We start from the raw sequence: 57,671 nt of genomic DNA on the forward strand, positions 1-57,671 counted from the left end.
CCGCGCCACGCCACCGCGATGGCGCAGCACTTCGTCAATCGCGATCAGCACAACACCCAGCGCCACGCCAATCAGGATCATTGTCCAGTTGAGCTTGTGCGTGAAGATGCCCGTAGCGATCGCGGTCATCAACGTGGCCTGCGGCGCAGCCAGCGCCGAATTCGGGTCCATGTCGGCCCGAGGCAAGGCGCCGGCAAAGCCGTACGCGTGATAGAGCAGTTCGAGCACCGGCGGAATCACGGCAGCACCCACCGCGCAGCCGATCAGCAGCGCCACCTGTTGGCGCCACGGCGTGGCGCCAACCAGCCAGCCAGTCTTGAGATCCTGCAGGTTGTCATTCGAGATCGAGGCCACCGCCACGACGGCCGAGGTCGTGAAGATCGCCAGCGCAATCGCGTATTTGCCGCCCTCGGACGTGTCGAGCAGGCCGTCCAGCGTGCCGATGCCAAGAATCAGCAGCGACACCAGGATCACAGCGATGATGCCGATGCCCGAGATCGGGCTGGCTGACGACCCCACCAGACCAGCCATATAGCCACATGCGGCAGCCACCAGGAAGCCGAACACGAAGGCGAACAGCACGGCACAGCCAACCAGACGCCAGGTGGCACCGGTATCGAGCGGTGCCGGGGCCAGGAAGTATCCAAACGTCACTGCCAGCACCACCAGCAGGACCAGCGTGAGGACGCCGATCCAGGCCATCGGCAAGTCGCGTTGCGTGCGCGGCACCGCGCCACCCTCTCCCGGCGCGCCGGCACGGAGGGCACCCATCGATGCACGTACGCCTTCCACCATCGGCTTGAACAGCGTGCCGAGCGTCCAGATCGCCGCGATACCGATCGTGCCCGCGCCGATGAAGCGCGCTTGCGTGCTCCACACTGCGGTACCGAAGCTGGACAGCGTGGCCCCCGCCGGCATCGGTGTGATAGCAGTCAGCCACGGCACCGCGATGCCCCAGGTCAGGAACAGGCCCAGCAACATAGCCAACCCGCCGACGATGCCGACCAGATAGCCGGCGCCCACCAGCGCGAGTGAGAAACCCATCGAGAGGCGCACCACGGATGCGCCAACGGCCAGCCAGGCATTGGCCCCTTCTGCCAGAACCCGGAAGCCACCTGCGGCAATGCTGAACAGGCCCGCAGCAACGCCACCTGCAACGAGGTCACCAAGCCCGGTCTCCTGTTTTCCGTTGCCCTTATCCTGGCTCGCGCTCCCCACTCGCAGGATCTCGGCGGCGGCCACCCCTTCCGGATACGGCAGATCGCTGTGCACCACCATCGCGTGGCGCAGCGGGATGCTAAAGATCACCCCGAGCATGCCACCCGCTGCGCAGATCGCCAGCGTCTGCCAGAACGGGAACCCCTGCCAGTGTCCCAGCATGACCAGACCCGGCAGGATGAAGATGATCGACGACAGCGTGCCAGCAGCGGACGCCTGCGTCTGCACCATGTTGTTCTCGAGGATGTTCGCGCCCGGAAACAGTCGCAGCACGGCCATCGAGATCACGGCAGCAGGGATCGCCGAGGAAAACGTCAGGCCGACCTTGAGGCCGAGGTAGATATTGGAGGCGGTGAACACCACCGTGATCAGGGCGCCGAGGATGATGCCCCGCAGCGTCAGTTCGGGCAGAGAAACAGCGTCATCGATACGATCGACACGTTGCATTGAGCCTCCTGTGAGTGGTCGAAAAAAATTGCCCGGCAAGAGCCGGGCATCGATTTCAGCTTGCGCGGGATTCTTCCGCCAGCCAGTCGACGACTGGGATCGTCGCCGGCAGGAGCGGCCCCACCGACACGGGCGCTGTCTGCCAGGAGAATGCCTGGCCCTCCCGCCCGACCGGATCGCCACGCCATTCCGTGATCTTGCGGAAATACAGGCGCACATAGGCATGAGGGTAATCATGCTCCAGCGTGTGCCAGTGTTCGCTTCTCACGATGTCGAGGCCGAGTTCTTCGTGCAGTTCGCGCGCCAGTGCCGCCTCAACCGATTCGCCGGGCTCGAGCTTGCCGCCCGGAAATTCCCAGTAGCCCTCGTACGGCTTGCCCGCCGGACGCTGCGCCAGCAGAAACTTGCCGTCCGCCTGGATCATCACGCCAACCGCCACTTCCGTGACCTTGCGCGTCTGCCCGTCGGCGGTCTTCACCGTGTCCGCCTGACCGCTCATGCCTTGCTGCCTGAATCAGTCGCGGGGTCGGCCACGAACGGCTTGCCATGCTTGCCGCCCCAGTCGCGCGCGAACTGCCACGCCACGCGCCCGGAGCGCGAACCGCGCTCGAGGGCCCAGACCAGCGCATCGCCGCGCGCGGCCTCGATATCGGCGGGCGTGCAGCCAAAGTGTCCGAGCCAGTGACCAACGATGGCCAGGTACTCGTCCTGCTTCGGCGGGTAGAACGACAGCCACAAGCCAAAGCGCTCGGACAGCGAGATCTTCTCCTCCACCACCTCACCCGGATGGATTTCGCCATCGGAAGTGTGCTGGTAGGTCTCGTTGTCCTTCATGTACTCGGGTAGCAGATGCCGACGGTTCGACGTCGCGTAGATCAGCACGTTGTCTGACTGCGCGGCCACCGAGCCGTCCAACGCCGACTTGAGCGACTTGTAGCCGGATTCGCCGTCCTCGAACGACAAGTCGTCGCAGAAAATCGCGAAGCGCTCGGGGCGCTGCGCAAGCTGCTCGACGATGTCTCCGAGATCGCCCAGATCATCCTTGTCTACTTCCACCAGGCGCAGCCCGTCGTTCACGAACGCATTCAGGCAAGCCTTGATCAGCGACGACTTGCCGGTGCCACGCGCGCCGGTCAGCAGCACGTTGTTGGCCGGCAGCCGGTTCACGAACTGGCGGGTGTTGGCGACGATCGCGTCTTTCTGGCGATCGATGTTCTTCAGATCGCCCAGATGGATCGGCGGCAATTGCCGGATCGCCTGCAGATAGCCGATGTTGCCGAACAGGCTCTGGCGCTTGCGCCAGCGGAACGCTACCGCCTCCTTCCAGTCCGCGTCGGTCAGTTCCGGCGGCAGCCATTGTTCAAGTCGGGCAAGGAAGCCATCGAGGCGGGCAGCGAGGTCAGACATGGGGCGAGTCTTCCAGAATTACGAACTTACGAACGATAGTCGGCGTTGATCGACACGTAGTCATGCGACAGGTCGCAGGTCCACACGGTCGCTTCGGCGTCGCCGCGGCCCAGCGCGATGCGCACCGTGATCTCCGCCTGCTTCATCACGCGCTGGCCGTCTTCCTCGCGATACTCGGGGTTGCGGCCGCCGTCACGCGCGACCCACACGTCATCGAGCCACAGGTTCACGCGATCGACGTCGAGGTCGTTGACGCCGGCGTAGCCGATAGCGGCGAGGATACGGCCGAGGTTGGGGTCCGAGGCATAGAACGCCGTTTTCACCAGCGGCGAATGGGCCACGGCGTAGGCGATCTGGCGGCACTCGGCCACATTCTTGCCCCCTTCCACACGGATCGTCATCAGCTTGGTGGCGCCTTCGCCATCGCGCACGATCGCCTGCGCGAGTTCCTGAGCCAGCGCCGTCACGGCATCACGCAGCGCCTCGAACGCGGCACCCTCGGCACGATCGATCGTCACGCCGGCCTTGCCTGAGGCGATCAGCACGAACGAGTCGTTGGTCGACGTATCGCCGTCGATCGTGATGCTGTTGAACGAGTGATCGGCGGCGTGCGACACCAGCTTCTGCAGCACCGGCTGCGCCACGGCGGCATCGGTGGCGATAAAGCCGAGCATCGTCGCCATGTTCGGGCGGATCATGCCGGCGCCCTTGCTGATGCCGGAGAGCGTCACGGTCTTGCCGTCGATCTGCACCGTGCGCGAGGCTGCCTTCGGCTGCGTGTCGGTGGTCATGATCGATTCCGCGGCAGCCAGCCAGTTATCGGCACGTGCGTTGGCGATAGCGGTCGGCAGTGCCGCGGTCAGGCGGTCGACCGGAAGCTGTTCCAGAATCACGCCGGTTGAGAACGGCAGCACCTGTTTCGACTGGATGGCCAGCGCCTTGGCCAGCGCATCGCACGTGGCGCGCGCGGCGGCCAGACCCGGTTCCCCGGTGCCGGCGTTGGCATTGCCAGTGTTCACCACGATGGCACGAATGCCAGCGCCCGCGGCGAGATGCTCACGGCAAACCTGCACGGGCGCCGCGCAGAACCGGTTTTGCGTGAACACGCCTGCCACCGTGCTGCCTTCGGCCACGCGGACCACGAGCACGTCCTTGCGATTGGCCTTGCGGATACCGGCTTCGGCCCAGCCGAGCTCGACGCCGGCGACGGATTTCAAGTTTTCTGCCTGGGGCAGGGGCAGGTTCACTGGCATGGTGATTTCCTCAAATTCTCTGATGCACCTGACGAACATGCCCGCTTGACGCAGGGTTCAAGCGGGCATGTGCTGGATGGTTTGGTGATGCGCGCCGCGCGCGCCGATCACCGACCGCGACGGACTGGCTTTAGCTCAGCTTGCCGTGGCACTGCTTGAACTTCTTGCCCGAACCGCACGGGCACGGGTCGTTGCGGCCAACCTTGGGCATGCCGGCCAGCGCCGCTTCGCCGCCCATCGCGGCCAGCGCCGCGGCGGCCGTGTTGCTGCGTGCCGGCTCTGCCTGCTCCACAGGCTCGGCACCCTCGGCGAACTCGTCATGCTTGTATTGCACGTTCTCGAGGTGCGCCAAGCCTTCCTCGATCTGCTCCGAAGCCTGTTCGAGTTCCTCGGGCGACTGGATATGCACGTTGAATACCACGCGCGTGACTTCGCTCTTGATCACGTCCAGCAGGCGCGCGAACAGTTCGAACGATTCGCGCTTGTACTCCTGCTTCGGATCCTTTTGCGCATAGCCGCGCAGGTGGATGCCCTGACGCAGGTGATCCAGCGCGGCCAGGTGCTCGCGCCAGTGCGTGTCGATACTTTGCAGCATGACCGAGCGCTCGAAGCCGGCGAACGACTCGCGGCCCACTTGCGCCACCTTGGCGTCGTAGTGCTCGCGCGCTGCCTTCAGGATCATGTCCAGCAGCTCTTCATCCTCGATGCTCTGCGCGCCTTCGATGGTCTTCGCCAGCGGCAGCTCCAGACCCCAGTCGTCACGCAGGCGCTGTTCCAGGCCAGCAATGTCCCACTGCTCTTCCATGCTCTCGGCGGGCACGTATTCGCGGAACACCTCCACCAGCACGCTCTCGCGCAGGTTCGCCACCATGTCGCCGACGTCCTGCGATTCGAGTACGTCGTTACGGAGCTTGTAGATTTCCTTGCGCTGGTCGTTCGCAACGTCGTCGTACTGCAGCAGTTGCTTGCGGATGTCGAAGTTGCGGCCCTCGACCTTGCGCTGCGCGGATTCGATCGAGCGCGTGACGATACCGGCTTCGATCGGCTCGCCTTCAGGCATCTTCAGACGTTCCATGATCGCGCGCACGCGGTCGCCGGCGAAGATACGCAGGAGCTGGTCGTCAAGCGACAGATAGAAGCGCGACGAGCCCGGGTCGCCCTGACGGCCGGCGCGGCCGCGAAGCTGGTTGTCGATCCGGCGCGACTCGTGTCGCTCGGTGCCGACGATATGCAGGCCGCCAGCCGCCTTGACCTGGTCGTGCAGCGATTGCCACTCATCCTTGAGCTTGGCGATGCGCTCGGCCTTCTCGGCATCGGACAGGTTGGCATCGGCTTCGATAAAACCGGCCTGCTTCTCGACGTTGCCGCCCAGCACGATGTCGGTACCGCGACCGGCCATGTTGGTGGCGATCGTGACCATCTTGGGTCGGCCGGCCTGCGCCACGATCTCGGCTTCGCGCGCGTGCTGCTTGGCGTTCAGCACCTGGTGCGGCAGCTTTTCCTTGTTCAGCAGGTCCGACAGATACTCGGACGTTTCGATCGACGTCGTGCCCACCAGCACCGGCTGGCCTCGGTCGTAGCAGTCGCGGATATCGCGCACCACGGCGTCGTAGCGTTCCTTCGACGTCTTGTAGATCTGGTCCTGCAGGTCCTTGCGCTGGGCCTGACGGTTGGTCGGGATCACCACGACTTCGAGGCCGTAGATCTCCTGGAACTCGTAGGCTTCCGTGTCGGCCGTGCCGGTCATGCCGGCCAGCTTCTCGTACATGCGGAAGTAGTTCTGGAACGTGATGGTGGCCAGCGTCTGGTTTTCCTGCTGGACGGTCACGCCTTCCTTGGCTTCCACGGCCTGGTGCAGGCCATCGGACCAGCGGCGGCCCGTCATCAGGCGGCCCGTGAATTCGTCGACGATGATGACCTCGTCGTTCTGCACCACATAGTGCTGGTCGCGATGGAACAGGCTGTGCGCGCGCAGGGCGGCGTACAGGTGGTGCATCAGCGTAATGTTCTGGGGCGCGTAGAGCGATTCGCCCTCGCTGATCAGCCCGAGCTGGGACAGGATCTGCTCGGCCTTCTCGTGGCCGGCCTCGGTCAGATAGACCTGATGGCCCTTCTCGTCCACGTAGTAGTCGCCAGGCTTCTCGACGCCGGTACCGTCGGCCTTCTCCTCGCCGATCTGGCGCTCGAGCAGCTTCGGAATGCCGTTCATGCGCTGGTAGAGATCGGTCTGGTTCTCGGCCTGGCCCGAGATGATCAGCGGCGTGCGCGCCTCGTCGATCAGGATCGAGTCCACTTCGTCGACGATCGCGTAATGCAACGGACGCTGCACGCGCTGCGACGGGTCATAGACCATGTTGTCGCGCAGATAGTCGAAGCCAAACTCGTTGTTGGTGCCGTACGTGATGTCCGCGTTGTACGCGATCTGCTTCTGATCGTGTGGCATCTGCGACAGGTTCACGCCCACCGACAGGCCCAGGAAGTTGTACAGCCGCCCCATCCACTCGGCGTCACGCTGCGCCAGGTAGTCGTTGACCGTCACCACGTGCACGCCCTTGCCGGTCAGCGCATTGAGATACACGGCCAGCGTGGCGGTCAGCGTCTTGCCTTCACCGGTGCGCATTTCGGCAATCTTGTTGTCGTTCAGCACCATGCCGCCGATCATCTGCACGTCGAAGTGACGCATCTTCATGATCCGCTTGCTGGCTTCGCGGCAGACGGCGAAAGCCTCAGGCAGCAGTGCCTCGAGCGACTCGCCGCCGGCATGGCGCTGGCGGAATGTCTCGGTCATGCCACGCAACTCGTCGTCCGAGAGCTTCTCGAACTTCGGCTCGAGCGCATTGATCTGCTCGACCGTGCGGCGATATTGTTTAATCAGCCGTTCGTTGCGGCTGCCGAAGACTTTCTTGAGAAGGCCCGTGATCATCGAGTGCTTTCACCTGCGAGCGACCAGCGGCGAACCGGGCAGCCACGCGCGAGGAATGGGTGGATTGGCGCAAAACGCCGAGTTTATCATGTGCCGATGTCCTGACCGGACCGCTGCCAGGCCAGAATCTGCATGGGCGCAACAGGCCCGGGCGATAACCGGGGCCGCCCGTCCGGGACAGGCTGCTGGTGAGGTTGGGACAACCTCACCGACTTCAATGTTCCGCTGCGTGCCCAGGGTTCGACGATCAGCGGATGGCGGTCCGGTTGGTTGGGGAGAGCGCCTCGGCCAAGGGCGCCGGTACGGCCGCGTTCAAAAAGCCATTCGGATTACGTGGCAAACCGTTCACATGGACCTCGAAGTGCAGGTGTGCGCCGGTCGAGCGCCCCGTGCTGCCGACCCGGGCAATCATCTGGCCAGGGCGGACGATATCGCCAGCCCGAACCAGCGACTTCGACGCGTGAGCATACCGGGTCTTGAGTCCGTTATCGTGATCGATATCAATCATGTTGCCGTACTCGTTGTGCCATTCCGCTGCCACCACCACGCCACCTGCGGCCGCCAGGATCGGCGTGCCGGTGGGTGCCACGAAGTCCACGCCTTCATGCTGGGAGCGGCGACCGGTGAAAGGATCGATCCGCGTACCGAAGCTGGATCCGTCGTACCCGGTTGCCACGGGAAGCACCCGGGGGATGCGTCGTTCTCTCATCTGACGGTCCATCAACGCGGTCTCGATCACATCGAAGTAGTCGACGCGGTGCTCGGCCTGCTCGCCCAGGCGGGCCAGCTCGGCGCGCAGCTCGGGCAGGGTCAGTTCGGGCGACTGCGCCGGCGCGGCCGGGCCCCCACGGGCTGGGCGATGGCGAAAGTCGAAATCCTGGGGGGCAATGCCGGCCAGACCCGAAACCCGCTCACCAAGGGCATCGAGACGGACCATCTGCGCCTGCAGATCGCCCACGCTTGCGGCAAGCACCGCCAGGTTCTGCCGTAGAAAGGCATTCTCGCGCGCTTGTCGCGAGACCTCGGGCGACGCTTGGGAGCGCGCGAGGAGCCAGATAACGCCTGAGGCGGCGGCGGCAACGAGCGAGCAGAGCGCCAGCATGAGCAGCGCGACGCGCAGGCGCGTGAGATGGAAACGAAGCATCCGCTGCTCGCGCGGATGTAGCACGATGATTTGCATGACCTAACCCCACCCCAAAAGACGGGGCCGCTCTTGCGGCCCCGTGCGCACGCGGGCAAAGGCATCCCGGCTCTCGGACGGGCAAGGATTGCGCGCTAGAATGCGCGCATGCGCATGTTCACCCACCACGCTCACCAGACCCCTGCGGCCAAGCCACTCAATGACTGGCTGGCCAAGGCCGGGCCGGTTTCGGCGCTGATGCAGACCGCGCGGCAACTGGCGTCTCTGGAAGCGGAAGTCCTGTCACTCCTGCCGCAAGGCATGCGGGCCGGCATCGCCGTGGCCGGCGTCAAGACTGACGACCGGGGACCGCAAATGGAGCGCACACTGTTGTTGCTTGCCGCGCATGGCGCGGCGGCCGCGCGGGTCCGGCAAGTGGTGCCGACCCTGCTTTCCCGGCTGCAGCAACGGGGATCGCAGGTTACCGCAATCCGTGTACGGGTACAACCGGAGGTCGGGCGTGGCGATTGGGACACTAGTCCGGTCGAACGCAAGCCGCGAACGGCCAATCTGTCGCCGGCCGGATTGCATAGCATGGACGTGCTGGCGCACAACCTGGAGGCGTCACCGCTGAAGGATGCGGTGGAGGCCTTGCTGGCCCGGCATCGCTGATTCGATCCTCGCTACGCCCGCTCAGCCCCCTTATTAGTAGTTGGGAGCGGCCAGATGCGCGGCCCGGCACCATCCCGCAGACAACAAAAAACCCCGTGCCCTTACGAGGCGCGGGGTTTCCGATCGAAGCTTGATGCCAGTCAGTCGTCAGGCGAATGCCGGCTGAGCCTGTGGCAGGAACGCGACGGGCGCTTCCTCGACCTTGTCGAAGGTCACAAATTCGTAGGCTTCCTGGTCCGCCAGCAGCGCGCGCAGCAACTGATTGTTCATGCCATGGCCAGATTTGTGCGCAACATATGAAGCAATCAGCGGATGGCCGATCACGTACAGGTCGCCGATCGCGTCGAGGATCTTGTGGCGGACGAACTCGTCGCCATAGCGCAGTTCCTCGTTGTTCAACATGCGGTGCTCGTCGAGCACGATCGCGTTGTCGAGGCTGCCACCACGGGCCAGGCCCATCTCGCGCAGTGCCTCAACTTCATGGGCAAAACCGAAAGTGCGGGCACGGGCGATTTCACGGACGTAGCTGGTGTCGGCAAAGTCGATCGTGAACGTCTGACCCGTCTTGTCGACAGCGGGATGACGGAAGTCGATCGTGAAGGCAAGCTTGAAGCCGAAGAACGGCTCCAGGCGAGCCAGCTTGTCACCATCGCGGACTTCCACGGCTTTCTTCACGCGGATGAAACGCTTGGCCGCAGGCTGCTCTTCCATGCCCGCCGATTGCAGCAGGAACACGAACGATGCCGCGCTGCCGTCCATGATCGGAATTTCCTCGGCGTCGACGTCGACATAAAGATTGTCGACACCCAGGCCGGCGCAGGCCGACATCAGGTGTTCAACGGTCGAAACGCGCGCGCCGTCCTTCTGGAGCACCGATGCCAGGCGGGTATCACCAATGGCAGAAGCCGCCGCGTGGATTTCCACGGCCTCGGGCAGGTCGACGCGGGTAAAGACGATGCCGGTATCGGCCGGAGCCGGGCGCAGGGTCAGCGTCACTTTGCGGCCCGAGTGCAAACCGATACCAACCGTCTTCACCAGGGATTTGATAGTGCGCTGTTTGAGCATGACGGCCTCAACTATTATTAAAAGCTATTGGGCGTAAAACTTGATAACGCGATACTACCATTACTCGGTCTATTGCGCTGCACCACTTTGTTTCGGGGTGTTAGACAACGTCCGAAATGATACGTATAAAGCATTCACGCCCGAACTACCGTGTCAAGCGCGCAACGCCTGCAGCACCCATTCGGCACTGCTGACCTTGAACTCGCCCGGCTCCTCGATGAACAGGTGGGTCACCACACCGTCATCGACGACCATCGCATAGCGTTTGGCGCGCACACCCAAGCCGCGCTGGCTCAGGTCCTGATCCAGCCCCAGGGCCCTGGCCCATTGCGCGGCGCCGTCACCCATCATCCGGACCTTGCCTGTGGCCTTCTGCTCGCGTCCCCAGGCACCCATCACAAAGGCGTCGTTGACCGAGTGGCACCAGATTTCGTCGACACCGGCGGCACGCAACGCATCGTACTCCTTGAGATAGCTGGGCACATGCTTCGCGGAGCAAGTCGGAGTAAAGGCGCCGGGCAGGCCGAAGACCACGATCTTGCGGCCCTTGACCAGTTCGGCCACCGAAAACGCATTCGGCCCGAGCACGCAGCCTTCGGATTCGGTTTCGAAAAATTCGTACAGCGTGGCGTCAGGGACGCGTTGCCCAATGGCGATCATCGGAGATTCCTCCTCTCGGTAGAAACCCTGCCTGCATCATAGGGGCGGATGCCGTTGCAACCAAGCGTCGCATTGGCGAATCCTGGCTTCAGCTATGTCAAGTGCAGGGCAGTCGGCTTGCTGCTCAAACGCCGCGCGGCGCGTCTTGTGGACGCGCCGCGCGGACGGGGGCACATCCCGCCGCTGGGAGGCGGGAAACCAGTCCGGGGAGGCGGCCGATGGCCTGCCTGCCCGGCAACGGGATGCGGACGGACTGCTTTCGGCGCGGGCGCGACGCGTGCCGGCGCACTGACGGATGGCGTCAGTCCAGGCAATCACCGAGCGGAAAGGGAGCGCTCGGGCGATGCGGAACGGACCAGCGACAACCCGCCAGGCACGCGGCCGACGCCACGGCCCTGCCGGAGCCCAACTCAGTCAGCCTGCTTGCGCAGGAAGGCCGGGATGTCGTACGTATCCACGCCCTTCTCTTGCAGCGCCGCCACATGGGCGGACGCCGACTCGCGCGAGCTGCGCCACACGGCCGGCGTATCCAGGCCGCTGTAGTCCGGCGATGCATGCGCCGGGGCAGCGGTCAGGCCTGCCATCATCTGCACCGGGATGTTGTCCGTGCCGGTCTTCAGCAGCGTCATCGGCTGCTGCTTCTTGGCAGAACGGCCCAGGCCAGTGGCCACCACGGTCACGCGCAGCGCGTCGCTCATCGAATCGTCGTACACCGTACCGAAGATCACGGTCGCGTCCTCCGCGGCGTAGCTGCGGATCGTGTTCATGACTTCCTTGGTTTCCGACAGCTTCAACGAGCGGCTGGCCGTGATGTTGACCAGCACGCCACGCGCGCCGGACAGGTCCACGCCTTCGAGCAGCGGACTGGCCACAGCCTGCTCGGCGGCCAGGCGGGCGCGATCCACGCCGGAGACGGTAGCCGTACCCATCATGGCCTTGCCCTGCTCGCCCATCACCGTCTTCACGTCTTCAAAGTCGACGTTCACGAGACCGTCGACATTGATGATTTCGGCGATGCCAGCGACAGCGTTATGCAGCACGTCATCGGCGCACTGGAAGCACTTGTCCATCTCGGCGTCGTCGCCCATCACTTCGAACAGCTTCTCGTTGAGCACCACGATCAGCGAGTCCACCGACGACTCGAGTTCGCCCGAACCGTGTTCGGCCACCTTGGCACGGCGCGCGCCTTCGAAGTCGAACGGCTTGCTGACCACGCCCACGGTCAGGATGCCCATTTCTTTGGCCACCTGCGCCACGATCGGCGCGGCACCGGTACCGGTGCCGCCGCCCATGCCGGCAGTGATGAAGACCATGTGCGCGCCGCGCAGGGCGTCGGCGATCTGGTCACGCGCCTGCTCCGCGCAGTTACGGCCAACTTCCGGCTTGGCACCGGCACCAAGGCCGGTGTTGCCCAGTTGCAGCACGCGCGATGCGGTGGAGCGCTTCAGCGCCTGGGCATCGGTATTCATGCAAATGAATTCCACACCCTGCACGCCACGGCTGATCATGTGCTGCACGGCATTGCCGCCCGCGCCGCCCACGCCCACCACCTTGATGATGGTGCCGTCCTGAATCTCCGTTTCGATCATGTCAAAGTCCATCACTGCCTCCGAGAAAAATCAGTCCCCAAACGCTGCAGCCTCCCCGCCGCAACCCTTGGTTCCTGAACAAGAAACTATCAAGAACAACTAACCAGTAAAACTGCGAAAAACTGCTCAACGTGCATTTCCGCCATCGCGCTGACGCCAGGCGCGTATCACGTCAAAGAAAACCTGACCGGCAAATTCATCAGAAGTTGCCGACAAACCATTCCTTCATGCGTCCCCAGACCTGTTTCACGGAGCCGCTCTGCACCGCCACCTTGCGGCCGCGCATACGCTGAACGCATCCTTCCTGCAGCAGGCCCATCACCGTGGAGTAACGCGGGCTCTTTACGACTTCATGCAGGTTGCCGCGATACTCGGGCACGCCCACGCGCACGGGCTTCAGGAAGATGTCTTCGCCCAGTTCCACCATGCCCGGCATCATGGCCGTGCCACCGGTGATCACCACGCCCGACGACAGCAGTTCCTCGTAGCCCGACTCGCGCACCACCTGGTGCACCAGCGAATAGAGTTCCTCGATACGCGGCTCGATCACAGCGGCCAGCGCCTGGCGGCTCAGCGTGCGCGTGCCGCGGTCGCCCACGCCAGGCACCTCGATCATGTCTTCCGGGTCGGCAATCGCCTGCTTGGCGATGCCGTACTGCATCTTGATGTCCTCGGCATCGGGCGTCGGCGTGCGCAGCGCCATGGCGATGTCGTTGGTGATCTGGTCCCCGGCGATCGGGATCACGGCCGTGTGCCGGATCGCGCCTTCGCTGAAGATGGCGATGTCCGTCGTGCCGCCGCCGATATCCACCAGCACCACGCCGAGTTCCTTCTCGTCCTCGGTCAGCACCGCAAGGCTCGAGGCCAGCGGCTGCAGGATCAGGTCGTGCACTTCCAGGCCGCAGCGGCGCACGCACTTGACGATGTTCTGGGCCGCGCTAACCGCGCCCGTCACGATATGCACCTTCACTTCGAGCCGGATACCGCTCATGCCGATGGGCTCGCGTACATCCTCCTGACCGTCGATGATGAATTCCTGGGTCAGGATGTGCAGGATCTGCTGGTCGGTCGGGATGTTGACCGCCTTGGCGGTCTCGATCACGCGGGCCACATCCGTCTGCGTGACTTCCTTGTCCTTGATCGCCACCATGCCGCTCGAGTTGAAGCTGCGGATATGGCTGCCGGCGATGCCGGTGAACACCTCGGCGATCTTGCAGTCAGCCATCAGCTCGGCTTCTTCCAGCGCGCGCTGGATCGACTGCACGGTAGCCTCGATGTTGACCACGACCCCCTTCTTCAAACCCTTGGACTCGGACTGGCCCATCCCGATCACCTCATAGCTGCCATCGGGGCGCAGTTCCGCCACCACGGCCGCCACCTTCGAGGTGCCGATGTCGAGACCGACCAGTAGGTCCTTGTATTCCTTGCTCATCGAGTTTTCTCCGCGTTCTTACTCTTGAGTCGCGTCGGATTGTTGTTGGTGTTGCCGGCCGAAGCCGCCTGGGGGGTTGCCGCGCCGCTGGCTGCCTTGGTCGCCGCCTTGGCCGCCGCCGCTGCCTGCGCATCGGTCAGGAAGCGCACGCTGGCCGCCCGGATCGCGAACCCGTTGGGATAGCGCAGATCGGCATACTCGATCTGCTTGCCCATCTGCTCCGTGACCTGCGGCCACGACGCCACGAAGCGCTTGACCCGCGCCTCCATGGCCGTGCGATCCTCGTCGTTCTGCTCGCGGCCGAATTCGACGACCATGCCGTTAGACAATTTGGCACGCCATGCATAACGCCCCGACAGCGCCACGGCCAGCGGTTCGAGCTTCATCGGCTTGAACCACTCGCGCATGATCTCCAGCTTCTCGACCACGTCTTCCTCGCTGTCCGGCGGTCCGTCAAGCGCCAGCAGCTGGGCATCCTCTTCGGCCTCGGCGGTGTTGGCCACGAATACCTCGCCATAGGTATTGATCAGCCTGCCACTATCCGGACCACCCCAGGTACCGAGGGGTTCGTGCTCTTCCACCTGGATCGCCAAGCCATTCGGCCACTCGCGCCGCACGCTCGCGTGGCGCACCCAGGGCACCGACTCGAACGCCTGTCGCGCCGTGTTCAGGTCGAGTGTGAAGAAGTTGCCGGCCAGCTTGCCCAGCGCGTTCGCGCGCACGCTCGGCGCGTTCACGTGGCGCAACGGCGCGCCATCCATCGACGTCAGCTCGACATGCGTAATGGCGAACACCGGCCGCTGGGCCAGCCACAGCAGCCCAGCCCCGAGCGCCATGAGCGCCACCAGCGCGTATAGCGCTGAGGCGAACAGGTTGAGCAGGCGCGCGTTATGCCACATGTGTCGTCGTTCAGGCGGTCGGTACTGCGGTTATTCGGGTTTCCAGTGTTCATTCGGATGCAGGTCCAGCGTGGCTGCCGCCAGTACCTGCATGACGAAGTCCTCATAGCTGATGCCATTCGCACGCGCCGCCATCGGCACGAGCGAATGGCCGGTCATGCCGGGGGACGTATTCATTTCAAGCAGATAAGGCTTGCCGTCGCGCGTCAGCATCACGTCCGCGCGGGCCCAGCCGCGACACCCCAGCACCCGGAAGGCCTCCACGGCCAGCGCGCGCACTTCGCGCTCCAGCGCGTCGGGCAATGTCGAGGGGCACAGGTATTGGGTATCGTCAGTAAAATACTTATTTTGATAGTCGTAGTTCGACTCCGGCGCGACAATCTTGATAACTGGGAGCGCTTCGGCCGTCGGACCCTCGCCCACGATCGGGCAAGTCAGCTCCGCGCCATCGATGAAAGTCTCGGCGATCACGTCGGCATCGAGCCCTGCGGCCTTCTCGAATGCAGCGCGCATCTGGTCCGCGGCGATCACCTTGGTCAGGCCGATCGACGACCCTTCACGGGCCGGCTTGACGATCAGCGGCAGGCCAAGATCGGCAACCACGGCATCGAAATCGGTATTCGCGTAGAGCATCGCGAAGCGCGGCGTAGCCAGGCCGTGCGTCATCCACAGGCGTTTGGTAGCCTGCTTGTCCATGGCCAGCGCCGACGCCAGCACGCCGCTGCCGGTATAGGGGATGCCAAGCTGCTCGAGCAGGCCCTGCATCGTGCCGTCTTCGCCGTAGCGACCGTGCAGCGCGATAAAAACGCGGTCGAAACCTGCGGCAGCCAGTTCGCTGATCGGCTGCAGGCCCGGATCGAACGGATGCGCATCGACGCCGCGCGACTTCAGCGCGGCCAGCACACCGTTACCGGACAGCAGCGAGATCTCGCGCTCGGCGGACTTGCCACCCAGCAGCACGCCAACCTTGCCCAGCGACTTCGGATCGATATTGGGATGGGCGACGAAGCTCATTGCTGCCCCCCTTGTTGATGCGACACCAACTGGCCCGGCACTGCGCCGATCGAGCCAGCGCCCATGGTTACGACCACATCGCCGGGCCGTACGGCATTCAGGATGGCCTGGGGCATGTCCTCGATCTGCTCGACAAAAACGGGTTCTACCTTGTTTGCAACGCGCAGCGCGCGCGTCAGCGCGCGGCCATCGGCCGCGACGATCGGCGATTCGCCGGCGGCGTACACCTCCGCCAGCAGCAGCGCGTCGACGGTGCCCAGCACCTTGACGAAGTCCTCGAAACAGTCGCGCGTGCGTGTGAAGCGATGGGGCTGGAATGCCAGCACCAGGCGGCGGTCCGGGAACGCGCCGCGCGCGGCAGCCAGCGTCGCGGCCATCTCCACCGGGTGATGGCCGTAATCGTCGACCAGCGTGAACGTGCCCGAACCGTCGGGCGTCGCCACCTCGCCGTAGCGCTGGAAGCGGCGGCCCACGCCGTGAAACTCGCGCAGCGCCTTGACGATCGACGCGTCCGGCACTTCGAGTTCGGTGGCAATCGCGATGGCGGCCAGCGCGTTCTGGACGTTGTGAATCCCCGGCAGGTTCAGCACGATGTCGAGCGGCGGCTCGGCGTGGCCATTGAGCTGGCGCAGCACGGTGAAGTGCATCTGTCCATCAACGGCGCGCGCATTGACCGCACGAATCTGCGCGTCCTCGGCAAAACCGTAGCGCACCACCGGCTTGGACACGAACGGCAGGATCTCGCGCACGTTCGGGTCATCGACACACAGCACGGCAATGCCGTAGAACGGCAGGCGCTGGGTAAACTCCACGAACGCCTGCTTGAGCCGGGCAAAATCATGCCCGTAGGTGTCCATGTGGTCGGCGTCGATATTGGTGATGACTTCCATCACCGGAAACAGGTTCAGGAACGACGCGTCGGACTCGTCGGCTTCCGCGACGATGAAATCGCCCGTGCCGAGCCGCGCGTTAGCGCCGGCTGAATTCAGGCGGCCACCGATCACGAACGTCGGATCTAGCCCGCCTTCGGCCAGCACCGATGCCACCAGGCTGGTCGTGGTGGTCTTGCCATGGGTGCCGGCGATAGCCACGCCCTGCTTCAGGCGCATCAGCTCGGCCAGCATCACCGCGCGCGGCACCACCGGGATACGCCTGGCGCGGGCTGCCAGCACTTCGGGGTTGTCGTTGGTCACCGCGGTGGATACCACCACGGCATTGGCGCCCGTCACGTTTTCCGCGTCGTGGCCATGAGCCACGCGCGCGCCGAGCGAAGCCAGGCGCCGCGTGGCGGCATTGCTGCCCACGTCGGAACCCGAGACCTTGTAGCCCAGATTCAGCAGGACCTCGGCGATGCCGCTCATGCCGGCCCCGCCAATGCCTACGAAGTGGATGTTCTTGACAATATGCTTCATTGAATTCGTTTCACGATTTACCCGCCAACTGGCTGCAGATCTCGGCGACGCGCCGGGTTGCCTCCGGTTTGGCCAGGCCACGCGCAGCGCGCGCCATGTCTTTCAATTGCGTCCGCGACAGGCCGGCGAGCGTCTTCGCCAGACCTTCCGCGGTCAGTTCGTTCTGTTGCACCAGCAACGCAGCGCCCTGCTTCGACAGGAACGTCGCATTGGTGGTCTGGTGATCGTCCACCGCATGCGGAAACGGCACGAACAGCGCTGCCACACCGGCGGCCGCCACTTCGGAAACCGTCATCGCGCCTGCGCGGCAGATGACCAGATCGGCGTCGGCGTAGGCCGCCGCCATGTCGTCGATGAATGGCACGGTATCGCCGGCCACTCCTGCTGCTGCGTAGTTCGCGCGCAGCGTATCGATCTGTTTCGCGCCGGCCTGATGCTTGACGACCGGGCGCTGCCCCTCGGGCAGCAGCGCGATTGCCTTCGGCACCACGTCGTTGAGCGCGGCCGCGCCAAGGCTGCCACCCACCACAAGCACGTGCAGCGGGCCGGCGCGATGGTCGTAGCGTGACTCCGGCGCCGGAATCTGCGCCAGTTCGGCACGCACCGGATTGCCGGTCCATTCGCTATTCGGCAACGCGTCCGGGAACGCGCAGAGCACGCGGTCCGCGACCTTCGCCAACACCTTGTTCGCCAGGCCAGCGATCGAATTCTGTTCGTGCAGCACCAGCGGGCGCCCGAGCAGCGACGCCATCATCCCTGCCGGGAAGGTGATATAGCCGCCCATGCCGAGCACCACGTCCGGCTTCACCCGACGCAGCGCGCCGATGCTCTGCCAGAACGCGCGCAGCAGGTTCAGCGGCAGCAGGAGCTTGGTCAGCAGGCCCTTGCCACGCAGTCCACCGAACTGGATGTACTCCATCGGAATGTCGTGCTTCGGCACCAGCGTCGCTTCCATGCCCGTACGATTGCCGAGCCAGACCACGCGCCAGCCCTCGTCACGCAACGCACGCGCGACCGCCAGCCCCGGGAACACGTGGCCCCCGGTGCCGCCAGCCATCACGAGCAGCGTGCGTGCGGTCATACCTTCCCTCCGCGCATCAACACCCTGTTCTCGTAGTCAATGCGCAGGACAATCGCCAACGCCACACAGTTCATCAGGATGCCCGAGCCGCCATAGCTGACCAGTGGCAGCGTCAGGCCCTTGGTCGGCAGCAGGCCCAGGTTCACGCCCATGTTGATGAACGTTTGCCAGCCGATCCAGATGCCCATGCCCTTGGCCACCAGACCGGCGAAGGTACGGTCGAGCTGCAGCGCCGTACGGCCGATGTCGAAGCAGCGGCGGACCATCCAGTAGAACAGCACGATCATCACCAGCACACCGATGAAGCCGAATTCCTCGCCGATCACCGCCAGGATGAAGTCAGTGTGGGCTTCCGGCAGGTAGTGCAACTTCTCGATGCTGCCGCCCAGGCCCACGCCGGTCCATTCGCCACGGCCGAAGGCGATCAGCGAGTGTGTGAGCTGATAAGCCTTGCCGAGCGCGTTACTTTCTTCCCACGGGTTCAGGTACGCAAAGATCCGCTCGCGACGCCATGGCGATGCCGTAATCAGCAGCGCGAACGCACCCACGGCCACGCCGACCAGGCCGGCGAACAGCTTGCCGTTGATGCCACCCAGAAACAGGATGCCCATCGCCACGGCCGCGATCACCAGGAACGCGCCCATATCGGGTTCGAGCAGTAGCAGCATCCCCACCACGACCACGGCCACCCCCATCGGGAGGAAGCCCTTCGAGACGGTCTGCATCCACTCCTGCTTGCGCACCGTGTAGTTGGCCGCGTACAGCACCACGGCCAGCTTCATCAGTTCGGACGGCTGGAAATTCATCAGGCCAAGCGGAATCCAGCGCCGCGCGCCGTTCACGCCCTTGCCGACGAACGGCACCAGCACGATCACCAGCAGGATCAGCGCGACGATGAACAGCTTCGGCGCGTAGCGGTCCCAGACCTTCACCGGAATCTGGAACGCCACCAGCGCCGTGGAGAGTCCGATCACCAGGCTGAACGCATGGCGCACCAGGAAATGGGCCTCGCGGTAGTTGGCGTAGCGCGGCGAGTCCGGCAGCGCGATCGATGCCGAGTAGACCATCACCAGGCCGAACGTCAGCAGTACGATCGCTACCCACAGCAGGGGCTGGTCGTACTCCATCATGCGGGAGCGTGTCGGCTTGACGCCGGACACCGCATCACGCAGGCCACCCCAGGCATTGCCGATGGTGGCGCCGATGAATCCGCTGCGCTTGACCTGCGAGTCGCTCATGGCATGATCCCCCGGGACAAAGCCAGTTCTTCCACCGCGCCGCGGAACACCTGGGCGCGATGCACGTAGTTACGGAACATGTCGAGGCTGGCGCAAGCCGGCGACAGCAGCACCACGTCGCCCGCTTCCGCGAGGCTGGCGGATTTCTCTACCGCTTCTTCCAGCGAGCCGGCGTCGATCAGCGGTTTGCCGGTAGCCCCCAGCGCCTCGCGCAGCGCGCCCGCATCCTTGCCGATCAGCACCACGGCGCGCGCGTATTGCGCCACCGGCGCGACCAGCGGCGAGAAATCCTGGCCCTTGCCCTCGCCACCGGCGATCAGCACCACGTGCTTATCCAGCCCGCTCAGTGCAGCCACGGTGGCGCCGACGTTCGTCCCCTTGCTGTCGTCGAAGTATTCGACTTCATCGATCGTTGCCACCCATTCCACGCGGTGCGGCTCGCCACGATACTCGCGCAGGCCGTGCAGCAGCGCGTTGAGCGGCAGGTCGATCGCGCGGCACAGCGCCAGCGCGGCCATCGCGTTGGTGGCGTTGTGCATGCCGCGGATGTGCAGCGCGTCGGCCGGCATCAGGCGCTTGTGGCGTACCGGCACGACGGCGTCGGCGGCGACATCGTCCTTCTTGCGGCGGCGCGGCTTCTGCTCGGCATCGGCTTCGGTGTCGGGCTCGGCCAGCACGAGCCATGGCATCCCGCCTTCGCGCAGCACGCCGTAGCTGCCCGGCGTCTCGGGCAGGTCAGTGCCGAACGTGACCAGCGTGGTGCCGCGGCGGGCCATGTTCATCGTCAGCGGGTCCTGCCGGTTGAGCACCTGCAGGCAGCCCTTCTCGGCCGGGCCGAAGATGCGCGCCTTGGCGGCGGCATACGCTTCCATGCTGCCGTGCCAGTCGAGGTGGTCCTGCGTGACATTGAGCACCGTGGCCGCGTGCGGCGCCAGCGAGAACGTGTATTCGAGCTGGAAGCTGGACAGTTCGAGCACCCAGACATCGGGCAACGTGGCGCTGGCGATGCAGGCCGACAGCTTGTCCAGCGCAGACGGGCTGATATTGCCTGCCACGCCCACGGTCTTGCCTGCGCGCTCGATCAGCCGGCCAGTCAGCGCGGTGGTCGTGGTCTTGCCGTTGGTACCGGTGATGGCCAGCACGCGCGGGGCGTAGCCCGACGTGGCCTCCAGGTAGCCAATCGCCTGGGCGAACAGTTCGATCTCGCCCCAGACAGGAATACTGCGTGCCTGCGCCGCCTCGAGCAGCGCCCTGGTATTGGGTTCGAGCGGGGACAGCCCGGGGCTGATCGCCACCAGACCGATATCGTCGAGCAGGTTCTCGGTGAACTGCCCGCCCATGAACTGGGCCGTGGTCAGTTCCGCCTGCAGGAAGACAAGGTTGGCGGGCGCCTCGCGTGTGTCGGCCACGCGCACGCGGCAGCCATTCAGGCCGCACCAGCGTGCCATGGCCAGCCCCGATTCACCGAGGCCAAGTACCAGCACATGAGGTTTCTGCAACACGCCAAACACTTCGTTTTCCTGCCTTGTAGAGTCCGTAGATTAAAAATTTCAGCCCGGGTTCAGCGCAGCTTCAGCGACGACAACCCGATCAGCACCAGCAGCATCGTGATGATCCAGAAGCGCACCGTCACTTGTGTTTCCTTCCAGCCGCCCAGTTCGAAGTGGTGATGCAGCGGCGCCATGCGGAACAGCCGGCGGCCTTCGCCGTAGCGACGCTTCGTGAACTTGAACCACGACACCTGGAGCATCACTGACAGCGTTTCCACCACGAAGATCCCGCCCATCACGAACAGCACGATCTCCTGGCGCACGATCACCGCTACCGTGCCCAGCGCCCCGCCCAGCGCCAGCGCGCCAACGTCGCCCATGAACACGCGTGCCGGGTGGGCGTTGAACCAGAGGAACGCCAGTCCCGCGCCGGCCATCGCCGAGCAGAAGATCAGCAGCTCGCCCGCGCCGGGAATGTGCGGGAACAGCAGGTACTTGCTGTAGACCGCATTGCCCATCACATAGGCAAACACGCCAAGGCCGCCGCCCACCAGCACCACGGGCATGATCACGAGGCCGTCCAGACCGTCGGTCAGGTTCACCGCGTTGCTCGAGCCAACGATCACCAGATAGGTCAGCACGATGAAACCGGTCACGCCGAGCGGGTAGCTCACTTCCTTGAAGAAGGGCACGATCAGGTTCATCTTGTACGGCACGTCGGCGAACATGCCGCCCTCGATCCAGCTCAGGAACAGACTCCAGATGCGCACGTTGCTGGCCTCGGACACCGAGAACGCCAGATACACGGCGGCAACCAGACCGATCAGCGTCTGCCAGAAGAATTTCTCGCGGCTCGACATGCCGCGCGGATCGCGATAGACCACCTTGCGGTAGTCATCGACCCAGCCAATCGCGCCATAGCCCAGCGTCACGAGCAGCACAACCCAGATGAAGCGGTTGCCCCAGTCACACCAGAGCAACGTCGAGATCGCGATCGAGATCAGCACCAGCACGCCACCCATGGTCGGCGTGCCGGCCTTCACCAGGTGCGTCTGGGGGCCGATCGTGCGCACGGCCTGACCGATCTTCAGTTCGGTAAGGCGGCGAATCACCCACGGCCCGAAACCCAGGCCGATCACCAGCGCGGTGACGTTGGCCATCACCGCGCGGAAAGTCAGATAGTTGACGACCCGCAGGAAGCTGTAGTCGTTCTGCAGCCACTGGGCCAGTGTCAATAACATCGTTGGTCTGTTTCGTTAATGAGCGGAAGGTGATGCGACAAGCGCATCGACCATCCGTTCCATGCGCATGAAGCGCGATCCCTTCACCAGCACGGCCGCTGCATTGGCCACCGTGCCCTCCTTGTCTGCCTCCAGCGCCTGCGCCAGGTCTTCCGCGCGAGCGAAATACCGTGCGCCACCGCCATATGCCTGCACCGCGTGCGGTGCGAGTTCGCCTGTTGCCCAGAGCGCGTCGATGCCGCGCTCGCGCGCGTACGCACCGATCTCGGTGTGGAACATCGGACCCTGATCCCCTACCTCGCCCATATCGCCCAGCACCAGCAGGCGCGGGGTCGCGAATCCGGCCAGCACGTCGATTGCAGCACGCATCGAATCCGGGTTGGCGTTGTACGTGTCGTCGATAACGACGGTGCCCGCCGGGGTGTGCTTCACCTGCAGGCGGCCCTTCACGGCGGTGAAGCCGGCGATGCCCGCCTGGATTGCCGCCACATCGACGCCTGCGGCCAGCGCGCACGCCGTAGCCGCCAGCGCGTTGCGCACGTTGTGCACACCCAGCACATGCAGGCGCAGCGTGAAGCGCCGGTCCGGCGCGGTCACATCCAGCACCTGCACGCCATTCTCCAGCGACACCGTAGCCCGTACGTCGGCCGAAGCATCGGTCCCAAACGACAGCACCTTCCGTGTGCCAGCGGCCTGGCGCCAGATGGCCGCATAGGCGCCACCGCTTTCGGCATCGACCGGAAACACGGCCACGCCATCGGCGGGCAGCGCGGCGATGGCGCTGGCGTGTTCATGCGCCACGGCCTCCACGCTGACCATGAACTCCTGGTGCTCGCGCTGGGCGTTGGTGACCACCGCCACGGTCGGCTGGGCGATGCCGGCCAGGTAGATCGTCTCACCCGGGTGATTCATGCCCAGCTCGAGCACGGCCAGCTTGTGATGCGCGCGCAGGCGCAGCACGGTCAGTGGCAGGCCGATGTCGTTGTTCAGGTTGCCACCCGTTGCCAGACGATCGCCTTCACCCACGGCCGCGGCAAAGATCGCCGCGATCATTTCCTTGACCGTGGTCTTGCCATTGCTGCCGGTCACGGCCACCGTCGGCGGCGTGAACGTGCGGCGCCAACCCGTGGCCAACTGGCCGAGGCCGGTGCGCGTGTCGGGCACGATCAGCGCCGGCACGTCGACGTCGACCTTGCGGCTCACCATCACCGCGGCGGCGCCGCGCGCGACCACATCGGCCAGAAAATCGTGGGCGTCGAAACGCTCACCCTTGAGCGCGACGAACAGGTCGCCGGGCTCGACGGTACGGCTGTCGGTATGCACGCGCGAAAACGAGCACGTAGCATCTCCGGAAATACTTGCGCCGGCAATCCAGCCAGCGGCTTGCTGCAAAGTCGTCATCGGTTGGCGGTTCATGCCGACACCCCCCGCGCGCCCAGGGTCAGACGCACGTGCTCGCGGTCAGAGAACGGGCGCTTGCGACCCTGGATCTCCTGCGTGGCTTCGTGGCCCTTGCCGGCCACGAGCACCACGTCGGCCGGGGCGGCATGTTTGATGGCGTAGAGAATGGCGGCGGCGCGGTCCTCGATCAGCGCGGCGCGGGCACGGTCGCTCATGCCGTCGGCGATCGCTTCAAGGATCTCGCGCGGATCTTCGCTGCGCGGGTTGTCACTGGTCAGCACCACTTCATCGGCCAGGCGCTCGGCCACACCGCCCATCAGCGGGCGCTTGGTGGCGTCGCGATCCCCGCCGCAGCCGAACACGCACCATAGCTTGCCCTGACGCGCCTGGGCCACGGGCCGCAGCGCGGTCAGCGTCTGGACCAGCGCATCGGGCGTATGGGCGTAGTCGACCACGGCCAGCGGGGCATCGTGGCCGCCGAACAATTCCATGCGGCCATCGACCGGCGTCAGGCGGCGCAGCGCATCGATGGCGGCATCCCAGGTCACGCCCTGCGCTAGCGCGGCGCCGAGCACGGCCAGCAGATTGCTGACGTTGAATGCTCCGATCATCGGCGTGGTCACGTCCGCGGTGCCGAAACTGCCGTCGACGTGGAACGCCGTGCCGGCGCCAGTGGCCCGCACGCCAGTCGCGCGCAGCCACTGGCCGCGTGCCACCGAAGCGCCGGCCTTGCCGTCGATGCCGTATTCAATGACTTGCGGGGCACTCACGGCCACCGCGTTGCTGGCTAGCAGGCGCTGGCCCATGCCATCGTCGCGATTGATCACCGCCGCCTTGAGGCCGTCCCACGCAAACAGGCGCGCCTTGGCTGCCTCGTACTCGGCCATCGTGCCGTGGTAGTCGAGGTGGTCCTGGGTCAGGTTGGTCAGCACGGCAACGGCAAACCCGGTGCCGGCCACGCGGCCCTGCTCCAGCCCATGCGAGGAAACTTCCATCGCCACGGCGCGCGCGCCGGCGTCGTGCAGTTCGGCCAGGCTGGCCTGCAACTGCACGGCGTCCGGCGTGGTGAAGCCGGTGAGCTTGAGCGCATCGGGGAAGCCCGAGCCGAGGGTGCCGATCGTCGCGCATCGCGTGCCTGCCATCTGCAGCAGGCGTGCCAGCCATTGCGAGCACGAGGTCTTGCCGTTGGTGCCCGTGACGCCGGCGATCGTCAGATTGCACGCAGCGATGCCGTACCAGCCAGCCGCGATGGGGCCTGCCAGTTCGTGCAGGTGAGACACTGCCAGATGCGGCACGCGATCGTCATGGGGCCATGCGAAGTTGTCAGCCTCGTAGACAATGGCCGACGCGCCGGCAGCGATCGCCTTGTCGATATGCGGACGACCATCGGTAGCCAGACGCTCGTTGCCCAGCACATAGGCGAAGAACACGTCGCCCGGTTGCAGGCGGCGCGTATCGCCGGTCAACTGCGCGTTTTCCGGGGCGTGCGTACGCAGCCAGGCCAGCGCGTTGCTGGCCTGGGCGGAGACTTCGAGCGGAAGCAGCGGCTGGCGCGTCATTGGGTCGCGCTCCATGGTTCGCTCTCAGGCACCTTGTCGGTGACCATCAACTGCCGGATCGGCGAGTCGGGCTGGACATTCAGCGCGCGCAGAGCGCCGCCGGTGATGGCCGAGAAGACCGGGCCGGCGACCGCGCCACCGTAGTGGCTGCCGGAGGTCGGCTCGTCCACGCTGACGGCCACGATCACGCGCGGGTTCGACATCGGGGCCAGGCCGATGAACGAGGCGCGGTACTTGCTGCGGTCGTAGCCGCGGCCTACGTGCTTGTATGCAGTGCCGGTCTTGCCGCCGACGCGGTAGCCCATCACCTGGGCCTCGGGCGCGGTACCGCCGGGCGCTGTCACGGTTTCGAGCATGCCGCGCACCTGGCGGGCAACCTGGGGCGACAGGATGCGTTCGCCGTCTGTCGGGCCGTTGGTCTTGAAGATCGACACGGGAATCAGCTCGCCATCGTGCGCGAAGATCGTATAGGCGTGCGCGATCTGGAACAGCGACACCGAGAGGCCATAGCCATAGGACATCGTCGCCTGCTCGATCGGCCGCCAGCTCTTCCACGGCCGCACGCGACCCGCCACGGCACCCGGGAAGCCGATCTTCGGCGCCTGGCCCAGGCCGACGCTGGTAAACATGTCCCACATCTCCTGCGGCTTCATCATCATCGCGATCTTCGTCGTGCCGATGTTGCTCGACTTCTGGATCACACCGCCCACCGTGAGCGTGCCGTAGTTGTGGGTATCGGAGATCGTCGCGCCTTCGAAGTTGAACTTGCCGGTCGTCACGATGGTCGTCGACGGCGTCACGCGGCCAAGCTGCAGCGCCAGCCCGATCGAAATCGGCTTCATCATCGAGCCGGGCTCGAAGGTATCGGTCAGCACGCGGTTGCGAAGCTGCTCGCCCGACAGGCGGCTGCGGTCGTTCGGGTTGTAGGTCGGCCAGTTGGCCAGCGCCAGCACCTCGCCGGTCTGCGCATCGAGCACCACGGCGCTGGCGGCCTTTGCCTTGCTACGCTCGACCACGGCCTTGACCTCGTTGTAGGCCAGGTACTGGATCTTGGCGTCGATCGACAGCTGCATGTCCTCGCCGTCGCGCGGGGTCTTCAGGATGCCGACGTCTTCCACCACGCGGCCCAGGCGATCCTTGATCACCTGACGCGCGCCGGGACGGCCTGCCAGCACGCTTTCACGCGCCAGTTCCACACCTTCCTGCCCCTTGTCCTCGACGTTGGTGAAGCCGACGATATGCGCCATCGCCTCGCCTTCGGGATAGAAGCGCTTGTATTCGCGAGTCTGGTGAACGCCATCGATCTTGAGCGCGGCGATCTTGTCGGCCGCATCGGGCAGCACCTGGCGCTTCAGGTAGACGAAGCTCTTGTCCTCGTTGAACTTGGCGCGCAGTTCCTTTTCGGACATGTCCAGCAGCTTGGCCAATTGGCGCATGCGCTGCGGATCGAGATCGTTCGGCACGTCCTCGGGCACGGCCCAGATCGCCTTGACCGGCAGGCTGGTGGCCAGCACCAGGCCGTTGCGATCCAGGATCTTGCCGCGCGTGGCGGGCAGCTCCAGCGTGCGCTGGAAGCGCTTCTTGCCCTCCATCTCGTAGAACTGGTTGCCCGGGCCCTGAATCCACATCGCGCGCGCGGCCAGCGCCAGGAACGCGGCGAACATCAGGAACACCACGAACTTCGAGCGCCACATCGGCAGGCGCAGACCCAGCACCGGGCTGGCGGAGAACTGGCCGGTGCGCGGACGGGCTGCCTCGCCGCGCGACTTGTTGCCGGCGCGGGCGCGGTTCATGGTTGGCCGGGCCATGCTCATTTGGCTGCCCCCTCTGCGGGTTGTTCGGCATCCGGCGGCGTCGATGGCAGCACCACGCCTTGCAGATACTGGGTACGACCGGCCACCGCCGGCGACATCTTGAGCTGCGTGCGCGCGGCCTCGGCAATGCGCGCGCTCTTGCTGAGCGAGCTTTGCTGGTACTGCAGACGCGACCAGTCGATATCGAGCTGCTTCTCCTCCGACTGCGCGCGTTCGAGTGCCACGAACAGCGTGCGTGCCTGATGCTGCGCGCTGACCAGCGACAGCGCGCAGAACAACAGGGCGGCAAGGAGGAAGAAGGTCAGGCGGTTCATGCCGACTGCTCTCCGAGTTTTTCGGCCACGCGCATCACCGCGGAACGGGCGCGCGGGTTGCCGGCCACCTCTTCGGCGCCCGGCTTGAATCGGCCCAGCAGTTTCATCGTCGGCTGCGGCAGGTCAGCCGCGCGCAACGGTGCGCGGCGCAGGGCCGGATCGGCATCCCGCTCGGGGCGGGCGTGCGCCTGCATGAACCGTTTGACGATACGGTCCTCGAGCGAGTGAAAGCTGATCACCACGAGGCGACCCCCGACCTGAAGCAGTTCGTACGCCGCCTTCAGACCTCTTTCGAGGTCCTCAAGCTCTTGATTGATGTAAATCCGTAAAGCTTGAAAGGTGCGGGTCGCAGGGTCCTGGCCCTTCTCGCGTGTTTTGACGGCTTTCGCCACGAGCGCGGCAAGGTCTGAAGTAGTGGCGAGTGCTCCGCCATCGCCGGATTCGCGCCGGCGAGCAACAATCGCCTTTGCAATCTGTAGAGCAAACCGTTCTTCCCCATAGTCTCGTATCACCCTGGCAATGTCCTGCTCGTCCGCTTGTGCAAGCCACTCGGCGGCGGTAATGCCGCGCGTGGTGTCCATGCGCATGTCCAGCGGGCCCTCGAAACGAAAGGAAAACCCCCTCGCTGCCTCGTCGATCTGGGGCGAGCTGATTCCCAGGTCGAGCAGCACGCCAGCCACCGGGCCACGGCCGGCCAGCCGATCGCCCATTTCCGCAAAGCTCGCGTGCTCAATGGAGAAGCGGGCATCCTTGATGGTGCCCGCTTCTGCGATTGCTGCCGGATCCTTGTCGAAGGCGACCAGGGTGCCGGCCGGCCCCAGCCGGGCCAGTACTGCCCGGCTGTGCCCCCCTCTGCCGAAGGTGCCGTCCACATAGGCGCCGTCGGGCCGCCAGACGAGCGCATCGACGGCCTCGTCCAGCAACACGGTGCGATGGCGCAGGGTGGTGGTCCCCGGCGATTCGGTAGGGCTCATGACCTCTTCAGAAGGAGAAATTCTTCAATGCTTCCGGCATGCCTTGCGCCATCGCTGCCTGTTCCTTGGCGGCGTAGGTCGCGGCATCCCAAACTTCGAAGTGGCTGCCCATGCCGAGCAGCATCACTTCCTTGTCGAGCATGGCGGCACTGCGCAATTCCGGTGCTATCAGCACGCGGCCTGCGCCGTCCATATCCACGTCGGCGGCGTTACCGAGGAAAATCCGCTTCCACCAATGGGCATCCATCGGCAGCGCCGCGATGCGGCCTCGGAAAACCTCCCACTCAGGGCGGGGAAAGAGCAACAGGCATCCGTCCGGGTGCTTGGTCAGCGTAACCCGGCCCTCGGCCTGTGTTTGCAGCGCTTCGCGGTGCCTGGCCGGAATGGACATCCGGCCCTTGGCATCAAGCGAAAGCGCCGATGCTCCCTGAAACAAGCTCGCCCCCCTGGTAGCCGTCGGCATCTGAGCCGTCCGGCAGGTCGATTCATCCCTTCCGCTACCAGTTCGGTCTGAGATAAATCATCGCAGAGCCAACCCGGTTTTTCACACAAAAATACACTTCCTCACACTATTTCCCACTTTAGAGGAAGCGTTTTGGCGGGTCAAGGCTCGCTATGGGGCAAGAAACAAGCTTTTTTTAATCAGAACAAAGACTTAGCGCGTCAACCTCACGCACCGCAAAGGTGATTCCTTAATGAAATGAAGAACTTGGGGAGGAAAGCAGAGAAACCACCTGAGAACTACCGGAGGGAATACTGCCGACAGCGCGAAACGCCATCGGTTTCACGCCGTCGGGAAGGATACAACGTTTTGCTGTCAGCCCCTGTCAGGCAAGGGCTCAGGGGACTTTTCCACAACCACCACAGGCAGGTCCACGATCCATCGCGAAATGGATCGCGAGGAAGCGCTTCGAGACGCGCCGATCCTTATCGATCAGATGCGATAGGCGGTGGTGGTCATGACGCGCGATGCGACTTGCATCAATGCGCGAACTGGTCCCGGCAGTGGGATACCCCCTGCGTTCCTCGCGGCATCGCCGTGGCGGACCTCGTCGTCGCGCATCTGTTCAAGGATTGCGCGCGAGCGGCTGTCCGTGGTGGGCAAGCGGTCGAGGTGGCTGGTCAGATGATGCTCGACCTGACGCTCGGTCTCGGCCACGAAGCCAAGGCTGACCTTGTCGCCGGCGCGTCCCGCCAAAACGCCGATCGCGAACGCGCCGGCATACCAGACGGGATTCAGCAGGCTCGGACGCGAGCCCAGTTCACGCAGGCGGTCCGCGCACCAGGCCAGATGATCCTCTTCCTCTTTAGCGGCAGCATCCATCTGCGCGCGCACGGCCGGCGTTCGCGCGGTCAGCTTCTGCGCCTGGTAGAGGGCCTGGGCGCAAACCTCTCCAACATGGTTGATGCGCATGAGGCCGGATACGTGGCGACGCTCCTCGGGGTTCATCTGCTCCGTTTCCGGAGCCAGCCTGTCTGCAGGGTTGGCGCGCTCCGCGCGGGTCGCACCGGCAATCGCGCGCAACGCGACATCGAATTCTCGGATCAACGTATCCATGTCTGTCTAGGGATGGTCTGCGCGCATATCGAACCTTCGCCCCACTGAAGAGGTAGGTCGCACCAAACGCGCCTTCGGGAATTCCCCCATTGTACCCGCGCGACCCTCGCGAGGCCCGCAACGCCGCGTCTGTGCTGGCATCTGTCGCTTACAGGTACTTAAAAACCCTGAGTTGTGAAAACCAGACAAGACGTTTACCACAGGGTCAAAAGAAGTGCTCTTTTGTTAGAGTGATCGGCAGCTTCCAAGGAAGTCAAGTGCGGAAGGGTGTAGAGGGCTGACTTATGGAGGTCCCTTCCGAGCTTTATCTAATAATTCTTAAGTGGAGATCACCCAGCATGAAAAAGTCGCTTCTCGCGCTTGCCGCGATGAGCGCGTTTGCCACAGCTGCAAATGCGCAATCGAGCGTGACCCTTTATGGTGTCGTGGACTTGCCGATTGAATACACGAACCACCTGGCACCGGGCCTGGGCGCCCCCAACGCCAGCGGCGTTCCTCAATCGGCACCGGGCGGCGGCAGCCGTGTTGGTCTGTCTGGCTGTGCGTGAGCACGAGATTCGATGGATGCGCGAGCACGGTAATTGATGGTCGGCTGCGGCACCGTCCATCACCAATGTTGCGTGCCGTCGGGCAACGCTGATGGACGTGGCGATCTATCGCGGTGGACCGGATGCGGAGCAGCGGCACTGATGTAACAAGGGGCCCGGCGGGCCCCTTGTTACTGGATCAGAAGTCGTTATCTGCGAGATCGCCAAGGCCATCAGGATGCTCCTGCCGATCTTCGGCCAGCCACTGGGCCAAGGCCAATTGATAGTGAGCATGCAGACGGTCGCGCAGATCGTCGAGCAATTCGATCACAGCCCAGGCCTGCGCGGGCGTCCAGTTGGCATCAATGAGCAGGGGCAGCCCCTGGGCGATGCCGGATGGCTGGTGGAAGGTCATGGTGATGTCGTCGTTGTGTTGATGGACGTGGCGGCGATGGCCAACGGCGCCACTCACCGCCTGGCGCGGCGGTTCAGGGTTGCGCTGTAGGTTTCCAGATAGAGCTTCTCGTCGATCTGCGGTAGCTCCCGCTGCGCGGCCTGGGCCAGAAGCTCGCCCGCCAGGTTCATCAGGATGCGGTAATTGCCGGCGGCGTGCTCACACAGGGTCTGGCGCAATGGCATGGTCATCAGGGTGGCGTTGCCGGCGGCGGCCAGCAAGTGGTCCAGGCAGGCCTGCAGCTCGTCGATGCTCGCACTCTCCAGCGCCAGACGGCAGCGGATGCGGCTGCCCAGCGGGATCAGGTCCTCGCGGCTGAACTTCTCCGGCAGGCGAGCGTCGCCGGCAAGCACCACGCACAGCAGCAATTGCGAGTCGAAGCGTGCCTGTGCGAGCAGGCGCAGTTCCGAGAGGGCTGGCACCGCCATCTCCTGGGCTTCATCGATGAGCAGCACGCAGCGGCGGCGGCTGGCCTCCATGTGGGTGAGCCAGCGCTCGCGCAGCGCCTTGAAGCCGCCCCAGCGATTGTGGGGCTTGAGCGGTACGGTAAAGATGTCGCTGAGCTCGCGATAGAAGTCCGCCAGATTGCTCTGTGGGTGAGCGATCGAGCCGACCATCAGATCGGGGACGCGCATGAGGCGCTGATGGAGCAGGCGCAGCGTGACGCTCTTGCCGCAACCGGGGTCGCCATGCACCATGGCGAAGCCGCCTTCGCGGGCCATACCGTTCTCAATGCGCCAGCAGAAGTGATCGAGCTTGGGTGGCACGAACACGGCCTCGACGGGGATGTCCTGGGCGAAGGGGTTGAACTTCAGACCGTACAAGGCCAGCAGGTTGGGTTGATTCATAGCTTGGTGGGTGCGGGTGGGAGATAGGCCGGCGGCAGGCCGGTGGCGGCGTGTTCGGCGAGCAACTGACGCAGCAGCGGCGCAGTGCCAGCCTGCGCGGGTTCCTCGTTAGCAGGCGAGGCACCCTTGGCCGTGAGATGCGCGCGCCGTGCGTCGGCATTGGCAGACTTGTCCAGCGGGAACACGGCGGCCAGGATCGCGCCGATGCGCGCATCGATCAGGTCGACTTGGGAGAGATCCCAGCGCGCGTAGCTCAGGCAGACTTGCTCGAGGTGGCGGTAAGCGCCGGGGATCTCGAAGCGCACGCCGTCCAACGTGAAGGTGCCGTCGGTTCTGCGCTGGCGGCGATGCTGGCGGATACGGAAGGCCCGGCGCAAGGCCAGCGCCTCGGGACTGGGGCGCGAGACGTCGGCACAGGACAGGTAGCGCTGCAGAGGCGTCGCCTCGAGTTCGGCGTGTTCCTTGTGGTGGTATTCCTGCTCGACCCAGGCCTGCGTGGCGAGGTTCAATTGCTCCAGGGTGAGGTGCGACTCACCTTCGAGCATGGCCATCAGCCGGGACTCGAGCTGTCCCCAGAAGCGTTCCTGCTTGGCATTCTGGTATGGGCTGTAGGGCAAGGTAGTCTGGTGCAGGATGCCCAGACTGGCCAGCCCCTCGACGAACTCGTCGGCCATCATGGCTGCGCCGTTATCGGTCATGATGGCCCGCGGCAGCCCTCGCTTCATGATCGCCTGCGAGACGCCGTGCACCAGCGAGGCAGTGGTCTCGTCGAGGAACCACTGCAGGTGGCAGACCAGCCGCGAATGGTCGTCCATAATGCAGAGCAGCAGCGGCTTGTGCCACTGCCCATCGGGGGTGAGCACCTTGCGCGAACCATGGTGGAAGTCCAGGTGCCAGAGCGCGGCCACGTGGTCGACCTCGTAGCTACGCACCTCGCGTGCCTCGCGGCGAGCCGCAGCAGCGATGGCCCCATCCGTGCTCGAGCGCGGGGTTGGCTTGCGCACCAGACCCTGCGCCTTCAGATACCGGCACACCGTGGTGTAGGACGGCAGCGTGTCCGGGCCATCCTTGGTCGCGACGCGCAGGTTGTCGTAATGCAACTGCATGGTCCAGCCGGGGTGCTGACGGTACTGCTCGACCAGCGCTTCGATGATGGCTGGGCTCAGACTGACGAAGTGGCCGCAATCGTCGCGCAGTCGGTTCTTGAGTTGATCGACCGGATCCTGGACGTGACGGGCCCGGTAATACCAGCGTTCGATGGAAGACGCGCCGAACTGAACGTCGGCGCCGGTGATGGGGTGCCGCCAGACCTTGGCGGCCAGTGCCTGGAACGCTTGCTGCAATTCTCCTTTGGCAGGCGGCGAAGCCAGCAAAGGGCCAATGACCGAGAAGCGCAAGCGCGCCCATCGGTTGCGATGATCAATCGATAGTGACATGACTCTCCGTTGGGGGGATAACGGGAGCAGGCTACGGGCAGTGCGGGTGACCCGCCATCGACATGTTCTGCGGGAGATTCCCCTATCTGGCGCATCCCTCAGCCAGCGTGGTCAGGCCGGGCCCAGCAGCAGAAGCAACACCGCGGCCAGACGCTCGTCTTCGCTGTCGTGCTCGACCGATTGCAGCAGGCAGTCGGGATAGATGAACGGCTCGGGCGTTGGCGGGATGAGGCCACGCAGCCACCGACCGACGGGGGTCTTGGGGAAGGTCTCGGTCCACCACTGACGCCAGCGCTTGAGCGTGGCCCAACTGATCGCCGGCAGGCCGTCCAGGCAGGCGCCAGTGGCACGGCTCGATCGCAGTACCAGGACAATGGCCAGCCAGACACGCCGGCCGAGAAAGCGCACCGAATCGGGCGTCATGCGTTTGCGGCATCCGGCACAGCACAGGCTCAGGCGCGTATTGCAGTCCGGGTGTGCTGCCGGTGGGCATCCGCGCGGCTTACGCGGATAGTTGGCACTGTGCAGCACAGAGCCGCAATGGCAGCAGCCCCTGTCTCGCGCCACCTTCATCAAGTCTTCGTCGATCCGGCGCAACAGGGCAAAAAACGCTGGCGTTTGTAGCAAGGCATGGCACACTGCTGAGGTCTCCTTCATTGCTCGACACAATAAAGGCGACATCTTCCCTCAGGCGCGTGCATGCACGCTCCCTGAGGGAACCCCTCCAGCGTCCATCACCGTTCTTGCTCAAATCCCCACGCTTTCGGCATCACGAAAGCTGCTTATGCACAGCTGGCGGCGGCGGCCTGTCCGGCTCGCGTTGGGGTCTGCGTGGCACCGAAGATCTGGGCGGCGGCCTGAAGGCACTGTTCGTGCTGGAAAGCGGCTTTGGCCTTGACGATGGCAAGTCGCAACAAGGCGGCCGCCTCTTCGGTCGTCAGGCATTCCTGGGTCTGCAAAGCGATACGCTGGGTCGTGTGACCTTCGGTCGCCAGTACACCACGATGTTCGACATGTTCGCGAACTTCTCGCCGACCGGCTACGCGACGCTGTATGAACCGGTGGTGGCCCAGCTGGGTACGAACTTCCGCTCGGACAACACGGCCAAGTACACCGCCGTGATCGGCCCGGTCACCGCCGAGGCGCACTGGAGCTTCGGCACGGGCGTCGGCGCGATCGGCACAACCCCGCTGGCCGGCGGCGGCGCTGGCGAAGTGCCGGGCAACTTCAACAACAACGCAGGCGGTGGCGCTGGCGTGCTGTACATGAGCGGCCCCCTTGGCCTGACGGTTGCCTATGACGAATGGCGTCCGGCGGTCAACATTGGCTCGCCTGGCCGGTCGCGCAAGATCGGCGCAGCCGGTAGCTACACGTATGGCCCAGCCAAGCTGATGGCTGGTTACCGCTATGGCCGTACCACGGACAGCAGCGGCAACGAACTGATCCGCGACAACTACTACTGGATCGGCTTGAACTATCAGGTCAGCGCTCCGCTGGGTCTGACGCTTGCCTACTTCTACGACGACGTGACGCAGCTGCGCGCCCCTGCCGGGGTTGGCCAAGCCGCCCTGCCGTCGAACAATCCCGCCAACCCGTGGCAGATCAGCTTCGTGGCCGACTACAACTTCTCGAAGCGCACCGACGTCTACCTGACGATGGCCTACGCGAAGAACTCGGGCCTGAACTTCGACACGTCGGCGGTCAGCTTCGCCAACGGCTACTTCCTGCAGCAAGGCGCCAACAGCCAGGTCGGCGTGGCCCTGGGTATTCGCCACAAGTTCTGATCGAACCGATTCATCGTTCCTTTCAAGGCGCCCACGGGCGCCTTTTTTCTTGCCACAAGCGAGACACGCATAAGGGCTTCACCCCATCCGCCAGGTGGCGAACACCAGACTAGAATGGCTCCGATACCGGGACAACCGGCCCTTGGCCGGCCCTTATACGGAGACTTTGCCATGTCACACCCACGCCGGCGCGCTGTCGCGCTGCTGCTTTCGATTGCCCTGAGCCCGCTGGCGGCCGCATCGGCCCACGCCGCCGACGCTTATCCCACCAAGCCAATCCGCCTGGTCGTGCCATTCCCGGCCGGTGGCACCACTGACATCCTGGCGCGCGCGGTCTCTGCCGAATTGTCGAAGCTGCCCGGCTGGAACGTGGTGGTCGACAACAAACCCGGCGCTGGCGGCAATATCGGCTCGGATATCGTCGCGAAGTCGGCGCCGGATGGCTACACGCTGCTGATGGGCACCGTAGGGACGCACGGCATCAACCAGTCGCTGTACGGCAAGCTGCCGTACGACCCGATCAAGGACTTCGCGCCGATCACCGAGGTGGCTTCGGTCCCCAATGTGCTGGAGGTGAATCCCGCCTTCGCGCAGCAGAACAAGATCAATACCGTCAACGATCTCATTGCCTACGCACGGGCCAATCCGGGCAAGCTGAACATGGCGTCGAGCGGCAACGGCACGTCGATCCACCTGGCCGGCGAACTGTTCAAGACCCAGACCAAGACCTACATGGTCCACTTCCCGTACCGTGGCAGCGGCCCCGCGCTGACCGACATGACGGGCGGGACGATGCAGGTGATGTTCGACAACCTGCCTTCCTCCATGGCGCTGATCAAGGCCGGCAAGCTCAAGGCGCTGGCCGTGACCAGCGCCAAGCCGTCGCCGGCGCTGCCCGGCGTGCCCACCGTGGCGGCCGCGGCGAACCTGCCGAACTATGAGGCCAGTTCGTGGTTCGGGCTGCTGGCACCGGCTGGCACGTCGCCGGAGATCATCCATCGCATCCAGCAGGAAGTCGCCAAGAGCCTGAGCACCCCCGCCGTGCGCGAACGGATGATGGCCCAGGGCGCCGATCCGATCGGCAACACACCCGACCAGTTCGCCGCGCTCATCCGCGCAGAACACATCAAATGGGCCAAGGTGGTCAAGGATTCCGGCGCAAAGGTCGACTGACGACAACCGATCGTGGCCGGGCAAGGCATATACTTGAAATATCAAGTTTTTGCCTGCCCTAACCACGATGCCCAATCCTTCCTCTGCCAGCAATACCGACGAGCCGGCGCCGGTCGATCTGGAGACCAGCGCCGGCGACTCGGAGCATGAGGCGCTGCGCCTCTGGCTGCGCCTGTTGACCTGCACGAACCTGATCGAGGGCGACATCCGTTCGCGGCTGCGTCAGGATTTCGCGGTCACTCTGCCCCGCTTCGATCTGATGTCGCAGCTCGATCGGCATCCTGAAGGCCTCAAGATGGGCGAGTTGTCGCGCCGCATGATGGTGACCGGCGGCAACGTCACCGGCATCACCGACCAGTTGCAGCAGGAAGGCCTGGTCACGCGCGAGGCGCTGCCCACCGATCGCCGCGCCTATCTGATCCGCCTGACACCCGCCGGCCGGGCAGCCTTCTCCAGCATGGCGCGCGCGCACGAGGGGTGGATCGAGCAATTGTTCTCCGGCCTGGCCGAAACCGATCGCCGCGCGCTGTTCCGGCTGCTCGGACGCCTCAAAACCAGCCTGCCCACGTCATGACCCAGTTACTGTCTCGTCCGCTGCAACTCATAGGAATCTTGTCCACGGCATGCGTCATGGCGGCGTGTGCCTCCTCGGCGCCTTCGGGCCCGCAGATCACCCCGGTGAACGCGACGGTCAAGCTCGGACGCGTCACCGAAAAGACGTTCCTGACGCGAATCGACGTCGCGAACCCGAACGACAGCGGCTATGGCGTCGGTGTGGGAGCCGCCGGTGTTGGCGGCGGTGGTGGCGGTGGCGGCGTAGGCGTGGGATTCTCTATGGATCTGACGCGCCTGTTCAACCGGCCGCCACCTCAGCAGATGGACCTCTACCAGTACAAGATAAGGGCGGCCGATGGCACCGTGGCGCAGGTGAACGCGCCGGCGGCGCCGGGACTGGAGCCCGGCGCGTGTGTGCGGCTGATCTATCCGGATGGGTCGACACAACCGCAGATGGCGCCGTCAAACGAGTGTTGAGGCGCCACATCCTGCGTCAGGCTGCCTTGCGGCTATCGCGCAGTTCGCGGCGCAGGATCTTGCCGACGTTGGTCTTCGGCAGTTCGGTACGGAACTCGACGTACTTGGGGCGCTTGTAGCCGGTCAGGCGATCCTTGCAGAACGCGATCACGTCGGCCTCGGACAACGCCGGGTCCTTCTTGACCACGAACAGCTTCACCACCTCGCCCGAATGCTGGTCCGGCACGCCCACGGCGGCGACCTCCAGCACGCCCGGGCATTCCGCGACCACGCCTTCCACTTCGTTCGGATACACATTGAAGCCCGACACCAGGATCATGTCCTTCTTGCGATCGACGATCTTGGTATAGCCGCGCTCGTCCATCACGCCGATGTCGCCTGTCTTGAAGAAGCCGTCCGCGGTCATGACCTTGGCGGTCTCGTCGGGGCGGTTCCAGTAGCCGGCCATCACCTGCGGCCCGCGCAGGCAGATTTCGCCCGGCTGGCCGAGAGGCAGTTCGTTGCCGTCGTCGTCGCGGATCGACACGTCGGTCGACGGCAACGGCAGACCAATCGTGCCGGAGAACGCATCGGTATCGGTCGGATTGCAGGTGGCCGACGGCGAGGTTTCGGACAGGCCGTAACCTTCGATGATCGGGCAGCCCGTCTTCGCCAGCCAGTTCTTGGCCACGGCTTCCTGCACGGCCATGCCGCCGCCATTGGCCACGCGCAGGCCCGAGAAATCGATCTTGGCGAAGTCTGGATGATTCAGCAGCGCGTTGTAGAGCGTGTTCACGGCCGGGAACATGTGGAACTTGTACTTCTGCAGTTCCTTGATGAAGCCCGGGATATCGCGCGGATTCGGGATCAGGATGCTCAGGCCACCGCTGCGCATACCCAGCAGGCAGCAGACGGTCAGCGCGAAGATGTGGTACAGCGGCAGCGCGGTGATGGTGACCACCTGGTCGATAGGCGCACCCTTGGCCAGCGCCGGCTGCATCCACGCTTCGGACTGCAGCACGTTGGCCACGATGTTCCGATGCAGCAGCGTGGCGCCCTTCGACACGCCGGTGGTCCCGCCCGTGTACTGCAGGAACGCCACGTCATCCGGACCGGTATTGACCGGCTTCAGCGTCATCTTCCGGCCTTCGGCCAGCACGTCCTTGAAGCGCACGCAGTGGGGCAGTTCCCAGGCCGGCACCATCTTCTTGACGTTACGGACCACGAAATTGACGATTGCGCCCTTCACCGTACCGAGCAGATCGCCCATGCTGGCCACCACGACGTGCTTGACCGGTGTGGCTGACAGCACGGCCTGCAGCGTCGATGCAAAGTTCTCGAGGATAACGATCGCCTCGGCGCCGCTGTCCTTGAGCTGGTGCTCGAGTTCACGCGGCGTGTAGAGCGGATTGACGTTGACCACCACGTAGCCGGCACGCAACACAGCCGCCAGCACCACCGGATACTGCAGCACGTTCGGCATCATGATCGCAATGCGCGCGCCGGGGCGCAGGCCCCGCGACTGCAGCCACGCGGCAAAGGCGTGGGAAAGCTGATCGAGTTCGCCGTAGGTTATCGCATGGTCCATGCAGATGAATGCCCGGCGATCGGCATAGGTACGGAACGATTCCTCGAGCAACTGGGCCAGTGAACGGAACTGGCTGGCGTCGATCTCTGCTGGCACGCCTGCCGGATAGTTTTTCAGCCACAGCTTTTCCATACCGTCTCCTGAATTTCTGAATGGTCGTTCGATTTTTTCGCAATGCTAAACGCGCGATGCTATCGAGACAACACGTTAGACGAAGTCCTCCACGAATACGACCGTGAAATCATGGATTATGCGTCACCCATTAAGGTGACCAAGGGAATACCCTGACGGCCTCAGCTGGCTTTGACTGCGATCAATTCGGCAGGACCAGTTTCATCATGTTCCTGGCCAACTCCTGCGCCAGCGTCTCCGGGTCCATGCGTCCCGGCTCGTGCCACGTGTACATGAATCCAATCACGCCGCCCATGGAATGCGCGGTCACGCGCGCATCGCCGAACTCGAACACGCCCGCCTCACGTCCTTCTTCCAGAAGCGCGTACAGGTCGCGATAGAAATCGCGCGCCATGGTGTTGAGCCATTCCACCGTGTCCGGCCTCAGGTACTGGTTGTCGCGAAAGCTCAGGGCGGCGGCCACATGGCAGCGGACGCAGCGTCGCGCCATTTCCAGCAGGCAGGCGCTCAGCCGCTCGCGAACCGGCAGTGCCGGGTCGGCGGTCTCGCGGATCACCGTCAGACAGGTCTGTGCCGACTCGCGACACAGGATGTCGAAGATCTCGTACTTGTCAGCGAAGTAGTAATAGACGGCGGGCTTGGTCACGCCGAGCGCCCGGCACAGATCGTTCATCGTCATGCCTGGGTAGCCCTTCGTGTAGAAGAGCTGGCCCGCCGCGTCGAGAATCTGGCGACGACGCGCTTCCTGGCGTTCGGCAACGTGCGCGCGTGCAGGGCCGCTTTCTGCCAGCGTGGTGGCTTCGGCGGCACGAGGCGTATGGCCGGTTCTTTTGAGGGCGCGAGGCATGTCGGCCATTCTCGCACGGCCCGTGCGCACCACCATTGGGAAACTCCCGCGATTGACCTCGGTGGCTACTGCCCCTGACTGGTAGCGGATGTCTGACTGCCGGCGTCCGTCGCACGCAAGGCGGTCAGTGGCTTCACCTCGGTGGCGGGCGGCGCCAGCTTGCGCAAGGCCGCGTCGCGCTCTGCCGGCGGGAGATCGCCGATCTTGCGCGCGGCCGCGTAGAAGCGGTCCCAGTCACCGTCGCATTGCGCCAGCAACGCGGTAAAAGCCGGCACCCATTGCTGATACGTGGCGACAGCGGCCAGATGGGCATTGGTCAGCGGCTGCTCGAACCATCGGTCGTAGCCGCTGTAGCCGCCCCACTCGTCCTTCTTGAGGTTCGCATACGTCTGGCGCAGTTCGTCGAAGATACGCGCTTTGCCTTGCCGCTTGGCGTCGTCGTCGAGCGGCGAATGGTAAAGCTCGACCAGTTGGTCGCGCGCGCCCAGCAGCATGGTGCGGAACTGGCGCCGCCGCTTGTCGTAGATCTGATAGCTGGCGCGCACCTCGGGCGATCCTTCCTGCGCGAGCCAGCGCTCGACGCCGGCCGTCTCCACCGCCGTGGCAAACGACTCGTTGAACGCCGTGTCGTTGCGCACGTAAACCACCTGATGCGCCAGTTCGTGGAAGATCAGCCGCGCCAGTTCGCCTTCGGGCAGGTAGACGAAGGTGTTGAGCAGCGGGTCGTCGAAGTAGCCAAGCGTGGAATACGCGGGGATGCCGGCCACATAGGCCTCCAGCCCGTCACGGCGCAGCCCCAGCGCGTAGTGGTCGGCAGCTTTCTGGTCGTAGTAGCCCCGATAGGTGATGCAACCGACGATCGGAAAGCACCACTTGCGCAGATCCATCGACAGCTCGGGCGTGGCGAACACGCTCCACACCACATAGGGACGATGCAGGTTGGCGTAGCGGCGATAGCTGCCGTTGTCAGGCAGCTTCAACTCGCGCGAGGCGTAGTCACGGATCTCGCGGGCCAGCGTCAGACGCTGGGCCAGGCGCGCATCGTGGGCGCCATTGGCCGTGGCAATGGCATCGTCGATCGGCTGTGCCTGCGCCATCACGCCAAGATGGCCGCCGATCGACTGATAGTAATAGCCGAGTGTGTCGCAGCCGGCCACCAGCAACGCCGCGCCGAGCACCGCCAGGGCACTCGCCAGGCGCCGGCGGGCCGGCCAGCGGATCATGATGCCAGCGCCTCCGCGGGCACCGGCTCCACTTCGACCAGGCAATCGTAGAACACCGGCGCGCGCCCCAGGTCCGTCAATCGCTGGCTGGTCAGTTCGTTGGCGTTCTTGCCATCCGGCGCGAGCTTCTTCCACCAGATCGACAGGCCGACGACCAGGCCCTGCCGGGCGCGGTCGGTCACGCGGGCGCGCGCCAGCATGCTGCCGCGATCGTTGAAGGCGCGGACCTGCACACCATTGGCAATGCCACGCGCCGCGGCGTCGAGCGGATGGATGTCGAGATGCGGCTCGCCTTCGGTGGCGCGCAGGCTGTCGACATTGACGAACGTGCTGTTGAGGAAGTTACGTGCCGGCGGCGAGATCATCGCCAGCGGGTAACGCGCGAACAGTTCGGGGGCCGAGGAAGGCGCTTCGTAAGGCGGCACGTAGGCGGGAACGGGATCAAGCCCCTCTCGCGCCATTGTCTCCGAATAGAACTCGCACTTGCCCGATGCCGACGGGAAGCCGCCCTCGGCGAACGGCGCCTTGGCGATATTCAGCTTCTGCCAGCCCCGGGCCTTGAGGGAATCCCAGCTAATACCCGCCGCGCGCTTGTCTTCACGCAGGACGGCCTGCGATGCGATCGCCTCGTCGCTGTCGGCAAAGCAGGACTCCGTGAATCCCATGCGCGCGGCCAGCCGGCGGAAGATCTCGGTGTTCGGCAGCGCCTGCCCGAGCGGCTCCACCGCCTGGTTGTTCGCCAGGAAGTAAGTGTGGCCGTAGGCCTTGTGCACATCAATGTGCTCGAGCTGCGTCGTGGCCGGCAGCACGATATCGGCGTAATCGGCCGTATCGGTCCGGAAGTGTTCCAGTACAACCGTGAACAGGTCGTCGCGTCCAAACCCGGCTGCCACCTTCCCCGATTCCGGCGCCACTGCCACGGGGTTGCTGTTGTAGACCACCACGGCTTCGATCTTCGGGCCGTTGCCGGTGGTGCCGTCGTCCAGCAGCGCGTCGCCGATCGTGCTCATGTTGATCGTGCGCGGCAAGTTCGGCCAGCCAGGCAGCAGGTCGGGTCGTTGCAGCGCCGCGTTGTCGACCGGGAAGAAGCCCGACGTCGACAACAGCAGGCCGCCTGCGGCCTCGCGCCATGCACCGACCAGCGAAGGCAGGCACGCCACGGCACGCACTGCCTGGCCGCCACCGTGCACGCGCTGCATCCCGTAATTCAGGCGGATCGCCACCGGCTGGCGCTCGCGCACGGCGAGTTTGCCGTACAGCCCGGCGAGCCACTCGATGTCATCGACCGGAATCCCGCAGATCCGCGCCGCCGTTTCCGGCGAAAACTGCATCGCCCGTTCGCGCAGCGCGTCGAAGCCAACGGTATTGCGGGCGACGTAGTCGTGGTCGATCAGGTCGTCGCGAATCAGCACGTGCATCATCGCCAGCGCCAGCGCGGCGTCGGTGCCCGGCATCGGCGCGATATGACGATGGCATTTCTCCGCCGTCAGCGAGCGGTACGGGTCGATCGCCACCAGCGTCGCGCCACGGCGCTTGGCTTCCTGGGCGCGCGTCCAGAAATGCAGGTTCGACGTAATCGGATTGCTGCCCCAGATAATGATCAGCTTCGCGTCGACCACCTGCTCCATGTCCATGCCGACGCTAGCGCCGTAGGTATGGCGCAGGGCCGTGGCGCCCGCACTGGCGCAGATCGTGCGATCGAGCAGCGAGGCGCCGAGCTTGTGGAAGAAGCGCGCGGCCATGCTCTCGCCCTGTACCAGGCCCATCGTGCCGGCGTAGCTGTAGGGAACGATCGCCTCGGGATTCCGGGCGGCGATCGATGACAGCCGCTCGGCAATTTCGTCGAGCGCCTCGTCCCACGAAATTGGCTCGAACCTGCCCTCGCCCTTCTTGCCCACTCGCCGCAGCGGGGTCAACAGCCGGTCCGGGTGATAGGTGCGTTCGGTATAGCGCGAAACCTTGGTGCAGAGCACACCCTGGGTGCCCGGATGCTCGGGGTCTCCGGCGACCTTGATCGCCCGGCCGTCTTCGACGGTGACGAGCAGTGCACAGGTATCGGGGCAATCGTGGGGGCAGGCGGCGCGGACGATGCGGGTGGCCATGGCGGTATCGGCAGGCAGATAACTTCAGTGGGGCGCCCGGTGTGGGCAATGAAGTACGGCGAACGGGCCAGCGTCAGGGCGAATCGAACTTCGCCTCTTCCATGTTTCGCCATGTGACTGTGGCGCAACGGCCTCGTCCGAACATTCCCAACCGGGAGAAATTGTTTGGCTCCGATTGTATTCGATTATGATGTGCCGGCGCGTTCCGCCCCCTGGGTCGGAAAGAACCCGCAGCGACGCCAGATCGCGAGGGGACGCGGATCCGAGAAGCAACACAGCAGTAACAAGAATGGTTGACGGATTTTTTGACGGGGATTCACATGGTTTTGCAATCTAGGGTCAATCGCCGGACATTTGCCGGCCTGCTGATGGCATGCGCCATCGGTAGCTGCGGCGTGACTGGCGCCGCCTTTGCCGCCAACACCACGGCTGGCGAAACGGGGGTCACAGCCGACAGCATCCTGCTGGGCCAGTCGGCCGCGCTATCCGGCCCCACGGCCGTGCTCGGCAAGCAGATGAACGCCGGCGCCCGCCTCTACTTCGACTACATCAACAAGCAGGGCGGCGTGTTCGGCCGCAAGATCGAGCTCAAGGCGCTCGACGACATGTACGAGCCGGAAGAGGCCGTCAAGAATACGAAGAAGCTGATCGAGGAAGACCGGGTCTTCGCCCTGTTCGGCTACGTGGGCACGCCGACCAGCCAGGCCGTGATGCCGCTGGTCAACCAGGCACGCATCCCGTTCTTCGCGCCGTTCACGGGGGCGCAGTCGCTGCGCGACCCGCAGAGCCGCTACGTATTCCATGTGCGCGCAGGCTATGAGGAAGAAACCGCCGCGATCGTGCGCCAGATCCGTACCACCGGCCTCAAGCGCATCGTCGTGGTGTTTAATGACGACGCTTACGGCCGTGCCGGCCTCTCCGGCGTCGAGCACGCCATCAAGGCCCTGCCGGCCGACAGCGGCGTGCAACTGGTGGCCCAGGAAAGCGTGATCCGGAACACGGTGGAAATCGGCGATGCCATGCAGACGGCGATGAAGGCCAAGCCGGACGCGGTGGTGCTGATCAGCGCCTACCGCACGGTCGGCGCCTTCGTGAAGGAAGCGCTGCGACGCGGCTACAGTGGGCAGTTCTACAACGTGTCGTTCGTCGGCACCCAGGCGCTGGCCAAGGAAGTGGGGCCGCAGGGCAGCGGCGTGATCATCTCGCAGGTAATGCCGCACCCCGGCAATGCCACGCTGCCGGTGGTGCGCGAGTACCTGCGGCTGCTGCAGGCGGCTGGCAAGCAGAACGATTTCGACTACGCCAGCATCGAGGGCTTCATCGCCGCCAAGTCGTTCGTCGAGGGCCTGCGGCGCGCGGGCAAGGACCTGACGCGCGAGCGCCTGGTGACGGCGCTGGAAACCATGCGTAACGTCGACCTCGGCGGCTATATCGTCCAGTTCTCACCCGAGAGCCATGTGGGCTCGAAGTTCGTCGAGATGACGATCATCAACTCGCGGGGCGTGGTGATTCGCTGACGGCGTTTCTTGCTCCCCTCTCCCGCACTGCGTGAGAGGGGAGAAAACACTCACCCAGTCAGGTCTGATCGTTCAGATGGCAAGCTGAAAACCTCAGCGGCGCGATCTCCTTCAGTACCGGCTGCTCGGTCTTGCAACGTGGCATCGCATGCGGGCAGCGCGGATGAAAGTGGCAGCCGGTGGGCGGATTCAGCGGCGACGGAATCTCGCCCCGGATCGCCACGTAAGTCTTCTTGCCGACCTCAAGCTTCGGCGCCTCGGCCAGCAACGCCTGCGTATAGGGATGATTCGGCGCGGCGAACACCTCCTCGGTCGGCGCGGACTCCACCACACGTCCCAGATACATGATCACCACGCGGTCGCTAATGTGCTTGACCACGCCCAGATCATGGCTGATAAACAGGTACGTGAGGTTCAGTTCTTCGCGCAGGCGCATGAACAGGTTCAGCACCTGGGCCTGGATCGATACGTCGAGCGCCGCCACCGATTCATCGCAGACCAGGAATTCCGGCTTGACCGCCAACGCGCGCGCAATGCCGATCCGCGCGCGCTGACCGCCCGAGAACTGATGCGGGAAGCGGCGCAGCACGGTCGGATCCATCCCCACGCGCACGAGCATGTCTTCCACATACGCCTTCTGCGCGCCCTTCTCCACCATGCCGTGAACGACAGGCGCCTCGCCGACGATGTCGAGCACGCGCATCCGAGGATTCAGCGACGCGTACGGGTCCTGGAAGATCATCTGGATCGCAAGCTGCTTCTCGCGTTTCCGGTCTGGCGGCAGCCGGTCGAGATCCGTACCGCGCCAGAATCGCTCCCCTTCAGTCAGCGTGTGCAGGCCCACGGCCATGCGGCCCAGCGTGGACTTGCCGCAGCCCGATTCCCCCACGAGACCAACAACCTCGCCAGCGCGGATAGAGAGGTCGACACGATCCACCGCATGAACGATCTCCACGCGCTGCTTCGCGCCGAATACATTGGCGACTTTCGCCGCGATGTCGAGCGACTTGACGAAGCGCTTGGAGACGCCTCGCAGTTCCAGCAGCGGTGCCGGCGGCATGGCCGTCTCCGCCGCCACGCCGGAGGCCAATGCGCCCGGGGTATCCATCACATTCGCGCTCATGCGGCCTCCTGCTGGGCGTGTACCGGATGGAAGCAGCGCAACTGCCTCCCATCTGGCGACAGTTCAAGCGGCGGCTCGGTGGCACAGATCTCCGTGGCATAGGGGCAGCGCTCGCGAAACGCGCAGCCGCTCGGAAGATTCAGCAGCGATGGCGTCATGCCCGGAATCTGCCGCAGCGGCACACCACGCGGATTGCGCGACGGCGCCGAGTCGATCAGCCCATGGGTATAAGGATGCCGGGGAGCTTCTAGCACCTGCCGCACGTCGCCCGATTCAACGATCTTGCCCGCGTACATCACGCAGACCTTGTCGGCCAGCCCCGCCACAACGGAAAGGTCATGAGTGATCCAGATTAGCGCGGTGCCGGATTCGCGGCACAGCGTCTGCATTTCATACAGGATCTGCCCCTGGATCGTGACGTCGAGCGCGGTCGTCGGCTCATCGGCGATGATCAGGTCGGGCTTGTTGAGCAGGGCGATCGCAATCGCCACGCGCTGGCGCATGCCGCCGGAAAACTGATGCGGATAGGCCTGCAGCCGCTCGTCTGGCGACGGGATGCCGACGCGTGCCAGCGCATTGCGCGCGCGCTCACGCGCGGCGGCCTTGCTGACATCGTCGTGCGCGCGCACGGCTTCGATCATCTGGGTGTCGATGCGCAGGACCGGGTTCAGCGTCATCATCGGGTCCTGAAAGATCATCGCGATCCGGTTGCCGCGCACGTCGCGTTGCTGCGCGGGCGTCAGCGCGCGCAGGTCGCGAGTCACGCCGTCCCGGCTGGTCAGCGCGATGCGGCCTTCCACCACTTTGCCCGGCGGATCGATCAGCCCCATGATCGAATAGCCGGTCATCGACTTGCCCGAGCCCGATTCACCGACCAGGCCCATGATCTCGCCACGGCCAACCGTGAACGACACGTCGTCCACGGCGCGCGCCACGCCGGCTCGGGTAAAGAACTGCGTTTTCAGATGTTCGACGACCAGGGTTGGTTGCGTCATGTCGGCTCCTGGTCCGTTATTGCGTTTGCAGGCGCGGATTGAGCACATCGCGCAACTGGTCGGCCACGAGGTTCATCGCCACGATCGTGATCACGAGGGCGATGCCCGGGAAGAAGCTGATCCAGTACTTGCCGGACAGCATGTACTGCTGGCCATTGGCAATCAGCATCCCAAGCGACGGCTCGGTAACCGGCACACCGAGCCCCAGGAACGACAGCGTGGCTTCCAGCGTGATGGCCGACGCCACTTGCAGCGCGGCGATGACGATCAGCGGCGGCAGGCAGTTCGGCAGCAGGTGGCGGAACATGATGCGCCCCGGCGGCAGGCCCAGGCAGGTGGCCGCCTCGATATATTCCTTGCGCCGCTCGACCAGCGCCGCGCTACGCGTGGTGCGCGCGTAGTAGGCCCACTGCACGGCCACCAGCGCGATGACGATGTTGCCGATGCCGGGACGCAGGAACGCCAGCAGGATCAGCGCCAGCAGGATCGGCGGAAACGAAAGCTGCAGGTCGGCCACGCGCATGATGAAAGCCTCGGTGCGGCCGCCGATGAAGCCCGCCAGCAGGCCGAGCGTGGCGCCCAGCAGCAACGCGATCACGGTGCTGACCACCCCGACGCCCACGCTGATGCGCAGGCCGTACATCACCGCGGAAAGCATGTCGCGGCCCTGTTCGTCGGAGCCCAGCAGGAACGTCATGCCACTGCCCGCCTGCTCGCCGGGGGCCAGGCGGGCGTCGAGCACGTCCAGGGTCGCGAGGTCATAGGGATTCTGTGGCGCGAGCCACGGCGCGAATATCGCGATCAGGATGATCAGCCCAAGGATGACCAGCCCCATCATCGCGAGCTTGCTTTCCATGAACTGCCTGGCGAAGCGGCGGAACGGCGTCTGCTCTTTGGCGGTACCGGCCGCCTTGGCCGCGTTTTGCGGTACGGTCGAAGTACTCATGGCTCAGCCCTTGTTGTCGGCAATCCGCACGCGCGGATCGAGCATGCTGTAGATGATGTCGACCAGCAGGTTGATCAGGATGAACAACGTCACGATCACCATCAGGTAGGCAACGATCACCGGGCGGTCCAGCAACTGGATCGAGTCGATGATGAGCTTGCCCATGCCGGGCCAGGCAAAAATGGACTCCGTGACGATCGCGAAGGCGATGATCGACCCGAACTGCAGCGCGATCACGGTCACGATCGGAATCATGATGTTCTTCAGCACGTGCACCCCGACGATGCGGGTGTTCGACAGGCCCTTGGCGCGCGCGAACTTCACGTAGTCCTGCAGCATCGCCTCCTGCGTGCCGGCGCGTGTCAGGCGGATCACCATCGCGATATTCAGCAGCGACAGCGTGACGGCCGGCAGGATCAGGTGGCGGATACCGTCCACGGTCAGAAAGCTCAGCGGCACACCCAGCACGCGCACCGTTTCTCCCCGGCCGTTGGATGGCAGCCAACCAAGCTGTACCGCGCAGACCATGATCAGCATCAGGCCCACCCAGAACGTGGGCAGGGAAAAGCCGAGGATCGACACGGTCATGATCGACTTGCCGGCGATGCCATTCGGCCGGAGCCCGGCCCACAAGCCCAGCGGAATGCCGAGCACGATCGCCAGCAGGATCGCGCACACGGCCAGCTCCAGCGTGGCGGGCATCCGCTCGAAGATCAGCTTGAGCGCAGGCGTGCCGTGCGCGAACGAGGTGCCGAGGTTACCGTGCAGCGCGTTCTGCAGGAAGATCCAGTATTGCTCCCAAAGCGGCTTGTCGAGACCGAGCGCGGCGATCGTACGTTTGATGTCTTCCTGGTCCGCCTGCGGACTGATCAGGATATCGACCGGATTCCCGATCGCGAAGACGCCAAGAAACACGAGCAGCGACATGACGAGGAGCACAACCACGCTCTGCATCAGCCGCCGGATGATGAAGACCAGCATGTTCTTACCACTATCCTTTCGCTGGCGACCGCATGCGGCGCGTCAGCGTGTTCGCGGCCCACGGGGGAAGGCGTGGGCGGATTGCCCCGGCTGCATGGACGCAGTCGGGGCCGCGATCATACCGGAGCCATCAAAGGCCCGCGTGCAGGCAGAATCATTGCGCGCCGGCCGGCTTGAAGTTGTGCGCGTATGTCCGTTCGTCGGTACGGGGGATGTACACGATGCCCTTCTGCGTGGCCCACGTGGTCACCTGGTGATGGATCGGAATGATGCCACCATCAAGGATGGCGATAGCCGTGGCTTCCTGCAGAAGCTTCGAGCGCTCATTGTCATCCACGGTGGCCAGTGCCTTCTCCAGCACCACATCCATCTTCGGATTGCAGTACTCGCCCCAGTTGGTGGTACCGAAGCCCTTCTTGGAGTCCTCGCAGGCTAGCAGCGCGCGCAGCGGCGAGCTGACCTCACCGGTCTGGGCGCCCCAGCCCAGCAGGCCGAACGACCATTCGTGCTTGATCCCCTTCGCCGAGTAGGTGGCCATCGGCATCCCTTCCACCTTGGTGTTGATGCCAATGCGCGTCAGGTTCTGCGCGATGGTCTGCGCGATCTTCTCGTCGTTGACATACCGGTTGTTCGGCGTATGCAACGTCAACCCGAAGCCATTGGGGTAGCCCGCCTCGGCTAGCATCTTCTTCGCCGCCTCGGGGTCGTACTTGATCGTCTTCAGCGCCGGGTTGTAGCCGAACATCGTCGGCGGCACGAGGTTATTGGTTGGCTCCGCCAGCCCCTCCATCAGACGATCCTTGATGCCCTGGCGATTGATGGCCGTGCTGATGGCAAGACGCACGCGCGGGTCCTTGAGCGGATTCTTGTCCATCGCCTGGCCGTCCTTCGTGGTCACGAACGGTGACTTGTCCCGTTTGGCGTCGAAGTACAGATAGATCACGCGATGCGAGATCTTCGAGAAGAACGAAAGCTTGGGATCGTTGCGGACTTTGGGCAGGTCCGGCGTCGGCACGTTCTCGATCGCCTGCACATCGCCCGACAGCAGCGCCGCCAGACGCGTGGCCGGGTTCGGGATGAAGCGCAGCGTCACCTTATCCCAGGCCGGCTTCGGCCCCCAGTAGTCGGGGTTCCTGACCAGCTCGACGCGATCGTCGCGCGCGTAGCTGACGAACTTGAACGGCCCGGTGCCGATCATGCCCTTGCCCTGCGCGAAGTCGTCGGAAGACAGGCCCTGCGTGGCCTTCTTCTGCACCATGAACACCGCCGTCAGGTCGTTGAGCATCAACGGATACGGCTGGTTGGTGGTCAGCTGGATCGTGTACTTGTCGATGATCTTCTTGTTGATGATCGCCTTGGTGTACACATCGAACTTGCCCGGGCTGTTGAGGATCGTGGCAGGCCGGTCCAGTGACCAGGCGATGTCCTCGGTGGTCAGCTCCGTGCCGTCATGCCACTTGACGCCCTTGCGGATCTTGAATTCCCAGGTCAGGTTGTTGACGAGCTTCCACGACTCGGCAAGTCCAGGAATGACGCGGCTGTCCGGATCAAGCTTGATCAGGGTCTCGAACACGTGCTCCGACACGTTGATGTTCGAGAAAAGGTTGTAGAAATGTGGATCCATCGAGGTCGGTGGCGAACTCATGGCGATCTTCAGATCCACGGCGTGAACTGGCGCGGCCAAACCGAGGCCGAGGGCGCTGGTCAGCAGGACGGTGTTGATCGTCTTGCCGATGGCCTTCCTGATGTGACGAAGGGACATCGCGCGATTCTCCCAGGGGGAAGTCTTGAAATGACGGTTAGGATCAGCCACGTCGGTCGATTGCCCGTGAGGAAGGCCGCATTTTGGTGCGACGATTCTGCAAGGCAAGATGCCACGCGGCCGGCCAGGCACTTCAAGCATGAACTGTTCCAGCACTGCAATGGGTCCGCCATGCGGGGAAACCCACCCGGTTGGACGCGCTGCCCCGCAATGCTGCGCCGCGCCACGATCGGGGCATAACAGATGCGTCGGCAATGGCTGGTGGCCGGCACCATGTGAGATCAGACAGGGATCACGCTGGAATCAGGCGACCCATGACAAGCCGCGGCGCCGCCGCGTTTTGGCGCTTTGTGTACAGGCATCGTATGATCGGGGGTATCCAATCGCCCCATCCGCCTGGACTGGCATCATGAAGCTCATCCCCGAAATCCTGCAGGCGCAAGCCGAAATCCGAACCCTCCGACGCGACATCCACGCCCATCCCGAACTCTGCTTCCAGGAGCAGCGCACGTCCGATCTGGTGGCAAAGAGCCTCGAGTCCTGGGGGATCGAAGTCCATCGCGGACTGGGCACGACGGGCCTGGTCGGCGTGATTCGCAACGGCAATAGCGGCCGCACCATCGGCCTGCGCGCGGACATGGATGCGCTGCCGCTGCAGGAGGCCAACACGTTCGGCCATCGCTCCCAACACGAAGGCAAGATGCACGCGTGCGGCCACGACGGCCATACCGCGATGCTGCTGGGCGCGGCCCGCCACCTGGCTGAACATCGCAACTTCGACGGCACGGTTCACGTGATTTTCCAGCCCGCCGAGGAAGGCGGCGGCGGCGCGCGCGAGATGATCAAGGACGGACTGTTCGACCGCTTCCCGTGTGATGCCGTATTCGGCATGCACAACTGGCCCGGCATGCCAGTAGGCACGTTCGGCACCACAGCGGGCCCGCTGATGGCATCGAGCAACGAATTCAAGATCACGGTGCGTGGTAAGGGCGCGCACGCGGCCATGCCGAACAACGGCTGCGACCCGGTGTTCACGGGCGCGCAGATCGTGTCCGCGCTGCAGGGCATCATCACGCGCAACAAGCGCCCGATCGACGCTGCGGTGATCTCCGTCACGCAGTTCCACGCAGGCGACGCCACCAATATCGTGCCGGACTCGGCATGGATCGGCGGCACCGTGAGAACGTTCACGATCCCGGTGCTTGACCTGATCGAGCGCCGCATGGAGGAAGTCGCGCGGGCCGTGGCACAGGCGTTCGATTGCACGATAGAGTTCGAATTCAGCCGCAACTATCCGCCGACCATCAACAGTGCAGCCGAAGCCGAGTTCGCCGTGGGGGTGGCCACCGAGCTGGTGGGCGCATCGAATGTCGATGGCAGCGTCGAGCCGACCATGGGCGCCGAGGATTTCTCGTTCATGCTGCAGGCAAAGCCCGGCTGCTACCTGTTTATCGGCAATGGCGAAGGATCGCACCGCGAAGCTGGCCACGGCATGGGCCCGTGCATGTTGCACAACCCGAGCTATGACTTCAACGATGAACTGCTGCCAATCGGCTCGTCGTTCTTCGTGAAGCTGGTGGAGAAGTGGCTGGCGCCGGCCTGATTCCCGGCTTTTCCTTCCGTATAGACACAACGGACGCACGATGACGCACACGCACCTGGATGACGCCACGGCGGAGCAGTTTGCCCACGTGGCGCTTGAGAACATCGCGCGTCAATATCCCTATAAGGTCGACCATCTGATGGTGGGCGCCGACGATCTGTCGGCGCCAGTCGTCATGCACCCTGTGTTTTACGGGAGCTACGATTGGCACTCATCGGTGCACATGCACTGGCTGCTCGTGCGCGTGCTGTCGCTGCGGCCTGCGCTGCCAGTCGCCGATCGGATCCGTGCGGCCCTGGACAGGCAGTTGCTCCCTGAAGCAATTGCGGCTGAGCTGGCGTATTTCGAACGGCCGGCATCGCGAACGTTTGAACGGCCTTACGGTTGGGGCTGGTTCCTGAGACTGCAGGCCGAATTGCGCACGCTTGGTGCGCGCGATGCTCAGGCAGCCCGTTGGGCCACCGCCTGCGCGCCACTGGCCGATCATCTCGCGCAGCGGCTCATCGACTACATCGACATCGCCGACTTTCCCGTTCGCACCGGCACGCATCTCAATAGCGCATTTGCACTCATCATGGCGCTGTTCTATGCCAAGTCCGATCAACATCTTGCATTACGCAAGGCGATCGTGCGACAGGCGCATCGCTGGTTTGGACATGACCAGCGTTATCCGGCACGCTATGAACCCGGTGGCGACGAGTTTCTATCGGGGGGGTTGGTCGAGGCCGTGCTGATGCGCCACGTTCTGGACGACTGCTCGTTCGGAGACTGGTGGGAGATGTTCTCGCCTGGAGAGGCCGAACTCGCGATGTGGCTCACGCCAGTGACCGTCGCGGATCGGACCGATCCGAAGATGTCCCACCTCGATGGCCTGAATCTGTCCCGTGCCTGGTGTTGGCGGGTGCTGGGCCCCGGCCTGCCGCCGGTGCTCCAGCCCCTTGCGATTCGCGCATGGTCGGATCATCTCGAGGCATCGCTGCCCCAAGCCGTCGAAGGGCATTACGTAGCCACCCATTGGCTGGCTACGTTCGCCCTTCTGGCCCTTACGGATTCGGCTGTCGGCTGACTTTGGTTATTCGATGGTGATATCGCCATACCAAGACTCCGCGCTGGTCTTGGTATTGTCGGTGTCGGTCATGAGACCGACGGCGATCACCTTCCCCGGATCGGCGCCGAAGGCCTTGCGATAATCTGCGCGCAGATCCCGTTCATGGCAGCGCCACTCGCCGGTATGGCGCGTACCTGAGTCGACGATGATCATGCGTACGCGATCGGTGTGGGGATTATTCACGACCGCACCTGGCGGCAGCCGCCCGCCCCAGATATACATCAGCGTGGCGTACGGCATTTCCCGACCGGTGGTGATACGAGCCATTTCGTACATCAACTGATCACGAAGCGGCAGCGTGGAGCGATCGCCATCGAAGGCGACGAAGATGCGCAGCGGCGAATCTTCCCGATGGCTGACGCCATTATCGGCGGTGCGGATGACGTCGCGCGTTTTCCACATCCAGCGCAAGGCGCCGGCCTCACGCTCGACCAGCGGCACGTAGAGCCCCGATGCGGAACTGTCAGCCTCTGCATGAAGCACCAGACGGTGATCGACTTCCGTCAGCGCATAGCGTGTTGGTGTCTTGTTGCGGTTGATCTTCCAGGGACGCCACCCGACGGGCATCGGGCTGGCCATATTGGAGGCCGAGAACGGTGGAAGTTGGGAGAGCGCCGGCGGCGGCGTAGGCTCGGAATCGACGTCAGCCCCGCCTTCGGCATCTGCAGCACTCTCGCTGGCAAGATTTGCCAATTCGAGCGAATCCGGAACTACGCCTGAATTTGCATCCATCGGACGGCTTTTTGCGGCGAACGCCTTGCAATTGCCGTCAGAGACGGCAGCCAGTTTCGATGGATCGATTGTCTGTCTTGATGTTGATGCGCAGCCTGTCAGCATCAATGCACCCACGATCATCGTGAGCGCTGGCCCAAACTTCTTGGCCATGTAACCCCCTGTACCCGTATTGCTTGCCGGCGCTTCAGGAGCCCAATTTGTGAAACATGGGCACTGTCGATCGCGGCTTTACTGTTGCGGACTACTTCGCGTCAGCAGATTGCTAACGCATGGGGAGAAACATATCAGATGCGTTTTGCCGGAGGAATCCTCCGGTACCCTGAATACGACGGGTAAAGACATGCGCGTAACAAAACCGCGCCGGCCAAAGCAAAACCCCCAGCTTATGGGGCTGGGGGTTTTGGGTATAAGAGCCTGGCGATGACCTACTTTCACACGGGTAGTCCGCACTATCATCGGCGCGAAGTCGTTTCACGGTCCTGTTCGGGATGGGAAGGAGTGGTTCCAACTTGCTATGGTCACCAGGCATGAGGGGTTGCCGGGCTGACCCAAGGTCAGCGCGGCGAATCTGGGTGTAGTAAAGATTGGGTTGTGTTGCACACCTGGGCACAAGGCGCACTCACCAGGTAAAACACACTGGTTATAGGATCAAGCCTTACGGGCAATTAGTACTGGTTAGCTTAACGCATTACTGCGCTTCCACACCCAGCCTATCAACGTCCTGGTCTCGAACGACCCTTCAAGGAGGTCAAGCCTCCAGGGAATCCTCATCTTCAGGCGAGTTTCCCGCTTAGATGCTTTCAGCGGTTATCTCTTCCGTACATAGCTACCCTGCGATGCCTCTGGCGAGACAACAGGTACACCAGCGGTACGTCCACTCCGGTCCTCTCGTACTAGGAGCAGCCCCCGTCAAGATTCCAACGCCCACGGCAGATAGGGACCAAACTGTCTCACGACGTTTTAAACCCAGCTCACGTACCTCTTTAAATGGCGAACAGCCATACCCTTGGGACCGGCTACAGCCCCAGGATGAGATGAGCCGACATCGAGGTGCCAAACACCGCCGTCGATATGAACTCTTGGGCGGTATCAGCCTGTTATCCCCAGAGTACCTTTTATCCGTTGAGCGATGGCCCTTCCATTCAGAACCACCGGATCACTATGTCCTGCTTTCGCACCTGCTCGACTTGTCGGTCTCGCAGTTAAGCACGCTTTTGCCATTGCACTTTAGGTACGATGTCCGACCGTACCAAGCGTACCTTCGAACTCCTCCGTTACACTTTGGGAGGAGACCGCCCCAGTCAAACTGCCTACCATGCACTGTCCCCGACCCGGATTCACGGGCCAAGGTTAGAACCTCAAACAAACCAGGGTGGTATTTCAAGGACGGCTCCACGTGAACTAGCGTCCACGCTTCAAAGCCTCCCACCTATCCTACACAGATCGGTTCAAAGTCCAATGCAAAGCTACAGTAAAGGTTCATGGGGTCTTTCCGTCTAGCCGCGGGGAGATTGCATCATCACAAACACTTCAACTTCGCTGAGTCTCGGGAGGAGACAGTGTGGCCATCGTTACGCCATTCGTGCAGGTCGGAACTTACCCGACAAGGAATTTCGCTACCTTAGGACCGTTATAGTTACGGCCGCCGTTTACCGGGACTTCAATCAAGAGCTTGCACCCCATCATTTAATCTTCCGGCACCGGGCAGGCGTCACACCCTATACGTCCACTTTCGTGTTTGCAGAGTGCTGTGTTTTTATTAAACAGTCGCAGCCACCATTTTATTGCAACCCCTTCACCCTCCTGGCGCAGGCCAGTCAAGCTACAAGGGCGTACCTTATCCCGAAGTTACGGTACCAATTTGCCGAGTTCCTTCTCCCGAGTTCTCTCAAGCGCCTTAGAATACTCATCTCGCCCACCTGTGTCGGTTTGCGGTACGGTCTCGTATGACTGAAGCTTAGAGGCTTTTCTTGGAACCACTTCCAATTGCTTCGCAGCACTAGGCCGCTCGCCCCACATCCTTGAATTCCGCGCCCGGATTTGCCTAAGCGCCTTCTCCAATGCAGGGACCGGGACTTCCAACACCCGGACAACCTTCCGCGATCCGTCCCCCCATCGCATCATACGACGGTGCAGGAATATTAACCTGCTTCCCATCAGCTACGCATCTCTGCCTCGCCTTAGGGGCCGACTCACCCTACGCCGATGAACGTTGCGTAGGAAACCTTGGGCTTACGGCGAGGGGGCCTTTCACCCCCTTTATCGCTACTCATGTCAGCATTCGCACTTCTGATACCTCCAGCATCCTTTACAAGACACCTTCACAGGCTTACAGAACGCTCTCCTACCACGCACTTGCGTGCGTCCGCAGCTTCGGTGACTGGCTTAGCCCCGTTACATCTTCCGCGCAGGACGACTCGATCAGTGAGCTATTACGCTTTCTTTAAAGGGTGGCTGCTTCTAAGCCAACCTCCTGACTGTTTTAGCCTTCCCACTTCGTTTCCCACTTAGCCAATCTTTGGGACCTTAGCTGGCGGTCTGGGTTGTTTCCCTCTTGACACCGGACGTTAGCACCCGATGTCTGTCTCCCGTGATTGCACTCTTCGGTATTCGGAGTTTGCTATGGCGGGGTAATCAGCAATAGACCCCCCAACCATGACAGTGCTCTACCCCCGAAGGTGAGACACGAGGCACTACCTAAATAGTTTTCGGAGAGAACCAGCTATTTCCAGATTTGTTTAGCCTTTCACCCCTATCCACAGCTCATCCCCTAACTTTTCAACGTTAGTGGGTTCGGTCCTCCAGTACGTGTTACCGCACCTTCAACCTGGCCATGGATAGATCATCTGGTTTCGGGTCTACACCCAGCGACTCAACGCCCTATTCGGACTCGCTTTCGCTACGCCTTCCCTAATCGGTTAAGCTTGCCACTGAATGTAAGTCGCTGACCCATTATACAAAAGGTACGCCGTCACCCGTTTCCAGGCTCCGACTGTTTGTATGCATGCGGTTTCAGGATCTATTTCACTCCCCTCCCGGGGTTCTTTTCGCCTTTCCCTCACGGTACTGGTTCACTATCGGTCGATTACGAGTATTTAGCCTTGGAGGATGGTCCCCCCATCTTCAGACAGGATTTCACGTGTCCCGCCCTACTTGTCGTACACCTAGTTCCACAACGCTGTTTTCGCATACAGGGCTATCACCTGCTATGGCCGGGCTTTCCATCCCGTTCTGCTAACAATGCTGCTAAAGAGTACAAGGCTCTTCCCATTTCGTTCGCCACTACTTTGGGAATCTCGGTTGATTTCTGTTCCTGCAGCTACTTAGATGTTTCAGTTCGCCGCGTTCGCTTCCCTGACCTATGTATTCAGTCAGGGATGACCCATTCGGGCCGGGTTTCCCCATTCGGACATCTCCGGATCAAAGCTCGTTTGCCAGCTCCCCGAAGCTTTTCGCAGGCTACCGCGTCCTTCATCGCCTGTAATCGCCAAGGCATCCACCACATGCACTTGTTCGCTTGACCCTATAACGAGTGTGTCTCTCGGACACGACCGTCATAGGTCTGAGTTCTCGCGTTTGTGCCGTATTCCAAGTCATCTTTCGATCACTTTAAATACTTTTTGGTTGATACAATCACAACCCGGTATCGCGTTTGTACTACAGCGTCTCATCAACGCTCGCGACACCTTTACTACATCCCATATTGTTAAAGAACAGCCAGGCTTAACGCCTGTTGGCAACAGCCAAAGACAAACACTCAGGCGCCTCGCCTGAATTCTTGTCTTTGACTACAACCCCAAGGTACTGGTGGAGGATGACGGGATCGAACCGACGACCCCCTGCTTGCAAAGCAGGTGCTCTCCCAGCTGAGCTAATCCCCCGCGCGATAACTTGGTGGGTCTGGTAGGACTTGAACCTACGACCCCCGCCTTATCAAGACGGTGCTCTAACCACCTGAGCTACAGACCCTTGGCTGTAACAGCAAACAAACCGAT

The 57,671-nt window shown here is 63.7% G+C and carries 46 protein-coding genes, 2 tRNA genes, 2 rRNA genes and 1 pseudogene (1 of these 51 only partly in view); 9 read left to right on the forward strand and 42 right to left on the reverse strand.

Translation table 11 applies throughout. The features are described from left to right. The 6 genes from RMET_RS15595 to RMET_RS15620 all read right to left on the reverse strand — a co-directional run. Window positions 1-1,665: the 5' portion of an OPT family oligopeptide transporter gene (locus RMET_RS15595; RefSeq protein ID WP_011517609.1), read on the reverse strand. 366 nt of this gene lie to the left of the window's left edge; the window shows 1,665 of its 2,031 coding nt (coding positions 1-1,665); the start codon lies at window positions 1,663-1,665; the stop codon falls past the left edge of the window. A gap of 55 nt (window positions 1,666-1,720) precedes the next feature. Next, window positions 1,721-2,164, reverse strand: coding sequence for an NUDIX domain-containing protein (locus tag RMET_RS15600; RefSeq protein ID WP_011517610.1), 444 nt, complete (start codon window positions 2,162-2,164; stop codon window positions 1,721-1,723). After that, window positions 2,161-3,072, reverse strand: a complete 912-nt coding sequence (locus RMET_RS15605; protein ID WP_008650326.1) for an ATP-binding protein — start codon at window positions 3,070-3,072, stop codon at window positions 2,161-2,163. The genes RMET_RS15600 and RMET_RS15605 overlap by 4 nt, the downstream gene beginning before the upstream one ends. Before the next feature lie 26 nt (window positions 3,073-3,098). Beyond that, window positions 3,099-4,325 carry a bifunctional glutamate N-acetyltransferase/amino-acid acetyltransferase ArgJ gene (gene argJ, locus RMET_RS15610; RefSeq protein WP_011517611.1) on the reverse strand — a complete coding sequence of 409 codons (1,227 nt, stop codon included), beginning with the start codon at window positions 4,323-4,325 and terminating at the stop codon, window positions 3,099-3,101. 130 nt (window positions 4,326-4,455) lie between these two features. Beyond that, the gene (gene secA, locus RMET_RS15615) at window positions 4,456-7,248 is read right to left on the reverse strand and encodes a preprotein translocase subunit SecA (RefSeq protein ID WP_011517613.1); all 2,793 of its coding nucleotides are present in this window, start codon (window positions 7,246-7,248) and stop codon (window positions 4,456-4,458) included. Window positions 7,249-7,495: 247 nt separating this feature from the next. After that, window positions 7,496-8,428, reverse strand: coding sequence for a M23 family metallopeptidase (locus tag RMET_RS15620; RefSeq protein ID WP_011517614.1), 933 nt, complete (start codon window positions 8,426-8,428; stop codon window positions 7,496-7,498). Window positions 8,429-8,536: 108 nt separating this feature from the next. Here RMET_RS15620 and RMET_RS15625 point away from each other — a divergent pair, with 108 nt between their 5' ends. Continuing rightward, entirely contained in the window at window positions 8,537-9,040 is a 504-nt protein-coding gene (locus RMET_RS15625) for a DciA family protein (protein WP_011517615.1), read from the forward strand. Between the two features lie 147 nt (window positions 9,041-9,187). Here RMET_RS15625 and lpxC read toward each other — a convergent pair whose 3' ends face one another. The 18 genes from lpxC to coq7 all read right to left on the reverse strand — a co-directional run bounded on the left by lpxC (window position 9,188) and on the right by coq7 (window position 29,781). Then, a complete protein-coding gene (lpxC, locus tag RMET_RS15630; protein ID WP_008650320.1) occupies window positions 9,188-10,105 on the reverse strand; it encodes a UDP-3-O-acyl-N-acetylglucosamine deacetylase in 918 nt (305 codons plus the stop codon). 153 nt (window positions 10,106-10,258) lie between these two features. Then, window positions 10,259-10,765: a peroxiredoxin gene (locus tag RMET_RS15635; RefSeq protein WP_011517616.1), complete on the reverse strand. Its 507-nt coding sequence runs from the start codon at window positions 10,763-10,765 to the stop codon at window positions 10,259-10,261. A 410-nt stretch (window positions 10,766-11,175) separates the two neighbouring features. Then, a complete protein-coding gene (gene ftsZ, locus RMET_RS15640; protein WP_008650317.1) occupies window positions 11,176-12,366 on the reverse strand; it encodes a cell division protein FtsZ in 1,191 nt (396 codons plus the stop codon). Between the two features lie 187 nt (window positions 12,367-12,553). Further along, entirely contained in the window at window positions 12,554-13,786 is a 1,233-nt protein-coding gene (ftsA, locus tag RMET_RS15645) for a cell division protein FtsA (protein ID WP_008650315.1), read from the reverse strand. After that, entirely contained in the window at window positions 13,783-14,685 is a 903-nt protein-coding gene (locus RMET_RS15650; protein WP_011517617.1) for a cell division protein FtsQ/DivIB, read from the reverse strand. The genes ftsA and RMET_RS15650 overlap by 4 nt, the downstream gene beginning before the upstream one ends. Window positions 14,686-14,715: 30 nt before the next feature. Beyond that, window positions 14,716-15,699, reverse strand: coding sequence for a D-alanine--D-alanine ligase (locus tag RMET_RS15655; RefSeq protein ID WP_011517618.1), 984 nt, complete (start codon window positions 15,697-15,699; stop codon window positions 14,716-14,718). Beyond that, a complete protein-coding gene (murC, locus tag RMET_RS15660; RefSeq protein ID WP_011517619.1) occupies window positions 15,696-17,111 on the reverse strand; it encodes a UDP-N-acetylmuramate--L-alanine ligase in 1,416 nt (471 codons plus the stop codon). The genes RMET_RS15655 and murC overlap by 4 nt, the downstream gene beginning before the upstream one ends. A 10-nt stretch (window positions 17,112-17,121) precedes the next feature. Next, entirely contained in the window at window positions 17,122-18,192 is a 1,071-nt protein-coding gene (gene murG / locus RMET_RS15665) for an undecaprenyldiphospho-muramoylpentapeptide beta-N-acetylglucosaminyltransferase (RefSeq protein ID WP_011517620.1), read from the reverse strand. Continuing rightward, complete coding sequence (gene ftsW / locus RMET_RS15670; protein ID WP_008650307.1) at window positions 18,189-19,430, reverse strand: putative lipid II flippase FtsW; 1,242 nt, start codon at window positions 19,428-19,430, stop codon at window positions 18,189-18,191. The genes murG and ftsW overlap by 4 nt, the downstream gene beginning before the upstream one ends. After that, window positions 19,427-20,941: a UDP-N-acetylmuramoyl-L-alanine--D-glutamate ligase gene (murD, locus tag RMET_RS15675; RefSeq protein ID WP_011517621.1), complete on the reverse strand. Its 1,515-nt coding sequence runs from the start codon at window positions 20,939-20,941 to the stop codon at window positions 19,427-19,429. Before murD ends, ftsW begins: the two co-directional genes overlap by 4 nt. Before the next feature lie 50 nt (window positions 20,942-20,991). Continuing rightward, window positions 20,992-22,161 carry a phospho-N-acetylmuramoyl-pentapeptide-transferase gene (mraY, locus tag RMET_RS15680; RefSeq protein ID WP_008650301.1) on the reverse strand — a complete coding sequence of 390 codons (1,170 nt, stop codon included), beginning with the start codon at window positions 22,159-22,161 and terminating at the stop codon, window positions 20,992-20,994. Between the two features lie 15 nt (window positions 22,162-22,176). Beyond that, on the reverse strand, window positions 22,177-23,577 hold the full coding sequence (locus tag RMET_RS15685) for a UDP-N-acetylmuramoyl-tripeptide--D-alanyl-D-alanine ligase (protein WP_011517622.1): 1,401 nt from the start codon (window positions 23,575-23,577) through the stop codon (window positions 22,177-22,179). Beyond that, window positions 23,574-25,121: a UDP-N-acetylmuramoyl-L-alanyl-D-glutamate--2,6-diaminopimelate ligase gene (locus RMET_RS15690; protein WP_011517623.1), complete on the reverse strand. Its 1,548-nt coding sequence runs from the start codon at window positions 25,119-25,121 to the stop codon at window positions 23,574-23,576. Before RMET_RS15690 ends, RMET_RS15685 begins: the two co-directional genes overlap by 4 nt. After that, window positions 25,118-26,935: a peptidoglycan D,D-transpeptidase FtsI family protein gene (locus RMET_RS15695; RefSeq protein ID WP_011517624.1), complete on the reverse strand. Its 1,818-nt coding sequence runs from the start codon at window positions 26,933-26,935 to the stop codon at window positions 25,118-25,120. The genes RMET_RS15690 and RMET_RS15695 overlap by 4 nt, the downstream gene beginning before the upstream one ends. Next, a complete protein-coding gene (ftsL, locus tag RMET_RS15700; RefSeq protein WP_008650296.1) occupies window positions 26,932-27,249 on the reverse strand; it encodes a cell division protein FtsL in 318 nt (105 codons plus the stop codon). Before ftsL ends, RMET_RS15695 begins: the two co-directional genes overlap by 4 nt. Next, on the reverse strand, window positions 27,246-28,223 hold the full coding sequence (gene rsmH, locus RMET_RS15705; protein ID WP_011517625.1) for a 16S rRNA (cytosine(1402)-N(4))-methyltransferase RsmH: 978 nt from the start codon (window positions 28,221-28,223) through the stop codon (window positions 27,246-27,248). Before rsmH ends, ftsL begins: the two co-directional genes overlap by 4 nt. Window positions 28,224-28,230: 7 nt before the next feature. Continuing rightward, on the reverse strand, window positions 28,231-28,659 hold the full coding sequence (mraZ, locus tag RMET_RS15710; protein WP_008650293.1) for a division/cell wall cluster transcriptional repressor MraZ: 429 nt from the start codon (window positions 28,657-28,659) through the stop codon (window positions 28,231-28,233). Window positions 28,660-29,157: 498 nt separating this feature from the next. Next, window positions 29,158-29,781, reverse strand: a complete 624-nt coding sequence (coq7, locus tag RMET_RS15715; RefSeq protein ID WP_008650278.1) for a 2-polyprenyl-3-methyl-6-methoxy-1,4-benzoquinone monooxygenase — start codon at window positions 29,779-29,781, stop codon at window positions 29,158-29,160. A 338-nt stretch (window positions 29,782-30,119) separates the two neighbouring features. Between coq7 and RMET_RS15720 the strand changes: the two are divergent. Then, window positions 30,120-30,314: pseudogene (locus RMET_RS15720) on the forward strand (porin); the annotation flags it as partial. A gap of 193 nt (window positions 30,315-30,507) precedes the next feature. Here the strand turns inward: RMET_RS15720 and RMET_RS15725 are convergent. The 4 genes from RMET_RS15725 to RMET_RS32375 all read right to left on the reverse strand — a co-directional run bounded on the left by RMET_RS15725 (window position 30,508) and on the right by RMET_RS32375 (window position 33,703). Then, window positions 30,508-30,723, reverse strand: coding sequence for a hypothetical protein (locus tag RMET_RS15725; RefSeq protein ID WP_011229369.1), 216 nt, complete (start codon window positions 30,721-30,723; stop codon window positions 30,508-30,510). Between the two features lie 53 nt (window positions 30,724-30,776). Beyond that, complete coding sequence (locus tag RMET_RS15730) at window positions 30,777-31,610, reverse strand: ExeA family protein (RefSeq protein WP_008651548.1); 834 nt, start codon at window positions 31,608-31,610, stop codon at window positions 30,777-30,779. Further along, entirely contained in the window at window positions 31,607-33,046 is a 1,440-nt protein-coding gene (locus RMET_RS15735) for an IS481 family transposase (RefSeq protein ID WP_008651549.1), read from the reverse strand. The genes RMET_RS15730 and RMET_RS15735 overlap by 4 nt, the downstream gene beginning before the upstream one ends. Window positions 33,047-33,157: 111 nt before the next feature. Then, entirely contained in the window at window positions 33,158-33,703 is a 546-nt protein-coding gene (locus tag RMET_RS32375) for a transposase (protein WP_124682078.1), read from the reverse strand. Between the two features lie 86 nt (window positions 33,704-33,789). Between RMET_RS32375 and RMET_RS15745 the strand changes: the two genes are divergently transcribed. The 4 genes from RMET_RS15745 to RMET_RS15760 all read left to right on the forward strand — a co-directional run bounded on the left by RMET_RS15745 (window position 33,790) and on the right by RMET_RS15760 (window position 37,035). After that, window positions 33,790-34,830 carry a porin gene (locus RMET_RS15745; RefSeq protein WP_231138503.1) on the forward strand — a complete coding sequence of 347 codons (1,041 nt, stop codon included), beginning with the start codon at window positions 33,790-33,792 and terminating at the stop codon, window positions 34,828-34,830. Between the two features lie 171 nt (window positions 34,831-35,001). Then, the gene (locus RMET_RS15750; protein WP_011517627.1) at window positions 35,002-36,003 is read left to right on the forward strand and encodes a tripartite tricarboxylate transporter substrate binding protein; all 1,002 of its coding nucleotides are present in this window, start codon (window positions 35,002-35,004) and stop codon (window positions 36,001-36,003) included. A gap of 67 nt (window positions 36,004-36,070) precedes the next feature. After that, entirely contained in the window at window positions 36,071-36,577 is a 507-nt protein-coding gene (locus RMET_RS15755; protein WP_011517628.1) for a MarR family winged helix-turn-helix transcriptional regulator, read from the forward strand. Continuing rightward, window positions 36,574-37,035, forward strand: a complete 462-nt coding sequence (locus RMET_RS15760; RefSeq protein ID WP_011517629.1) for a hypothetical protein — start codon at window positions 36,574-36,576, stop codon at window positions 37,033-37,035. Before RMET_RS15755 ends, RMET_RS15760 begins: the two co-directional genes overlap by 4 nt. 16 nt (window positions 37,036-37,051) lie before the next feature. On the opposite strand, the gene RMET_RS15765 is transcribed toward RMET_RS15760, so the two are convergent. The 4 genes from RMET_RS15765 to RMET_RS15780 form a co-directional block, all read right to left on the reverse strand. Then, complete coding sequence (locus RMET_RS15765) at window positions 37,052-38,734, reverse strand: long-chain fatty acid--CoA ligase (RefSeq protein ID WP_011517630.1); 1,683 nt, start codon at window positions 38,732-38,734, stop codon at window positions 37,052-37,054. Window positions 38,735-38,915: 181 nt separating this feature from the next. Next, window positions 38,916-39,581, reverse strand: a complete 666-nt coding sequence (locus RMET_RS15770; protein WP_186401023.1) for a TetR/AcrR family transcriptional regulator — start codon at window positions 39,579-39,581, stop codon at window positions 38,916-38,918. Between the two features lie 65 nt (window positions 39,582-39,646). Further along, the gene (locus RMET_RS15775) at window positions 39,647-40,804 is read right to left on the reverse strand and encodes an aminopeptidase (RefSeq protein ID WP_011517632.1); all 1,158 of its coding nucleotides are present in this window, start codon (window positions 40,802-40,804) and stop codon (window positions 39,647-39,649) included. After that, complete coding sequence (locus RMET_RS15780) at window positions 40,801-42,906, reverse strand: molybdopterin-containing oxidoreductase family protein (RefSeq protein ID WP_011517633.1); 2,106 nt, start codon at window positions 42,904-42,906, stop codon at window positions 40,801-40,803. Before RMET_RS15780 ends, RMET_RS15775 begins: the two co-directional genes overlap by 4 nt. A 320-nt stretch (window positions 42,907-43,226) precedes the next feature. Here RMET_RS15780 and RMET_RS15785 point away from each other — a divergent pair, with 320 nt between their 5' ends. Then, window positions 43,227-44,423: an ABC transporter substrate-binding protein gene (locus RMET_RS15785; protein WP_011517636.1), complete on the forward strand. Its 1,197-nt coding sequence runs from the start codon at window positions 43,227-43,229 to the stop codon at window positions 44,421-44,423. 58 nt (window positions 44,424-44,481) lie between these two features. Here RMET_RS15785 and RMET_RS15790 read toward each other — a convergent pair whose 3' ends face one another. From RMET_RS15790 to RMET_RS15810, 5 genes are all read right to left on the reverse strand, one after another. Further along, a complete protein-coding gene (locus RMET_RS15790) occupies window positions 44,482-45,546 on the reverse strand; it encodes an ABC transporter ATP-binding protein (protein WP_011517637.1) in 1,065 nt (354 codons plus the stop codon). Continuing rightward, complete coding sequence (locus tag RMET_RS15795) at window positions 45,543-46,541, reverse strand: ABC transporter ATP-binding protein (protein ID WP_011517638.1); 999 nt, start codon at window positions 46,539-46,541, stop codon at window positions 45,543-45,545. Before RMET_RS15795 ends, RMET_RS15790 begins: the two co-directional genes overlap by 4 nt. A 16-nt stretch (window positions 46,542-46,557) precedes the next feature. Continuing rightward, window positions 46,558-47,487 carry an ABC transporter permease gene (locus RMET_RS15800; protein ID WP_011517639.1) on the reverse strand — a complete coding sequence of 310 codons (930 nt, stop codon included), beginning with the start codon at window positions 47,485-47,487 and terminating at the stop codon, window positions 46,558-46,560. Between the two features lie 3 nt (window positions 47,488-47,490). Then, the gene (locus RMET_RS15805) at window positions 47,491-48,468 is read right to left on the reverse strand and encodes an ABC transporter permease (protein WP_011517640.1); all 978 of its coding nucleotides are present in this window, start codon (window positions 48,466-48,468) and stop codon (window positions 47,491-47,493) included. Window positions 48,469-48,622: 154 nt separating this feature from the next. After that, window positions 48,623-50,230, reverse strand: a complete 1,608-nt coding sequence (locus RMET_RS15810; protein ID WP_011517641.1) for an ABC transporter substrate-binding protein — start codon at window positions 50,228-50,230, stop codon at window positions 48,623-48,625. A 409-nt stretch (window positions 50,231-50,639) separates the two neighbouring features. On the opposite strand from RMET_RS15810, the gene RMET_RS15815 reads away from it, so the two are divergent. Together RMET_RS15815 and RMET_RS15820 are read left to right on the forward strand one after the other, a co-directional pair. After that, window positions 50,640-51,833 (forward strand): M20 aminoacylase family protein, encoded by a 1,194-nt coding sequence (locus RMET_RS15815; protein WP_011517642.1) that lies wholly within the window; start codon window positions 50,640-50,642, stop codon window positions 51,831-51,833. 40 nt (window positions 51,834-51,873) lie between these two features. After that, on the forward strand, window positions 51,874-52,899 hold the full coding sequence (locus RMET_RS15820; protein WP_011517643.1) for a DUF2891 domain-containing protein: 1,026 nt from the start codon (window positions 51,874-51,876) through the stop codon (window positions 52,897-52,899). A gap of 6 nt (window positions 52,900-52,905) precedes the next feature. On the opposite strand, the gene RMET_RS15825 is transcribed toward RMET_RS15820, so the two are convergent. From RMET_RS15825 to RMET_RS15845, 5 genes are all read right to left on the reverse strand, one after another. After that, window positions 52,906-53,826 (reverse strand): DUF3047 domain-containing protein, encoded by a 921-nt coding sequence (locus tag RMET_RS15825; RefSeq protein ID WP_011517644.1) that lies wholly within the window; start codon window positions 53,824-53,826, stop codon window positions 52,906-52,908. A gap of 262 nt (window positions 53,827-54,088) precedes the next feature. After that, window positions 54,089-54,202: ribosomal RNA gene (gene rrf, locus RMET_RS15830) — 5S ribosomal RNA — on the reverse strand. 118 nt (window positions 54,203-54,320) lie between these two features. After that, window positions 54,321-57,199: ribosomal RNA gene (locus tag RMET_RS15835) — 23S ribosomal RNA — on the reverse strand. Window positions 57,200-57,481: 282 nt separating this feature from the next. Continuing rightward, window positions 57,482-57,557, reverse strand: a tRNA-Ala gene (locus RMET_RS15840). An 11-nt stretch (window positions 57,558-57,568) separates the two neighbouring features. Then, a tRNA-Ile gene (locus RMET_RS15845) sits at window positions 57,569-57,645 on the reverse strand. Between the last annotated feature and the right edge of the window lie 26 nt (window positions 57,646-57,671).

The sequence above is a fragment of the Cupriavidus metallidurans CH34 genome (assembly GCF_000196015.1).
GTDB lineage: Bacteria > Pseudomonadota > Gammaproteobacteria > Burkholderiales > Burkholderiaceae > Cupriavidus > Cupriavidus metallidurans.

Coding starts and splice junctions, on each gene's coding strand:
- ftsZ (WP_008650317.1), bottom strand. CDS start 12,366: ATGGACTTTGACATGATCGAAACGGAGATTCAGGACGGCACCATCATC.
- mraY (WP_008650301.1), bottom strand. CDS start 22,161: ATGTTATTGACACTGGCCCAGTGGCTGCAGAACGACTACAGCTTCCTG.
- RMET_RS15685 (WP_011517622.1), bottom strand. CDS start 23,577: ATGAACCGCCAACCGATGACGACTTTGCAGCAAGCCGCTGGCTGGATT.
- RMET_RS15780 (WP_011517633.1), bottom strand. CDS start 42,906: ATGGCCACCCGCATCGTCCGCGCCGCCTGCCCCCACGATTGCCCCGAT.
- RMET_RS15730 (WP_008651548.1), bottom strand. CDS start 31,610: ATGAATCAACCCAACCTGCTGGCCTTGTACGGTCTGAAGTTCAACCCC.
- RMET_RS15755 (WP_011517628.1), top strand. CDS start 36,071: ATGCCCAATCCTTCCTCTGCCAGCAATACCGACGAGCCGGCGCCGGTC.
- RMET_RS15725 (WP_011229369.1), bottom strand. CDS start 30,723: ATGACCTTCCACCAGCCATCCGGCATCGCCCAGGGGCTGCCCCTGCTC.
- RMET_RS15825 (WP_011517644.1), bottom strand. CDS start 53,826: ATGGCCAAGAAGTTTGGGCCAGCGCTCACGATGATCGTGGGTGCATTG.
- RMET_RS15790 (WP_011517637.1), bottom strand. CDS start 45,546: ATGAGCGCGAATGTGATGGATACCCCGGGCGCATTGGCCTCCGGCGTG.
- RMET_RS15820 (WP_011517643.1), top strand. CDS start 51,874: ATGACGCACACGCACCTGGATGACGCCACGGCGGAGCAGTTTGCCCAC.
- RMET_RS32375 (WP_124682078.1), bottom strand. CDS start 33,703: ATGAAGGAGACCTCAGCAGTGTGCCATGCCTTGCTACAAACGCCAGCG.
- RMET_RS15805 (WP_011517640.1), bottom strand. CDS start 48,468: ATGCTGGTCTTCATCATCCGGCGGCTGATGCAGAGCGTGGTTGTGCTC.
- RMET_RS15775 (WP_011517632.1), bottom strand. CDS start 40,804: ATGATCCGCTGGCCGGCCCGCCGGCGCCTGGCGAGTGCCCTGGCGGTG.
- RMET_RS15655 (WP_011517618.1), bottom strand. CDS start 15,699: ATGAGCTTCGTCGCCCATCCCAATATCGATCCGAAGTCGCTGGGCAAG.
- RMET_RS15765 (WP_011517630.1), bottom strand. CDS start 38,734: ATGGAAAAGCTGTGGCTGAAAAACTATCCGGCAGGCGTGCCAGCAGAG.
- murC (WP_011517619.1), bottom strand. CDS start 17,111: ATGAAGCATATTGTCAAGAACATCCACTTCGTAGGCATTGGCGGGGCC.
- rsmH (WP_011517625.1), bottom strand. CDS start 28,223: ATGAGCCCTACCGAATCGCCGGGGACCACCACCCTGCGCCATCGCACC.
- RMET_RS15695 (WP_011517624.1), bottom strand. CDS start 26,935: ATGAGCATGGCCCGGCCAACCATGAACCGCGCCCGCGCCGGCAACAAG.
- RMET_RS15770 (WP_186401023.1), bottom strand. CDS start 39,581: ATGCCTCGCGCCCTCAAAAGAACCGGCCATACGCCTCGTGCCGCCGAA.
- RMET_RS15760 (WP_011517629.1), top strand. CDS start 36,574: ATGACCCAGTTACTGTCTCGTCCGCTGCAACTCATAGGAATCTTGTCC.
- RMET_RS15735 (WP_008651549.1), bottom strand. CDS start 33,046: ATGTCACTATCGATTGATCATCGCAACCGATGGGCGCGCTTGCGCTTC.
- RMET_RS15785 (WP_011517636.1), top strand. CDS start 43,227: ATGGTTTTGCAATCTAGGGTCAATCGCCGGACATTTGCCGGCCTGCTG.
- RMET_RS15795 (WP_011517638.1), bottom strand. CDS start 46,541: ATGACGCAACCAACCCTGGTCGTCGAACATCTGAAAACGCAGTTCTTT.
- secA (WP_011517613.1), bottom strand. CDS start 7,248: ATGATCACGGGCCTTCTCAAGAAAGTCTTCGGCAGCCGCAACGAACGG.
- RMET_RS15625 (WP_011517615.1), top strand. CDS start 8,537: ATGCGCATGTTCACCCACCACGCTCACCAGACCCCTGCGGCCAAGCCA.
- ftsW (WP_008650307.1), bottom strand. CDS start 19,430: ATGAGCGACTCGCAGGTCAAGCGCAGCGGATTCATCGGCGCCACCATC.
- murG (WP_011517620.1), bottom strand. CDS start 18,192: ATGACCGCACGCACGCTGCTCGTGATGGCTGGCGGCACCGGGGGCCAC.
- coq7 (WP_008650278.1), bottom strand. CDS start 29,781: ATGGATACGTTGATCCGAGAATTCGATGTCGCGTTGCGCGCGATTGCC.
- RMET_RS15810 (WP_011517641.1), bottom strand. CDS start 50,230: ATGTCCCTTCGTCACATCAGGAAGGCCATCGGCAAGACGATCAACACC.
- ftsA (WP_008650315.1), bottom strand. CDS start 13,786: ATGAGCAAGGAATACAAGGACCTACTGGTCGGTCTCGACATCGGCACC.
- RMET_RS15635 (WP_011517616.1), bottom strand. CDS start 10,765: ATGATCGCCATTGGGCAACGCGTCCCTGACGCCACGCTGTACGAATTT.
- RMET_RS15750 (WP_011517627.1), top strand. CDS start 35,002: ATGTCACACCCACGCCGGCGCGCTGTCGCGCTGCTGCTTTCGATTGCC.
- argJ (WP_011517611.1), bottom strand. CDS start 4,325: ATGCCAGTGAACCTGCCCCTGCCCCAGGCAGAAAACTTGAAATCCGTC.
- RMET_RS15800 (WP_011517639.1), bottom strand. CDS start 47,487: ATGAGTACTTCGACCGTACCGCAAAACGCGGCCAAGGCGGCCGGTACC.
- ftsL (WP_008650296.1), bottom strand. CDS start 27,249: ATGAACCGCCTGACCTTCTTCCTCCTTGCCGCCCTGTTGTTCTGCGCG.
- RMET_RS15620 (WP_011517614.1), bottom strand. CDS start 8,428: ATGCAAATCATCGTGCTACATCCGCGCGAGCAGCGGATGCTTCGTTTC.
- RMET_RS15600 (WP_011517610.1), bottom strand. CDS start 2,164: ATGAGCGGTCAGGCGGACACGGTGAAGACCGCCGACGGGCAGACGCGC.
- RMET_RS15605 (WP_008650326.1), bottom strand. CDS start 3,072: ATGTCTGACCTCGCTGCCCGCCTCGATGGCTTCCTTGCCCGACTTGAA.
- lpxC (WP_008650320.1), bottom strand. CDS start 10,105: ATGCTCAAACAGCGCACTATCAAATCCCTGGTGAAGACGGTTGGTATC.
- RMET_RS15650 (WP_011517617.1), bottom strand. CDS start 14,685: ATGTGGCATAACGCGCGCCTGCTCAACCTGTTCGCCTCAGCGCTATAC.
- RMET_RS15690 (WP_011517623.1), bottom strand. CDS start 25,121: ATGACGCGCCAGCCGCTGCTTCCGCTCGAAGTCTCCGCCCAGGCCAGC.
- RMET_RS15815 (WP_011517642.1), top strand. CDS start 50,640: ATGAAGCTCATCCCCGAAATCCTGCAGGCGCAAGCCGAAATCCGAACC.